The organism is Candidatus Thioglobus sp. NP1, from assembly GCF_003326015.1.
GTDB lineage: Bacteria > Pseudomonadota > Gammaproteobacteria > PS1 > Pseudothioglobaceae > Pseudothioglobus > Pseudothioglobus singularis_A.
This window is the reverse complement of sequence record NZ_CP023860.1, coordinates 403,700-461,370: the sequence shown is the minus strand read 5'-3', so window position 1 is coordinate 461,370 and position 57,671 is coordinate 403,700. Positions and strand designations below refer to the sequence as shown.

The window sequence follows — 57,671 nt, the reverse complement described above, 5'->3', positions numbered from 1 at the left end:
GCCCCAGGATGTGATGAGCCGACATCGAGGTGCCAAACACCCCCGTCGATGTGAACTCTTGGGGGGTATCAGCCTGTTATCCCCGGCGTACCTTTTATCCGTTGAGCGATGGTCCTTCCACTCAGAACCACCGGATCACTAAGACCTAGTTTCCTACCTGCTCGACGTGTCAGTCTCGCAGTCAAGCATCCTTTTACCTTTGCGCTCATTGCACGATGTCCGACCGTGCTGAGGATACCTTTGCGCTCCTCCGTTACTCTTTAGGAGGAGACCGCCCCAGTCAAACTACCCACCATGCATTGTTCCCGATCCGGATTACGGACCAAGGTTAGAACCCCAACCATACCAGGGTGGTATTTCAAGGGTGGCTCCACTCTAACTAGCGTTAAAGCTTCAAAGCCTCCCACCTATCCTACACAAGTAGGATCAGAGTTCAATGCAAAGCTGTAGTAAAGGTGCACGGGGTCTTTCCGTCTGGCCGCGGGTATACTGCATCTTAACAGCAATTTCAATTTCACTGAGTCTCGGGTGGAGACAGTGTGGCCGTCGTTACTCCATTCGTGCAGGTCGGAACTTACCCGACAAGGAATTTCGCTACCTTAGGACCGTTATAGTTACGGCCGCCGTTTACTTGGGCTTCGATCAAAAGCTTCGCGCAAGCGCTAACCTCATCAATTAACCTTCAAGCACCGGGCAGGAGTCACACCCTATACGTCCACTTACGTGTTTGCAGAGTGCTGTGTTTTTAATAAACAGTCGCAGCCACCTAGTATTTTCAGCTCTTCTTTGCTCAATCAGCAAGTGATATCACATAACAAGAGCACACCTTCTCCCGAAGTTACGGTGTCATTTTGCCTAGTTCCTTCACCCGAGTTCTCTCAAGCGCCTTAGAATTCTCATCTCGTCCACCTGTGTCGGTTTGGGGTACGGTTTCATATAACCTGAAGCTTAGAGGATTTTCCTGGAAGCATGGTCTCACTCACTTCACCCAAAAGAGGGCTCGTTATCACGCCTTGAAATAGAGGTTCCCGGATTTTCCTAAGAACCATTTCTACACGCTTGAACAAGGACAACCATCGCCTTGCTGAGCTAACCTACTCCGTCTTCCCATCGCAGTTATATGAAGTACGGGAATATTAACCCGTTTCCCATCGACTACGCATTTCTGCCTCGCCTTAGGGGCCGACTAACCCTACGCCGATTAACGTTGCGTAGGAAACCTTGGACTTCTGGCGAGGGGGTTTTTCACCCCCTTTATCGTTACTCATGTCAGCATTCGCACTTCTGATACCTCCAGCAAACCTCACAGTTCACCTTCAACGGCTTACAGAACGCTCTCCTACCATCGCAATAAATTGCGATCCGCAGCTTCGGTATATAGTTTAGCCCCGTTAAATCTTCCGCGCAAACCGACTCGACCAGTGAGCTATTACGCACTCTTTAAAGGAATGGCTGCTTCTAAGCCAACCTCCTGGCTGTCTGGGCCTTTTCACATCGTTTCCCACTTAACTATAATTTTGGGACCTTAGCTGACGGTCTGGGTTGTTTCCCTTTCCACTACGGACGTTAGCACCCGCAGTGTGTCTGCCGCGCTCATACTTTCTGGTATTCGGAGTTTGCAATGGTTTACTAAGTCTTGACAACCCGCTAGCCATAACAGTGCTCTACCCCCAGAAGTAATACGCGACGCTCTACCTAAATAGATTTCGGAGAGAACCAGCTATCTCCGGGTTTGTTTGGCCTTTCACCCCTATCCACAGTTCATCCCCTCATTTTTCAACATAAGTGGGTTCGCGCCTCCAGTTAGTTTTACCTAACCTTCACACTGACCATGGATAGATCACCCGGTTTCGGGTCTACTCCCAGCAACTAATCGCCCATTTAAGACTCGGTTTCCCTACGGCTCCCCTAATGGTTAACCTTGCTACTGAGAAGTAAGTCGCTGACCCATTATACAAAAGGTACGCAGTCACAGAACAAGTCTGCTCCCACTGCTTGTATGCATACGATTTCAGGTTCTATTTCACTCCCCTCCCGGGGTTCTTTTCGCCTTTCCCTCACGGTACTTGTTCACTATCGGTCAGTAGAGAGTATTTAGCCTTGGAGGGTGGTCCCCCCATATTCAAACAGCGTTTCACGTGCGCCGCCTTACTCGATTTCACAATTAAAAGATTTTCGTATACGGGACTATCACCCTGTGTCGTTGAACTTTCCAGAACATTCTACTAATCTCAAAATTGCTTAAGGGCTGTTCCCCGTTCGCTCGCCGCTACTAAGGGAATCTCGGTTGATTTCTTTTCCTCTAGGTACTTAGATGTTTCAGTTCCCTAGGTTTGCCTCCTTAACCTATGTATTCAGTTAAGGATAATGATCTTATGATCACTGGGTTTTCCCATTCGGAGATCTCCGGGTTAGAGCTTATTATCAGCTAACCGAAGCTTATCGCAGATTATCACGTCCTTCATCGCCTTCTACTGCCAAGGCATCCGTCGTATGCACTTATTCACTTGACCATATAACCCCAAAGTATCTGGGTTAAATGATTTCGTATTTCACCTTGTGAAGTCACTAACTGTATCTTACGATACAATCGGTGAATTCTATTTATCAATGATAGAAATAAATCTATCAATGAGAATCCATATTTTTTGAAATTGTTGTGTCAATGCAATACACCTTTTTACGTTGTATTGTATTTAACAAACTTTACTTCATATCCAAATTGTTAAAGAGCTCCAAACCAAGGGTTAAACCAAGGCTTGGTATAAAAACTTAAATAAAATATATAAATATATCTTATTTAAGTTTTCATTTGAGAAAATGGTGGAGCTAAGCAGGATCGAACTGCTGACCTCCTGGATGCAAACCAGGCGCTCTCCCAGCTGAGCTATAGCCCCAATAGAAAAACTAATAACCCAGAAAATGGTGGGTCTGGGTGGATTTGAACCACCGACCTCACCCTTATCAGGGGTGCGCTCTAACCAACTGAGCTACAGACCCTTGATATCAAATAAATTGAATTTGGGTTATTGGTCTTTTTTTCTCTTATCTTTAATATTATCAAACAACTTGTGTGAACACTCATACATTTCTTAAGGAGGTGATCCAGCCCCACCTTCCGGTAGGGCTACCTTGTTACGACTTTACCCCAGTCATGAATCACACCGTGGTGACCGTCCTCAATAAAGTTAGACTAGCCACTTCTGGTGCAACCCACTCCCATGGTATGACGGGCGGTGTGTACAAGACCCGGGAACGTATTCACCGTAGCATTCTGATCTACGATTACTAGCGATTCCGACTTCATGGAGTCGAGTTGCAGACTCCAATCCGGACTACGAAAAGGTTTCTGAGATTAGCTACACCTCACGGCTTCGCGGCTCTTTGTCCTTCCCATTGTAGCACGTGTGTAGCCCTGGTCGTAAGGGCCATGATGACTTGACGTCGTCCCCGCCTTCCTCCGGTTTATCACCGGCAGTCTCCTTATAGTTCCCACCATAATGTGCTGGCAAATAAGGATAGGGGTTGCGCTCGTTACGGGACTTAACCCAACATCTCACGACACGAGCTGACGACAGCCATGCAGCACCTGTCACTGCGTTCCCGAAGGCACCAATCTATTTCTAGAAAGTTCGCAGGATGTCAAGACCAGGTAAGGTTCTTCGCGTTGCATCGAATTAAACCACATGCTCCACCGCTTGTGCGGGTCCCCGTCAATTCCTTTGAGTTTTAACCTTGCGGCCGTACTCCCCAGGCGGATAACTTAACGCGTTAGCTTCGCCACTAAGGGGTAAATCCCCCCAACGGCTAGTTATCATCGTTTACGGCGTGGACTACCAGGGTATCTAATCCTGTTTGCTACCCACGCTTTCGTACCTCAGCGTCAGTATTGGTCCAGAAAGCTGCCTTCGCCATTGATGTTCCTTCTGATATCTACGCATTTCACCGCTACACCAGAAATTCCACTTTCCTCTACCATACTCTAGTTGACCAGTTTCAAATGCAGTTCCCAGGTTAAGCCCGGGGCTTTCACATCTGACTTAATAAACCGCCTACGCACGCTTTACGCCCAGTAATTCCGATTAACGCTTGCACCCTCCGTATTACCGCGGCTGCTGGCACGGAGTTAGCCGGTGCTTCTTCTAAAGTTAACGTCAAGGCTAACGGTTATTAACCGTTAACTTTTCTTCACAATTGAAAGTGCTTTACAACCCTCAGGCCTTCTTCACACACGCGGTATTGCTGGATCAGGGTTGCCCCCATTGTCCAATATTCCCCACTGCTGCCTCCCGTAGGAGTTCGGGCCGTGTCTCAGTCCCGATGTGGCTGATCATCCTCTCAGACCAGCTAAAGATCGTAGCCTTGGTAGGCTTTTACCCTACCAACAAGCTAATCTTACGCAGGCTCATCTAATAGCGTGAGGCTCGAAAGTCCCCCACTTTACTACGAATAGATTATGCGGTATTAATCCGAATTTCTTCGGGCTATCCCCCACTACTAGGTAGATTCCTACGCGTTACTCACCCGTCCGCCACTCGACGCCAACTAGCAAGCTAGTTTCGTTTCCGTTCGACTTGCATGTGTTAAGCATACCGCCAGCGTTCAATCTGAGCCAGGATCAAACTCTTCAGTTTAATCTTTGACTTTTTAGAACACTTGGCATTTTATAACCAATAGTTCAATTTTTTAAAAAGCTTATCTGCTTTTGTTTTTTATGTGCACTGCACAATTTCTTGTACGAGTGCCCACACAAGTTGCTTGATAAATTGTTAAAGAACTACCACCCAGTAAATGGATCTTAAGAGGCGGTGAAAGCGGGAAATTATACAGGCTGAAGTGGTCGCGTCAAGCTATATTAACAATATTTACTAAATAAACTTTAAAGCATCTTATCTCTAAGTTTATTTCACATAAAAATAGTAATTAGAATCAATGACATAGAGATCATTTATCCGGCTTAAAATTTCCTTAATTTTTCTTTCTGTAACAATCAACTATACTCTATTTTCCAATACAAAATGAGGAGAAGATTTCACCTAAGAGATCATCTGAAGAAAATTCTCCAGTAATTGCGCCAAGAGACATCCCTGCTTGGCGCAAATCTTCAGCCACAAGTTCACTTGCACCGCCCTTCAGCTGATCTTCGGCACTATTGATATACTCAAGAGTTCGCTCGATTGCCAAAATGTGCCTTTTTCGAGCAAGAAAAACACTATCACTATCAGGCTTAAAACCTGCAAACTCTGATAATAATTTTTTCAACATATCTACTCCAGCATTAGTTTTAGCTGACAAACTAATATCTGAATATGAGTCAAATTTTGTTATTTTGGATTTTTCTTTGACAAGATCAATCTTATTCTTAATACAAATAACTGGCTTGGCTTGGATTTCACTAGGCAATATTGATAAATCTGGTGATTTATCAATTGCATCGTAAACTAAAAGTACAACATCAGCATTATTGATTTCAATATGCGCTCTTCTGATGCCTTCTTGCTCAATAATATCGTCGCTATTGTGAAGACCAGCTGTATCTATTATGTGAAGAGGCATTCCATTAATATGAATAGTTTCCTTCAAAATGTCTCTAGTAGTCCCTGCAATATCTGTAACAATTGCACTAGGTTGTTTTGTGAGGGCATTTAGTAAACTCGATTTTCCTGCGTTTGGCTTTCCAGCAATAGCAACATGCAAGCCATCTCTGAGAATTGCTCCTTGTGTAGCATTCTCAAGAATATTAGTGAGTAGATCTTTTAAGGTTGCCAATTTAGTTGAAACTTCATGGGATTCTAAAAAGTCAATTTCCTCATCAGAGAAATCAATTGTTGCCTCAATAAAAACTCTTAAAGCTATTAAGTCTGCTAATAAAAGATTTATTTTTTCTGAAAATTCCCCTGTTAGAGACCTAACAGCACTTAAAGCTGACTGTTCTGAGCTGGATTGAATAAGATCTTGAACTGCCTCAGCCTGAACTAGATCCATCTTGCCATTTAAAAAGGCCCTTTTAGTAAACTCACCAGGTTCAGCAAGCCTAGCACCAAAAAAAACAATGACTTCAATAAGACTTTTAAGGACACTCATTCCACCATGGCCATGGAACTCAACAACATCCTCACCAGTATAAGAATTTGGTCCAGGAAAATAAATAGCTACGCCCTTATCAATAGTATTTCTATTAGCATCGTTAAAGACACCATAGAATGAGTATCTTGGTTTAAGCTCAGTAAGAAGTATTTTTTTTGCTATATCTAAAGCCAGTGGCCCCGAGATACGAACAATTCCAATTCCACTCTGACCTATTGCTGTTGCCAAAGAACATATGGTTGCAATACTAGTCGTCATAAGCCATATACTTTTCTAAAAATTGATCAAAATTAATTTGATCACTAGCTTCTATTTGCTTTTGCTTTTTTTGAGAAGATTGTGATAACTCATTAAGCTCATCAAAATAGTTCTTATCAACAACTAGATTTTTATAGTGTTCTTTATTTTTATGACTAAATTGATTAGTATATTCGAAGAATCCTTTTTCTTGATTTTGCATTTCATTAAGCATTATTGCTGAAGGAGTTAAGTCAGGATTATGGACACGCAGAGAAATTGCCTTTACGGCATTCTGGTGCTCAATACTCAGAAGAGATGAGCATTTATTTATTCCAATAAAAATTTTATCTGCCCATTCATCCCTACTAATTTTGTCTTGATTATTATATAAATTTAAACCTGGTTGCCTTCCTTGATGAGCAATGAGACTGGCATTTTTATCAATATCATATAATGCTGATGTAGAAAGAGGAGGTGACTCCTCTAAAAGACAATACAATAAAAAAGCCTCTAAAAACTGGATTTGCTGCTTGTCAATTCCTATATTAGTTAAGGGGTTAATATCCAATGATCGTATTTCTATATAGCCTATTCCTTGATTTTTAAGAGCCCTTAAAGGCCTGTTGTTTCCATAAAGAATAGGTTTTGGTCGAACTGATGAATAGTATTCATTTGCGATCTGGAGAATATTGGTATTAAGTTGAAGGTACTCTCCATCCTTTTTTAAACCGATCTTCTCAAAATCATCACAACTGGTTTTCATTGCAGCTCTGAGGCTATATATATAGTGCTGTAAACTGTTGTAATTCGCCTTAACTCCTTTTTCATCCTCTTGTGAATTCTGATAGCCAATATCTCCCATTCTTAAGGAAGTCGCATACGGTAAATATAAAGTTGAGTCATCAAACTCTTCCAAGTCATGATCATAATTGTCCTTCATAAATGATTTACATACCGAAGATGAAGCTCCAAATAGGTAAGTAATTAACCAACCATATCTTAGAAAATTTCTTGTCAGACCCATGTAATGAAGATTCATAAAATCTATAGGATTAATATTTGACTGCATTACTTGCTGATAAGATTTCCAAAACTCGGCTGAGAATGAATAGTTAAAGTGAATACCGGCAATTGCCTGCATTACACTTCCATAACGATTTGCTAGCCCACGACGATAAACTGTCTTCATCATTCCAAGATTTGAACTCCCATAATTTGCAATTGGAATATTGGTTTTTCCTCTTAGAATACAAGGCATACTTGCTGGCCAAAAACGCTCATTTTTAGGTAAATTATTATGCACATAATGATGAATTTTATTGAGTTCATCAATAACTTTATCTGCTCCCATTATGGGTTTTGTCACTAACTCAATCAAAGCCTCACTAAAGTCAGTTGTGATAGATGGATTTGTTAATGCTGAGCCATAATATTCGGGATGTTTAGATTGAGATATACTTCCATCTTCAGATACACGCAAACCTTCCTTTTCAATTCCAATAAGGTTTTGGTTCAGACTATCCTTAATAGGTATTAATGATTCAATTTTATTTTGAAGACTCACTTAAATCCCTACGAATAAAAGGACTTATTTTACCTCGGACTCAAGTTAACGGTGATAATAGAAAAAATCTATTAAACATTTATCTTAAAAAAGGCTTTGTCAAATAAAAATTTAATTATTAAGGTTGTTGTAGGAATTATCTCTAATAGCGACAATGAGTTGCTAATTACTAAGCGTAAAAAAGATCAATTTATGCCAGGCTACTGGGAACTTCCAGGAGGAAAAATTGAATCTGAAGAAGATAATATTAGTGCTCTTAAAAGAGAGTTTTTTGAAGAGGTAGGAGTCACTATTACTGAATGCAAACTAATACAAAAATTAAATCATCATTACGTTGATAAAACTGTGCAGCTCTGGGTCTATAATGTTGAGCATTTCTCTGGTAAACCTTTTAGTAAAGAGGGTCAAGAAGTAGCTTGGGTTAGTATTGAGAAATTTAAAAACTTAGAATTACTGCCTACAATGTGGAAAATAATTAATACGTTTAACCTACCAAATAGTTACTGGATTACCCCTGATAATCATCAATCTAATTTAATTGTTAATGAATGTGAAAATCACTTAGCAACTGGCACTGAAATTATCCAGCTTCGAAGCAAAACTCCTCTTGATAGTTCTTATATTAACGACATTTATAAGCTATGCAAAAATTACCAAGCTAAACTGATTCTTAACATTCCAAACAAAACCTATAACGAGAATTGTGATGGCTGGCATTTAACTAGTTCAGAGTTTTTAAGTCTAGATAAAAGACCATTTACAGAAACAAAACTCTTTGGCGCCTCTTCACACAATGAAAAGGAGGTAAGACATGCTGAAAAAATTTCTGCTGACTACATAAGTTTATCTCCAATACAGGAAACTCAAAGTCACCCAAATATACTGCCTTTAGGGTGGGAGATTGCTAGTAGCATAATTGAGCAATGTGACTTACCAGTATTTTTATTAGGCGGAATGAATAGAGGGCTAATAAAAAAAGCTTTAGGAATTGGCGCTCAAGGTATTGCAGGAATTAGAGATATTTAAGAACGGGCTCCAGACAACTCTATAACTTTATCTTGAATATCTTTTTTACTCATTTTAACCAAGCCATCAGAACCACCCTCACATAAAAGTTGGTCATCTACAAATATCTGTGGAACCGTTCTAAATCCTGATTTCATAAAAAAATCTCTTGCAGCATTATCCTCTTGAATATTCAATGTCTCATAATCGATATCAAGATTATCTAGATAATTTTTAGCTCGGGTGCAGTAAAAACATGAATGAGAGGTATAGACTTTTATCATAATTTATAAAAAGATTAGGTTAGTAAAAAAAGTGACAACAATATACCAGTAATGAGATATTTTTAAAAATCTATTTAATTATAAAAGCGCTAGTCTCGGAGATAAACCCAGACTGATTCACTTGAAAGCTTCTCATCGAAACGATAGCCTTCATCTGAAAAGTTTTTAAGAGATTCCGCATTTGTCAAACGGTTACGAATAATATAATTAACCATTAACCCCCTAGCTCGTTTTGCATAGATGCCTATAACTTTGTAAGTATCAGCCTTTTTGTCTTTGAAAACGACGTCTAAAATATCTGCTTTTAAAGTTTTCTTATCAATAGCTTTAGAGTATTCATTAGAAGCAAGATTTACTATAAGTTCAGACTCATCTTCATTTAGAACTTCACTAATCTCAGATCCCCAATATTCATAAAGATTTTTACCCTTATGATTATTAAGCTTTGTTCCCATTTCTAAGCGGTAGGGTTGAATTAAGTCAAGAGGCCTGAGAACTCCGTAGAGCCCTGAGAGCATGCGAACATTTTCTTGGGCAAAATCAAGATCTTTATTTGAGAGCGACGGTGCATCAATACCACTATATACATCACCCTTAAAAGCCAATAATGCTTGCTTTGCATTATCTAATGTAAATGGTGTTTTAAATTTTTGAAAACGTTCAAAATTTAGTTTTGATAACTTTTCACTTACTGACATTAGTTTAGAAATTTGCTCTTGAGATTTATTTTTTAAAATCCCAACTAACTCATTTGAGTCATTTAGTTGTCGCGTCTGGGTATGAGATTCAATATCACAAGATGAAAAATCTTGGGTTTTCGAAGGGGAAATGATAGCTAACATATAGTGAACAAAAATGAAACAATTCTACCTTAGAATCCCTATTATGACAATACTTATGGGTAAACTTGGTATTCAATAAAAAACTGATATAATGTAGACTATATATATAAGTTTCATTCTTTATTTAATTTCAGTTTTTTATGAAAAATAAGCAATTACACTTGCCGAAGCCTCATGGACTCTATCACCCTAACAATGAAAAGGAAAATTGTGGTGTGGGATTTATTGCTAATATTAAAAAAAAATCCTCTCATAAGATAACCCAGGATGCACTTGAAATGCTTTCGCGAATGGATCATCGTGGAGCCTGTGGCTGTGAAGCAAATACTGGCGATGGTGCTGGGATATTAACCGATATCCCCCATGAGTTTTTTTATGATGAGATCAAATCACTATTTGGTATCAAAATTGAAAAAGGAAATTATGGTGTAGGTAATGTATTTTTACCTCAAGATGATGTTGAAAGGACTCACTGTATTTCAATTATTGAAAAAACCATTAAAGAAGAAGGTCAAACTTTAATTGGCTGGCGTGATGTACCCTTTGATGCTCTCAAGGCTGATGTTGGAGATACTGCTAGAGATTCGCAACCAGTAATTAAACAGGTCATAATTGGAAACTCAAAAGGTCTAGATTCAGATTCTTTTGAAACCAGTCTTTATATTATTCGAAAACATGTTTCTAAAGTTATCCGAACGGATGAATCTCTTACTCAAGCGCTCTTATTTTATATTTGTAGTTTATCTACTAGAGTAATTATTTATAAAGGTATGCTAATGGGATCTCAATTGCTGGAATTTTATACAGACCTTAATAATAAGAAATTTATTACTTATTTAGCAATGGTGCACTCTCGCTTCTCAACAAATACTTTCCCATCCTGGGACCGTGCACAACCTTGCCGTTTTATGGCTCATAATGGTGAAATTAATACTCGTCAAGGAAATTTTAACTGGATGAGGGCTCGCGAAGGCGTTCTGGAAAGTGATGTTTTTGGTGATAACTTAAATAAAACTTTACCAGTTATAGAAACTGAAGTTTCTGACTCTGGAAGCTTTGATAATGTTCTGGAATTTCTTCTTATGAATGGAAGGTCTCTTCAAGAAGCTGTATTAATGATGGTTCCTGAGGCTTGGCAAAATGACAAAGAAATGAGCAAAAGTAAAAAGGCTTTCTATGAGTATTTTTCAAACGTAATGGAGCCTTGGGATGGTCCAGCCTCGATTGCATTTACTGATGGTCGATACATTGGAGCCGTTCTTGATAGGAATGGTCTTAGGCCTTCTCGTTATTATATTACTCATGATGATCGAGTTATTATGGCGTCAGAAGTTGGAGTTGTTGATGTCGAAACTAATAACGTCAAAACGAAAGGTCGACTAAGGCCAGGGAAAATGTTTCTCATTGACTTCGACAAAGGAGAGTTGGTTGATGATGATGAGATTAAAGAGGACTTCGCCTCAAAGAATCCATATGAAATATGGTTAAAGGAACAACAAATACTTCTTTCTGATTTAAAAAAATATGATGATACCCATGGGTTTTTTCCAGAAACTCTTGTCAACCGTTTACAAGCTTTTGGCTACAGTACTGAAACTTTAAAGTTTATGCTTTTGCCACTTGTAACTGAATTGAGAGATCCTGTTGGTTCAATGGGAAATGACTCTGCATTAGCCTGTCTCTCAGATCAGTCAAGAATAATCTATGACTACTTCAAACAGCTTTTTGCTCAGGTTACTAATCCAGCAATCGATTCAATTCGTGAAGAGGTTGTTATGTCACTGAGCTGTTCAATTGGTCCAGAGGGAAATTTATTAACTAATAAAGCTGAAAATGCTAATCGATTAATAATTGATCATCCTATTTTGACAAATGAAGAGATGTCCTCACTAATTCAATGCAATCATCGAGGATGGACTAGTAAAACAATTGATATCACTTATGATATCAATGAAGGGCATAGTCTAGACTTAATGCTTGACTCTATATGCCAGCAAAGCACTCAAGCAATTAATGATGGTCATAGCTTAGTAATTCTCTCGGATCGCAAAATTAGTGCAAATCGCAATGCCATAAGTGCCCTACTAGCGTCCTCAGCAGTTCATCGACACTTAGTAGCTATTCATAAGCGAACTCAAGTAGGAATAATTGTAGAGACTGGAGAAGCAAGAGAGGTTCATCATTTCTGTCTTTTATCTGGCTTTGGGGCAGATGCAGTAAACCCATATCTTGCTTTTGAAGCTTTATGGCAAGCAAGAAGAGATAAGCTACTTGATCTTGAGGATGATCAAGCTATTGTTACATCATATCGAAAAGCTATTGCTAAAGGTATGCTTAAAGTCATGGCAAAAATGGGTATTTCTACTCTGGCATCTTATAAAGGTGCACAAATTTTTGAGGCCGTTGGACTCTCTGCAGAGGTAATGAATAAGTGTTTCTTTGAAACAGCCAGTCGAATTAGTGGTGTTGGTTTTGATGTAATTCAAAAAGAATCTGAAGCTCAACACAAAAAAGCTTTTCTATCAAATTCGCTTAATAATCTTGGGCATTATGCTTGGCGTAGTGGTGGTGAAAAACATATGTGGGAGCCTGAAACAATAACAAGCTTACAACAGGCTGCTAGAAGTAATGATCAAAATGCATACTGGGAATTTGCTCAAAAATCTAATGACGAAGGAACTAGAAATTGTACTCTTAGAGGATTAATGGCATTTAAATCAGTCACTCCAATTAATATTGATAAAGTTGAGCCAGCAAAAGAAATTGTCAAAAGATTTGTTACTGGTGCAATGAGTCTTGGTTCAATATCTCCAGAATCTCATGAATCACTCGCTATTGCTATGAATCGAATCGGTGGTAAATCGAATACTGGAGAGGGTGGAGAAGATCCAAATCGCTGGACTCCTGACAAAAATGGTGACTCTCGCCGTAGCTCTATAAAGCAAGTTGCCTCTGGCAGATTTGGTGTTACTATTGATTACCTTAATAATGCTGATGAACTTCAAATTAAAGTTTCACAGGGTGCTAAACCTGGTGAGGGTGGAGAATTACCTGGCGGAAAAGTAGATGATTTTATTGCTAAGATACGTTGTTCAACAGCAGGTGTTGGTTTAATTAGTCCACCACCTCATCATGATATTTATTCTATAGAAGATTTATCACAACTTATCTTTGATCTTAAAAGATCTAATCCTGAGGCTCGAATAAGTGTCAAGCTAGTTTCTGAAGTTGGTGTCGGTACTGTGGCTGCTGGAGTTACTAAAGCAAAATCAGATCATATAGTTATTGCTGGGCATGATGGAGGAACTGGAGCATCACCATTAACTTCTATTAAACATGCAGGCCTACCTTGGGAGCTTGGTGTTGCAGAAACCCATCAAACATTAGTGATGAATGATCTTCGATCAAGAGTAGTTATTCAGACAGATGGTCAACTTAAAACTGGAAGAGATGTTGCTATTGCTGCATTACTAGGGGCTGAAGAGTTTGGATTTTCTACCGCCCCATTGATAACACTAGGTTGCATCATGATGCGTAAATGTCATCTAAATACTTGCCCAGTTGGAATTGCGACACAAGACAAAGTTCTTCGTAAAAAATTCACTGGTAAACCTGAACATGTTGTTAATTACTTGTTTATGGTGGCAGAGGATTTACGAATTATTATGGCTGAACTTGGATTTAAAAAACTTACTGATATGGTTGGCCGTGTTGATATGCTTGAAATGAATAAAGCAATAAACCATTGGAAACAAGACTCAATTGATCTTAGCAAGATATTAACTCCTGCTGATAATCAATATAGAGATGCTGGAACTTATCAATCAATAAAACAAGATCATCAACTCAATGAGCAGCTTGATCATGATCTAATTGCCAAGTCAAAAAATGCTATTGAAGGAAATGGCAAAGTTAAATTTGAATCTCATATTTCTAATACTGATCGTGCAGTTGGAGCAATGCTATCATCACATATTGTCAAAACTAGAAAAGGTAATAACTTAAAGGATGGCTCAATAAATATTGATTTCAAAGGCTCTGCAGGTCAATCCTTTGGTGCATTTCTTGCAAATGGTATTTCTTTATCCATTGAAGGCGATGCTAATGACTATGTTGGAAAAGGCTTATCTGGTGGTCGAATTGTTATTTATCCTCCAAAAAATTCTACCTACCTTGCACACAATGAAATTATTGCCGGTAATGTCTGTGGATATGGGGCTACTGGAGGTGAAATGTATCTTTCTGGTCAAGTTTCAGAACGCTTCTGTGTTAGAAATTCTGGATTGATTGCCGTAGTTGAAGGAATTGGTGACCATGGTTGTGAATATATGACAGGTGGTAGGGCAGTAATCTTAGGCGAAGTAGGTCGTAACTTTGGTGCTGGAATGAGTGGTGGAATCGCTTATGTATATAATCCTAAATTAACTCTTAAAGGTAGGTCAAATTCAACCACAATAGATTTTGATTCACTAGATAAAGAATCAAGTGATGAGTTATCTTCATTAATTGAAAAACACTTTAAATTAACTAACTCTTTGATTGCTGAACAAATATTAAATAATTGGGATCAAGAAATACTTCACTTTGTTAAGATAATGCCTAAAGCACTAAAGGAGGTTTTGGCTGCTAAAAATAAATTACTTTTACAAGCCAGTTAGATTGGTATTGCATCTATCAGATCAGCGCTAGCTCCTATAAATTCATCCACACCATTACCTACAACTGGTATCACTGAGAAAACTGCTCCTGTAACTCTCATAGGAGCAGTTACTACCTTAGTAAAAACGCAACCAGATACATAAAATATTATTAAACTCAATAAAATCAACTTTTTCATTGAGAGCGCTCTAAAACAATAAAGTGATGTTCATAAGTATTAAGAGAGTCTGCCTGATGTGTTTCGCAGCTTACTTCATGCCACTCAGATTTATCATAATTAGGAAAATACACATCGCCATCGAATGATCCCTCAATTTTTGTAATATAGAGTCTTGATACATCTGGTAATAATTGTTCACACAAGCTTGCTCCTCCAATAACCATTACTTCAGGCTCATCCTTTGTAATTGAAAGAGCTTGCTCAATATTAGAGACTATCTCACATCCAGGAATTACAATGTTAGTATTTCTTGTAATTACAATATTTCGACGATTAGGTAATGGCCTTCCAATAGAGTCATATGTTTTTCGACCCATCAGGATGGACTTTCCAATTGTAATTTTCTTAAAATAAGCTAAATCAGCTGGAAGATGCCATGGCAATTTATTATCTTTACCAATCAAGCGATTGTCATCCATTGCAACGACTATTGATAAGCGCATAAAGTTTTGTTTTAATAAAGTAAAATATTAGATTATTTTACAATTTTTAAACTTATAGTGTTACTAATTCTAGCCTCATCATCGCCTTTTAGAAGAGACATTTTAATGAAGCTTGGTATGCCATTTGTTACCACATCTCCAGATATAGATGAAAGCCGAAATACATCAGAGTCCCCTTATAATCTGGTCACTCGCTTATCCGAGGAAAAAGCTCTAAAAGCTTCAGAAACTCATTCTGGTCTAATCATTGCATCTGATCAGGTTGCTACTTTAGATTCTGGAAATAATGAAACTGATAAGATATTTAACAAACCACTTACTCAAGAAAATGCCTTTTTGCAACTGAAACAATGCTCGGGTAGAACTGTTAGGTTTCTGACAGGTATTGTATTAATGAATACTGAAACCTTAAAAATACAATCACATGTTGAACTTTTTAGGGTTACACTTAAGCCTCTAAATGATGATCAAATTTTGTCCTATTTAGAGAGTGAAAATGTTCTTAACTGTGCGGGAAGTTTTAAGTCAGAAGGCCTAGGAGTTGCATTATTTAATAAAATGGAAGGCAATGATCCTAATAGTCTTATTGGTCTCCCAATAATCCAACTAATCCAAATGCTTGCTAAGGAAAATGTTCATATCTTATGAAGAAAAATAAAGAATATTTATATAAATTTGTATCACCAATACAAATAAGTGACTTGGAATTAAATATTGATTCTTTAATTGAGTTCTGTTATGAAATGAAACAAAAAAACCAAGCAGGAGTTAAATTAACTAATATGGGAGGGTGGCATAGTGACAATATTCTTAATGAGACTCACACAGAATTTGTTAAGCTTAAAAATAAAATAGAAGAAAATGCAAATGCATTTCACAATCAAATGCAATTAAAAAAAACACTAAAACAAAAATTATCAAATATTTGGATTAATATAAATCCTAAGGGGGGTTCAAATGATTTCCATGATCATCCAGGTGCTTGCTTTTCGGGAGCATTCTATTTGAAGGGAGAAGCTCCAATTGTTTTTCAACATCCTTATAAGGACATTACAACATATTTCTGGAAAGAATCTATTATAGAAAAATGGAATTCAGCAAATTCAGGTCAATGGAAATATAAACCAGAACCAAATGTGCTTCTTTTATTTCCAGGGTGGTTGGAACATAAGGTTCTTATGAATAGTGAGGAAACTGATAGAATTTCTATTTCTTTTAATACGACTATTTAAAAATTCTGTTGCAGTGCTCTGTGACCAAAACATCAGTTGAATTATTAAATTAACAATTTGAATAATCTCCTTATTGACATTTAAAGAAGTCATATACTTCGCACCAAAGTTCTTACTAAGTATAATGATTCAACTCTACCTAATATAAAAAATGGAGAAATTTGCACGCGCTTCTCATAATGAGATTTGTTGATTTGATGCGTTTTTAAACAAAAGTGAGAAGTTCTTATGAGCATTATTTATCCTAACAACTTTAGGCCTTTTGCTGCTGGTCTAACCGACAACTGGGGAGCACTATTTGGCTCATCTGAAGCATTAGCACTTATAGAATTTGCTGAATCAAACAATCAAGTTGTTATTTACATTGCTAAAGATATTACTCATTATGATGAGATTAGAAAAGCGCTAAGCTTTTTTAATTCATCACTAGAGATCTTAGAATTTTCAAGTTGGGAAGTCCTTGCATTTGATCACTTTTCACCACATCCAGATATAGTTTCATCAAGACTCAAAACTCTTGCGCGCTTATCTTTACTCAAATCTGGAATAGTAATAACTACCCTTGAGACAATGTCTCAAAGATTATGTCCCACTGACTACATTGATAAATATAGTCTTAGCTTAATCAAAGGGCAAACTCTTGAAATAGAGACTTTTATTTCAAAGCTTAGTAAGATAGGTTATCGAAGAGTAGCTACTGTTATGGAGCAAGGTGAATTTAGTATTAAAGGGGCATTAATAGATCTATATCCTATGGGGACCAAATTACCCTACCGTATTGACTTATTTGATAATGAAATTGACTCAATCAGAACCTTTGATGCCAACTCACAAAGATCAATTGAAGTAATAAATTCTATTTATCTACTTCCTGCTCGTGAATTTGCATCAGATCATGAAAGTATTTCAACTTTTAAGAGTAATTATTTATCTGAATTTGGAAATACTAATGGCTTCATTTATGACGAAGTAAATGAAGGTCGTTTTCCTGGTGGAATCGAATTTTATTTACCATTATTTTTTGAGCAAACAAGCTCACTTTTTGACTTTTTTAATAATAAGCCAATTATTGCTTATCGTAAGGGCCTTGATGAGGAAATGAAAATCCAGAGTAATGAATTATTAGAACGCTTTAAACATTGTCAAAATTCTCTAGAAAGACTTCCTTTAGAAATTAATAAAGTATTCTTAAATCAGGAACAATTTTTTAAAGAACTTAAAGATAAAAAACAAGTTCAAATACAAACTTCAAAATTAGAACAAAAAGCTGCATTAAATTTTTCTTCTTCTATACTTCCTCCCTTAAAAATAGAAGCTCAAACTAAAAAACCTTTAAATAAACTAATTGATTTTATTGAAAATTTTGATGGTAAAGTCTTAATTGTTTGTGAGTCTGAAGGTCGCCAAAGTGTTCTTAATGATCTTTTATCGAGTTACAATTTGAAAGCATTAGATTGTTTAAGCTGGATGGATTTCATAAAGCAAAATAATAAGCTATGCATAACTAATGCTAGTTTAAATGAAGGGATATTATGTAATCAAATTGCAATTATTACCGAAAATAACCTCTTTGGCCAAGATGCTGTTAATCAAAAAAGAAGAAGACGAGCAAAACATAAAGATTTTGATGAGGCAATTAAAAGCCTTGTTGAAATTCAATTAGGTGATCCAATTGTTCATGAGCATTATGGTGTTGGTCGTTATTTAGGTCTTAAAAGTAAAACCTTTGATGATAATCAACAAGATTTTTTATCATTAGAATATGCTAATGGCTCAATACTTATGGTTCCAGTAGCTTCACTTAATCTAATTTCTAGATATTCAGGGGCAAGCTCTGATAATGCGCCTCTTCATAAGCTGGGAAGTCAACAGTGGACAAAAGCAAAAAGAAAAGCATCTGAAGCTCTCTATGATGTTGCAGCAGAACTTCTAGAGATTTATGCTAAGCGACAGTCTCAAAAGGGGTTTGCTTATCCAGCACCTAGTGACTCTTATAGCTCTTTTGTTTCAAGTTTTGCGTTTGAAGAGACTCCAGACCAACTTAAAACGATGGATGACGTTCTTCTAGATATGCAATCTGATAAACCAATGGATCGTTTAGTATGTGGAGATGTGGGCTTTGGAAAGACTGAAATAGCAATGCGAGCTGCATTCTTAGCTGTTGAAGCTGGTAAGCAAGTTGCAATCCTTGTGCCAACAACTTTATTAGCAAGTCAACACCGCCAAACTTTTAATGATCGCTTCTCAAAGTTCCCAATAATGATTAAATCTCTTTCAAGATTTCAAAATACCAAGGAACAAATTCAAATTAAATCAGAGCTTAAGGAAGGAAAAATTGATATTATTATTGGCACTCATAAGTTGATACAAGGAACTATTGAGTATAAAAATTTAGGATTAATAATTATTGATGAAGAACATCGTTTTGGTGTTAAACAAAAAGAATCACTAAAAAAGATTCGAGGGCAGAGTGACATACTTACCATGACTGCAACACCAATACCTAGATCATTAAATATGGCACTAGGAGCACTTAAAGAACTATCAATTATCGCCTCACCGCCGGCAAAAAGAACAGCCATTCAAACATTTGTAGATGAGTGGAATGATGAATCAATAAAAGAGGCTTGCTCTAGGGAACTTCATAGAGGTGGACAAATATTTGTTGTTCATAATGATATAGATACTATTGATAATATGGCTGAATCTTTGAGCAGTCTAATGCCAAATATTAATGTAAGAGTTGCTCATGGACAAATGCCCACTAAAGAACTTGAACAAATTATGGCTGATTTTTATCATCAACGCTTCCAGCTTCTTGTTTGCACAACTATTATTGAAACTGGTATAGATATACCTAGTGCTAATACAATTATTATTAATAATGCACAAAATTTTGGGCTTGCTCAGCTTCATCAACTTCGGGGAAGAGTTGGTCGCTCGCATCATAAAGCGTATGCGTATCTTGTAATTAAATCTCATCAATCAATAACTTTAGATGCAAAAAAACGACTTGATGCTCTAGCTTCTCTAGAAGAGCTTGGAGCAGGATTTATGCTTGCCAACCATGACTTAGAGATCCGCGGTGCTGGTGATTTATTAGGTGAAAATCAAAGTGGAAAAATATCTGAAATTGGATTTAATTTATATCATGATTTATTAAAAAGAACAATTCAAGCAATTAAGAATAATGAAAAATTTGATATTAAAGATGCATTAGTTGAAGAGGTTGAAATAAATACAGGAATTGCCTGCATTATTCCTGAAACTTATTTAACTGATGTTCATGAGCGACTGATACTTTATAAAAGGATTGCTAGTGCGAGTGATGATGATGAGTTAAAAGAATTAAAGATTGAAATGATTGATCGTTTCGGTTTACTTCCTGACTCTACCAAAAATCTATTTGAGTCTACCTCATTAAAGCTTTACTCAAAAGAAATTGGAATTGACAAAATTAACATCTATGATGATAAATCAGAAATCACTTTAAAAGAAAAAAATACAGTTGATGCCTCTAAGATTATTAATTTAATTCAAACGAATTCTCAAATATTTCAATTAAAAAATCAAAATACTCTTATATATAAGGACACAATGGATGCAGATTATTCCCGTATAGAAAAAATAAGCAAATTACTAGGAAGTATTGTTTAAGGGATTTTCTTTAGAAGGTCAAATTAAAGATATTTTATAAAGCCGCTATTTGGGAGGGACATGAGAAGGGGCAAAATATCGAATACCAGGAACTATTACAAGGGCTGCAAACAATAGAACACTCAAGCAGCCAAGAACATCTCCAATTAGATAATTTTTAATGAATTGCATAGCGTTAATTGATTGGGAGCCTTCACCCAGTGATGAAAGGTATGAATACACAAAAAATTTCATCAATGTATTATATAAAGCGGTAAGAATTGCTAAAAAAAGTAAGTGCTGAAAAACAACCTTTCCACCATCAAAAAAATTTGATAATTTGAAAAACTTCATGCTGGCAATAGCCAAAAGTGGTGCAAATGTTCCCACTAAATGAAGAATATTAATACCATCAAATGTTGAGTCATGAAACCAAATAGATGAAGCGGTAATAGCTAAAAAAACTGCTACAAAAATCCTAAAGCCAAATAAAAGATAACATAGGGAAACTGCACCAATAGGAAGCCATACAAGATTTCCAACAAATGGATAGGACTGGCCATTTATAAAGGTGATAAATACTACAACAAGAAAAGCCATAATATTATCTGAAAAAAAACTAAATAGCTTTTGTTGATTTAAACTTTCCATTAACAAAAATACCCCCTTTGTTATATAGTTTTTATATCACTGGTATAAGCTACCTAACGACATCGGCAACCTCTAAAGGGAGGATACAAACCTTTCTTGTAATTTATTAATCGCAGCTCTAAGGTTTTGAATGCGATTGCTCATGCTTTTTACAGTGGTCAGAGGCCTAATCCACTATTACAATTTATAAATTAATTTTCAAATCTTAAGATCATTTCTCTTTTATCAACAGAAGACTGAACTGCTGTAACTATATTATTGGTAGTTAAAAAAAGCACTGCCCTTTTAATAGTTGATAATGAATACTTTGAAAAATATGGATCATTCTTGATTGAAGTAATAGTTACATTAGTATTTGAAGTTATATACGAGAATACCGCTCTTTCAACTTCAGAATACTCAGTCAATCCAAAATCTTTTTCACATTCATCTAATGCTTTTCTGAGTTGGAATAATCTACTTACTGCTTTGTTCATCTAGTACTCCAAAATTTAAAAATGTTAATAATACCTACAATTAGCTTTAGATTTAAACAACTATAGGACCAGTAAAGTCACAATTATAGGCCAGAAAAGACTAGATTAAATTATAAATCTTAGAAAGTCTCAGTCGTGTATATTAAATTGCTGCTTAAGACTTATATACTCAATAACCTTAATTCTTGGGCCAAATTGGCTTACAACTCGAGCTGAAGAAGCATTTGCAAACTTTGCAGCCCATGAAAAATCTTTTCCTTGCTCTAGTGCATATAAAAAAGCACCAGCAAACATATCCCCAGCTCCATTGGTATCTATTGCATTCGACATAACACCTGGTGTATGAATGAACTTATTACCATCATATACTAATGATCCTCCAGGCCCCCTTGTAATAGCAAATGTCTTTGCATATTTTTTAAGAGATTCAGCAGCTGCCTCAACAGTATGAGTTCCTGTAAAGCTTCTTGCCTCATCACCATTACAGAATAAAAGATCAACACCACTTTCACCAATAATTTTTTTTATATTGTCTGCAAAAACCTCAACAATAAATGGATCAGATAGACTAATAGAAGTTTTAGTACCACTTTGCTTTGCAAAGTCCATGGCACTAAATGCAACAGATGTTCTTTGCTCATCTGTAACTACATAACCTTCAATATATAACCAATTAGAATTTGCTAATGACTCCTCATCAATCTCACGATATGATAGTTCGAGACTAGCACCTAGATAAGTATTCATCGTGCGTTCAGCATCTGGGCTAACCATCACTAGACACTTTCCAGTGATGCTATTTGATGGCTCTTCTTGATGAAAATCTACTCCAGCTCTTTTTAAATCTTTAACAAAGAATTTACCTTCATCATCATTAGCAACCGTCCCAGAAAAGAAAGCTTTAGAACCAAATCTACTTGCAGCTACAACCGAATTACAAGCTGAGCCTCCGCAGCTTCTTTTAACTGGAATACGCTGTGAGGTTAACGCATTAATTAAATAACGCTGACGCTCTTCATCAACAAGAGTCATTAACTCCTTATCAATTTTATTTTGATTTAAAAATGAATCAGATACTATTACCTCAGTATCTACAATAGCTGCACCTATCCCATAAATATTATATTTTTTCATAACACCTTTATCTAAAAAATTACTCTAATTTAAACTCTCAAAGTCGCTGGAACTGGAAAATTAACAAACTCTTCAGCACCACTAACTTCAACCACTTCATCTGCGCCATTTTCTATAAGAAAACTTACTACTTCTTGCACCAAAACTTCTGGTGCAGATGCCCCAGCTGTTACGCCAATTGAATTAATTCCATCCAACCAACTTGGATCAATATCACTTGTGCCATCAATTAGATATGCTGGCTTATTTGCATTTTCTGCTATTTCTTTTAAGCGATTAGAGTTAGAAGAATTCTTTGAACCAATAACAAGAAGCATTTCTGAACTCTTTATCATGGCTTTAACAGAATCTTGACGATTTTGTGTTGCATAACAAATATCACTCTTTTTAGGAGCCTGAATTTGAGGAAACTTACTCTTTAAACTACTAACTATTTGCTTGGTATCATCAACTGATAATGTTGTTTGCGTTGTGTAGGAAATATCCATATCTGCTGAAAAATTTAAACCATTGATGTCATCAATTGATTCTACCAGAGTGATTTTTTTAGGGTCACTTGACTGGCCTAATGTTCCTTCAACTTCTGGATGCCCAGCATGGCCGATAAGGATAACTTGATGATTTTGTTTTTGGCGACGAATAACTTCTTTATGAACTTTTGTTACTAAGGGGCAAGTTGCATCATAAATGGTAGCAGAAATTGATACAGCATCTTTTCTTACCATTTGTGACACTCCATGAGCACTAAAAATTACAACACTTCCCTCAGGAACTTGGTCAATTTCATCTATGAAAATTGCTCCCTTTTTTTTAAGGTTTGCAACAACGAATTTATTATGCACAACTTCATGCCGAACATAGATAGGTGCGCCATGTTTATCAAGAGCCCTTTCAACTATCTCAATTGCACGATCAACGCCTGCACAGAAACCTCTTGGATTGGCCAAAAATACTTTCAAAATTGATTCATTTTTTTCATATATTTATATATGATTTAATTTTTATGATTAAGCGCAGAAAGTATCTGGAATACTTTTTGTCGCAATTCTGATCGATGAACAATCATATCAATTGCTCCCTTCTCGAGTAAAAACTCACTTCTTTGAAATCCTTCTGGTAACTCTTCTCGAACAGTTTGCTCAACAACTCTAGCACCTGCAAAACCAATTCTTGCATTAGGTTCTGCAATTTGTACATCACCTAACATTGCCAGACTTGCTGAAACACCGCCCATAGTAGGATCTGTTAAAACAGAAATAAATGGAATTTTCTTATCGGCTAATAGTTTAACTGCAAGTGATGTTTTAGACATTTGCATCAGCGAAAAAAGGCCTTCTTGCATTCTTGCTCCCCCACTTGCTGAAAAGCACACAAAGGGCTGTTTATTTTCAATAGCAGCATCTGTAGCACGAACAAATTTTTCTCCAACTGCTGAACCCATAGAGCCGCCCATGAAATTAAAATCAAAAGCTGCAGCAACTATTGGCATTCCATTTAATAAACCTGATTTAGCAAGCAATGCATCATTCTCTTTCGTTCTTTTTTGAGCATCACTATAACGATCTTTATATTTTTTTTGATCCTTAAATTTAAGTGGATCTACAGACTTAATATTAGCGGCAATTTCTAACTGATTATCGCTATCAAGAAAAATCTCAAGGCGCTTTCTTGCTGAAATTCTTAAATGATGACTACATTTGGGACACACATAACTTAAACGCTCAAGCTCCTCTTGATAAAGGACCCGACTGCATTCAGGACACTTACTCCAAAGACCTTCAGGGATATTTTTTTTAGCATTTTTACCAATCGATGGTAATATTTTCTCCAACCAACTCATACTATTCCCTAATCAAGTAATCGCATTTGAGATCTCTTTTGCTAAATTTCCAACCTTCGTCACTAACTTATCTTTATCACTAGATAATTCTTCTACAATTGAAACAAGGGCACTTCCAACAATTACTGCATCTGCATTTTGACCAATTTGCTTTGCAATTTCTGCATTTTTTATACCAAAACCAACACCAACTGGAAGATGGATATAATTTCTCATTCTTTCAAGATGGTAATTAACTGAATCAACATTTAGATTTGCTGCACCTGTAACGCCCTTTAGGGAAACATAGTAAATATAGCCACTTGCTAATTTTGAAATCTGTTCCAAGCGCTCATCTGTTGTTGTTGGTGCTACTAAAAAGATTAAATCAATCTCAAAATTATCAAGTTCTTTTTTAAGATCCATAGCTTCTTCTGGAGGCATATCAACAACTAAAATTCCATCAACACCAGCTTCATCTGCCCTAATTGCAAAGTCCTTATAGCCATAAACTTCAATTGGGTTTGTATAACCCATTAGAACAATGCCAGTAGATTGATTATGTTCTCTAAATCTATCAACAAGAGCAAAAACATCATTTAAATTAATGCCATCAGCTACTGCTCTTTCATGAGATTTTGCAATTACAGGTCCATCAGCCATAGGATCAGAGAAAGGCATCCCAAGTTCAATGATATCTGCTCCACTTTCTGCTAATGTGAAAACTAGCGCTTCACAATTATCTAGACCACCATCACCAGCAGTAATAAAGGGAATAAAAGCTGTTCTATCATCAGCATTGAGTTTTTTAAAAATATTAAAAATTCTTGACATATATATAAATTAAATTGTTTTAACTAAATTTTAACATAGTGAAGCCTAAAGTCTTTTTAAGTGATTTAGTTTTATTTTGTATAAGAGTGAACTGCATCGACTAATACTTTCATACTATCTGGATTAACATCAGGAGTAATACCATGGCCAAGATTAAATACATGTCCGGTTTTTCCTTTAAATTGATCTAGTACTTTATGAGCCTCAGAGATAATAACCTCAGGTGAAGCATATAGAACTGAAGGATCAAGATTACCCTGAAGAGATACCTTTGAACCAATTCTTCTTTGAGCATCACCAATTTCAATTGTCCAGTCTAAACCAACACCATCACAGCCAGTAGCTGCAATTTGTTCAAGCCATGCCGCACCACCTTTAGTAAAAAGAGTTACTGGAATTCTTTTTCCCTCATAGGTCCTATGAATTCCATCAACAATTTTTGACATATATCTAAGCGAGAAGTTTTCATAACTATTCTTATTTAAAAGGCCACCCCAAGTATCAAAAATCATTAATGAATCTGCTCCTGCCTCAATTTGTGAATTCAAGTAATCGATAATCGTGTCAGCTAGAACATCTAGAAGTTTATGCATATGCTTTGGATTTTCATACAGAAGACCCTTGACCTTTGAAAATGCTTTACTTGTTCCACCTTCAACCATATAAGTTGCAAGAGTCCAAGGACTTCCTGTAAAGCCAATAAGTGGGACTTTTCCGTTAAGATTTGACTTTATTACTGAGACTGCATCACTTACATATGCGAGCTCACTTCCAACATCTGGCTTATATAAATGATCAATATCACTGAGCGTGTTAAGCGGTTTAGAAAATTTAGGTCCTTCTCCTTCAACAAAATGAAGACCAAGACCCATAGCATCTGGAATAGTTAATATATCTGAAAATAGAATTGCCGCATCTAAGTCAAATCGCTCAAGGGGCTGAAGGGTAACCTCACAAGCTAGATCACTAGACTTGCATAACGTTAAAAAATCCCCCGCTCTTTTTCTTGTAGCACGATACTCTGGCAAGTAACGACCAGCTTGTCGCATTACCCAAATTGGAGTTCTTGACACTTCTTTTTTTAGAAGCGCATTAATGTAGTCAAATGCCATTATATTTTCTCTATAAAAGATTGATTATAGTCATTCTTAAAGGTCTTTTTTATGTTTACTTCTGACACAAAAAAAGCCACAGTTGTGGCTTTAAGAGCAAATAAGTTATTATTTATCGCTTGTACGCACCATAACGAGACTTAAACTTCTCAACACGACCCGCTGTGTCCATAATTTTTTGTTTACCTGTGTAAAAAGGATGGCAACTTGAACATACATCAAGATGAAGCTCTTCTTTACCAGAAGTTGAACGAGTTTCAAAGGTGTTACCGCAACTACAAACTACTTTAATGTTTTCATAAGCTGGATGAATATCTTTTTGCATAACTATAATCTTAAAGATTTAAAGGAATCGAATTATATACTATCTCTCTTCAGGGGTAAATGTTTTGACACTCAATGCATGAAGCTCACCACTTTTGATTTCTTCTTTAACAACTGCAAGAACTGCTCTTTGCCTTTGCAAAAGTGATAGTCCTTCGAATAATGGTGACACAATTACTGCTGAGCAGTTACATCCATCACCCTCCATAGTAACTTCAGACTGCTCAATTCCTGACTCAAGTTTTTTTTGCACCTCTTCTAATGTCACAATAAGCCTCCGATAAATTACCAGTTAATTCAATCATTTTACTTAATTTAAAACAATTAAGATGAACCAAAGAAGCCCTTGAGTGCAAAGAAAAATAAAATCGACATTAATGCTCCAGCTGGCAAAGTGATAATCCATGAAAGAAAGATTTTATTAATGACCCTTAGGTTTAGTGAGGCAAGTCCTCTTGCAATACCAACTCCTAAAACTGCTCCAACAAGAACCTGAGTTGTTGAAACTGGAAGACCCGTATAAGAGGCAAATACAACAGTTGTTGCGGCAGCAAGTTCAGCAGAAAAGCCCCTGCTTGGTGTTAGCTCTGTAATGTTTTTACCTATAGTTCTCATTACTCTAAAGCCAAAGGTTGCAAGTCCAAAAACGATTCCTCCACCACCAACTAAAAGAATCCAAGAGGGTAGTACGCTTTTGGAAACAATTTCACCTCCCGATGCAACAATACTATAGACAGCAGCCAAGGGGCCAATAGCATTTGCAACGTCATTAGAACCATGTGCAAAGGCCATTGAACAAGCGGTGATAACCATCAACCCACCAAATAATTTTTCCATATTAGCATATGAGAAATCACTATCGTCTGCAGGATCTGTTTTAATACGTCTAAGAATAATTGCTGCAATAATAGACGCCAATATTCCAACACCAACTGCAATCAACATACTTGTTGGAAGATCCTTACCAAGATGCTTTAATGAATCAACATGTTTTAGGCCTTTTAATAATGTCACTAATGAGAGAACAAAGCCAACAAAAAACACATAAAAAGGAAGATATTTTTTAGCGTTTTCGAGAGGATTCTCAGTATCTATAACAAGGCGCTGAAGACTTTTAAATATAATGATTGCCATTGTGCCTGCAATTAAAGGTGAAATCACCCAACTTGCAATTATTGCGTATACCTTACCCCATGAAACAGCCTCTACCCCTATACCAACTGCACCAAAACCAACAATTGCTCCAACAATTGAATGAGTTGTGGATACTGGCCAACCCAGTGATGAAGCTATAAGAAGCCATGTTGCAGCTGCTAATAATGATGCAAGCATACCGTAGACAAGTAACTCTGGGTTAGATGTGAAAGCACCAGCATCCAAAATTCCCTTTCGAACTGTTGCAGTAACCTCACCACCAGCCAAAACAGCGCCAGCAAATTCAAAAATAACAGCAATAATTACAGCTTGTTTAAAAGTAATAGCTCCAGATCCAACTGAGGTTCCCATTGCGTTTGCTACATCATTAGCCCCGATACCCCATGCCATAAATAAGCCAAAGCCAATAGCCAACATAATAAGAATATCGGTGTTTTGTAAGATGATTTCCACGTTAAGCCCTCTACTTAGTTAACATTACTTCAAAACGTGACCCTACTTTTTGAGCGGCATCCGCAGTTTCACCAAGCCACTCAATAGCTCGGTAATAAAACATCACATCAATTGGGGGTAATGAAGATTCAAGCAAAAATAGTTTATTGCGAATTACCTCTTGAGCAACATCAGTTTGATGCTCTAGTTCATTTACTTTTTTAATCATTTTGTCAACAATTTTGCGCTCTCTGCTACTAAATGCAGTTTCTAGTAACTCATCAAGCTCATTTATTGCAACTAAAGCAGCTTCTGAGGTCTTAATGCAAAGCTTTGATAACTCAATAAAATCATCAGCAAACTCTTTTGGAAAAACCATACGACGAGACATCATTAAACCTGCTAAATCTTTAGTAATGTTAGCAATTGAATCTTGAATTAATAGAACATCTAATAGGTCTCTACGAGAAAAAGGCATCATAAATGTACTTGGTAAATTCATTCTCAACTTTTTCTTCAAAGCATCTGCTTTATTCTCTTTCTTACTGATTGAAGTTTGGGCTAATTGAGCCTTTTCCCAGTCCATTACATTTGCAGCTTTTGCAAAAACACCAAATTCCTTAATACACGAATGAACTTGCTTCATGTGTTGCTGTAAGGGGCTTATTGGTGATTTGCCAAATAGGCTTGTGATATTATCTTTTCCAGTCATATTTCTAATCTAGTCCTTAGTAGTTGTAGTTAAAAAATAGCAAAAAAAACAAAAAAACTCTAATAATTTATGTTAAAAAATGCGCATTATAATTACTATTTTTTGAAAGTAGATAAATTTTTTAAAAAAAATTTCTTAAGTTTAAATTTATTCAATAACTTAAATTATAACACTTGAAAATCCTTACTGTTTAGAAGGCTTTTAATATTATCATATCCTAAAAGTCATTGAATATTTTTCAATTGAAACTATCAATCAGATTGGAAAACTTTCAAGAATATTAAAGCTGCAAAAACAGAGCCTAAAATAGTTGCAATAATATATATCCATAGATTTTCAAGATTACCACTTATAATTGCTGGACCGATACTCCTAGCAGGGTTCATACTTGCACCTGTTATTGGTCCTGCAAACATTGACTCTAATCCAACTGTCAAACCAATTGCTAAACCAGCAAAATCTTTAGTTGCTTTTCCATGAACTGCAGATGAACAGATAACAATCATTAATATAAAAGTCATTATTAACTCAAAACCAAAAGCTTGAACTAATGAACCACTTGGAAGAGTTGCACCAAGATAACTCACTTCAGATACGTTTATAAAATTTTCATTTAATAATAAATAAAGACTTGAACTCGCTATAACCGCTCCTAATATTTGCGCAAAAATATATGGAAAAACATTTTTCCGTTCAAATTCGCCCATTGACCAAAAAGCAATTGTTACTGCTGGATTAAAATGAGCTCCAGAGACATGTGCAAAGCTATATATCAAAGCAACAATAACAAATCCAAAGGTAAGAGCAATACCAACATGACCAATAGCACCTGCAATATCATTAATCATTATTGCCCCTGTTCCCGCAAAAACAAGAATGAAAGTGCCAATTAATTCTGCAAACAATTTTTTACGCATTTGATCTTATGAGTATTTAAAGGGTAACATTATACTAAGAAAATCGATAAATATAATTCCAAGAAATTACCTATTCAAAATGATTAATACCATTATATTAGCTGCTGGGCAAGGCACGCGCATGAACTCTAAGGTTTCTAAAGTTCTTCATTTAGTTGGTAATAAGGTAATGCTTCAGCACGTCATTGATGCATCTGATTCAATAACTGATTCTATTCATATTGTTATTGGTCATAACTCTGATTCTATTCAAAAAGTAATAAATAATAATACTATTAATTGGGTATATCAAAAAGATCAACTTGGAACAGGACATGCTGTTCAACAGGCATTACCTAATATTAAAGATGGCTCCATTTGCGTAATTCTTTATGGCGATGTGCCACTTATAAAAACTAGTACTCTAAAAATATTAATAGAACAGGCCAAAAACTCTGACTTCTCAATTCTGACAGTTATTCAAAAAGATCCTTCAGGTTATGGTCGAATAATACGTGGACCAAGTCAATTAATTCAATCTATTATTGAACACAAAGATGCCTCAGAAAGTGAACTTAAAATTGATGAAATCAATACTGGCATAATGGCAATAAGAGGAAGTTTGTTAAAAAAATACCTAAACCAAATTAAGCCAAATAACTCACAAGGTGAACTATACCTTACTGATATTGTTGAAAAAGCAGTAGAAGATAATGTTAATATTACTTCATTAATTTGTGATGATTCTTCTGAAGTAATGGGTATTAACGATAAAAATAATTTAGCAGAAGCCGAAAGAGCTTTTCAATTACGTCAAGTGAAAGGCTTTATGTCTAATGGACTGACAATTAAAGATCCCAGTCGTTTTGATTGTCGAGGAAACTTCACCTTTGGAAATGACTGTATTATTGATACCAATGTCATCCTTGAAGGTGATAATGAAATTGGCAATAATGTCACAATTTCTTCGAATTGTACCTTAAAAAACGCTAAAATCTCCGATAATACTATTATCTTGTCAAATTCTATTGTTGAAGATTCAATAATTGGAACACATAGCACTATTGGACCTTTTGCTCGCATTCGTCCTGGAACTAATGTTGGCAATCATGCAAAAATTGGTAATTTTGTTGAGGTAAAAAAATCCTCTATTGGCAATAACTCAAAGGTTTCACATTTGAGTTATATTGGTGACAGTTCAGTAGGCAATGACGTCAATATTGGTGCTGGTGTAATAACTTGTAATTATGATGGTGTCAATAAGCATCAGACAGTTATTGAAGATGGTGTTTTTATTGGATCAAATAGTCAATTAGTTGCACCAATTAAAATAGGTAAATATGCAACTATTGGAGCTGGATCAACAATCACCATGGATGTTCCAAGTGAAAAACTTACTTTAAGTAGGAACAAGCAAACAACCATTTCTCGATGGAAGCGACCAAAGAAGAAATAACCTCTCTACTTCATAGGACTTAGTCAAATGTTTAATCTTCCAAAAAATGTATGGATTTTGACTGCTTGTCAATCTCTATTCATGTCTCTAAGTGTCTTTATGGTTTTTGTCGCAGGCATAATTGGTAGTGGCCTCTCTCCAATAAAAAGCTTATCAACTTTACCTGTAGCTACAATTGTTGTAGGTACAGCTGTTAGTGTTATTCCAGTCATTAAATTAATGTCAATATTTGGCCGAAAAAAAGTCTTTTTAAGCGTATGCATTTATACTATTTTAATAATAGGTCTTAGCATCTTATCAATAATATACGAGTTATTTTTTCTATTTAGTTTCTCAAGCTTGTGTCTTGGTGCAAGTGTTGCAACAATGATGCAATTTAGATTTGCAGCTATTGAGAGCGTTGACCCTGAAAAAAGGCCTTTAGCAACTGCTGTAGTTATTCTTGGTGGACTTATTTCTGCATTCATTGGGACTGAGATTGCTACTTTAGGAAAAAATTACTTTGAGACTGATTTTGTTGGATCATTTACTATTCTGGCATTTTTATTTGTTATTGCATTTATATTAATGAGCTTCTTTAAACCAGCTGCAAAATTCAAAGAGCAAACTAGCCAATCCAAAAGATCATTATTTGATATCATCAAACAAGGCTCTTTTTTAGTTGCAGTCTCTGCTGCAACAACTGGTTATGTTGTTATGAGTTTTATTATGACTGCTACTCCAGTTAGTATGCATGTCATGGATGGTTTCTCACTTCATCAGACGAAGGTTGTTTTGCAGAGTCACGTAATTGCAATGTTTCTCCCTTCTTTATTTACCGCCTTTCTACTCAAATATATAGGACTCACTAGAATGATGCTACTTGGTGTTGTATTATTTTTTACTTCAATTTTTATTGCATTTAGTAGCCATGCACTGAGCTACTACTGGTGGTCTTTAGTTCTTCTTGGTTTAGGCTGGAACTTTTTATTTATTGGTGGAACAAACCTTCTTCCAAAATCCTACAACGAAAATGAAAAATTTCAAGTTCAATCCATTAATGATTTTTTAATTTTTGGCCTTCAAGCCCTTGCAGCACTTTCTGCGGGCTGGTTTGTATTTAATTTTGGCTGGGAAGTTGTTCTTATTTCAACTATACCTTTATTATTTTTTCAATTATTTATTCTTATATGGTGGTTGAAGAAAGGTAACTAATCGTTGTTTTTCTTTTTATAATAAAAATGTTTCAAACAATTTATGATTATTAAAAAATGTTTAAAGTAGAGGCAATTACCCCTTCAATTGGAGCAGAGATATCAGGAGTATCTCTAAGTAAAGATAGAAATAGTGAAACTATTGATAAGATATATAACGCACTTATAAAATATCAAGTTATCTTTTTTAGAGATCAAGATATATCCCCAGAGACACATTTAAAGCTAGCAGAGAGCCTTGGTGAAGTAGATCCTGGTCATCCTGTTTATCCGCATGTTCAAGATTATCAAAGTATTGTCTTACTAAAAAATGATGCAAATACTAGGCCTGACACCGATGATTGGCATAAAGATTTGACCTTCAAAAATAACCCACCATTTGCCAGCATTCTTCATGGTGTTGATGTTCCAAAGGTGGGTGGCGATACACTTTGGGCGAGTATGAGTGCTGCGTATGATAGTCTTTCAGATGGATGGAAAGAACACCTAGATGGCTTGGAAGCAATTCATGATATGGGTACTTTCAGAAATGACTATTATAAAGATGGAGGAATTGAATCTGTTAATAATGCCTTAAAAAAAGTTGGCTCAGCAGTTCATAAAGTGATTGAGACACATCCTATTTCAGGCCTAAAATACTTAAATGTAAACCAATCATTTACTCGAAATATTGTCAATGATAGTCAAGGGAAAAGTGATCCTATACTTCAATTCTTATTCCAACATATTACTAAACCTGAATTTCAAGTAAGGTTTCACTGGCAAAATAATTCTATAGCTATTTGGGACAATAGAATAACCCAACATTATGCAGTTTGTGACTATCTGCCTCAATCTAGGCACATGCAACGAGTTACAGTTATTAATGATAAAAGAGATAGATCCTAAAAACTAATCAAGAACACTAAACCCTTGTTTTAGATCTGCAATCAATTGTTGTGAATCCTCGAGACCAATACTCAAGCGGATAAGATGCTTACCATCATGAACCCACTTTCCATCTCGTTTATAGGTTCGTGCAGTTAATAGACTCTTATAACCACCCCAGCTAAAGCCAAGAGCAAACATTTCAAGTGAATTGACAAACAAACCAATTTGTTCCGTCGAATATGCTTTCTTAAATGTAAAAGAAAATAGCCCAGATGCACCACTAAAATCTCTCTTCCATAAAGAGTGTTGAGGATGAGACTCTAATCCTGGATGAATCACAGAATCAACAATATCTTGCACTTCTAACCATCTTGCAACTTCATAGGCAGATTTTTGATGAGCCTCTAATCTAACTTTTAGAGATCTTAATCCTCTCAGAGCAACATAACAATCTTGAGGGTTTGTGTAGTTTTCAACTGTATTAAAATAATCAGCAAATTGATCTGCATACTTTTCATTTACAGTAGCACAACCCATTAAGATATCAGAGTAGCCTGAAATATATTTAGTTACAGATTGAATTGCAATATCAATCCCATGATCTAAGGGCTTTAAAAAGAGTGGAGTGGCCCAAGTACTATCCATTATTATCATAATGCCAGCTTTTTTAGCCACCTTAACAATTGCAGCAATATCCTGTATCTCAAAGGTATTTGATCCAGGTGATTCTAAAAATATCAGTTTGGTATTTTCATTTATATACTTACTAATTTCAGATCCAATACTTGACTCGATATGAGTTGTCTTGACATTGTATTTTTCAAGAATTTTATGGCAAAATCTCCCTGTTGGTCCATAAGCATTGTCACAAAGAAGTATCTCATCCCCACTTTGAGTAAATGCCATTAATGTATTTGTAATTGCACTTATTCCAGAGGGGAATGCATAAGATTTATAACCATTTTCAAGCTTACAGATTGCTTCTTCAAAGGCCTTTTGAGTTGATAAACCATGAGTCCCATAGTCAACACCAGGATAATCACCCTCAAGAGCTAACTTCATGTCCTCAAAATTCTCAAATAAAACAGTAGAGCCACTCTGAATAGTTGGGTTAATAGTTCTTATTTCCCTTCCACCATAACTACGAGTATAGTCATTCCATCCAACAATCTCATTTTGCTTAGTCATATAAATAAAGGTTTACTAAATTGGCAATTATCATAGGTGGAATTGTAAGCTTTGTCCAGTTATTTTCTACTTAAATAGTGTCTAAAGAATTATTAACTGACTAATAGCTGGGCAATATATGGCTAGTCTTGATGGTAGCTTAAAAATATCTTCAAGAATCTCTTGATATTCAATTATTTGCTTTAAATGTGATTTTTTTTGACGCTCAATAAATGAACTAATAGATTCTCCTTTTCCAAGGGGTGCTGTTTTGAAATCAATAATCCACAAAACATCATCTTCAATAAATAATCGATCAATAATTACAGTTTTATTGAAACTACTATATTCAGCTTCAACTTCAGTAGATACTCTCTTTTTAAATAGCCAATCAAAATCTTCATCACTGCTTGTATTTTGGAGTAAATCATAAACTTCTTTGCAATAAGATTTAATTAATTTTTTAGGAAGCCCATACTCTTCAAACTTAATTTCAATACTTCGAATTGAAGGATCAAATTCATTATGTTCTAGATAATAATGAACTATTGAGCCTAGTGCACTTCGATAAATTAGCTCAATATTGTTAGTATTATTTTTTGACTGATTTTCATTAATATTTCTTTTAGAAATTAATGTAAGTTTTTTATATCGAGATAATTTTGGTGCCTTAGATTCTTTTATAATTACCTCAGATTCACTTTCAAGATCTTCAATTTTTTTTTCATAGTAATGACTTAAAAATGCAAGCATTGAGTTACTATTCACCTTTCCTGTTTTTTTAATGCTTCCTAGTAAGTAAAGTTTTTCTTTAGCGCGAGTCATAGCTACATATAACAATCGCATTAATTCGAAATGGGATTGTTGTTTTTTTAAATACTGTAAGTAGAGGTAGGTTTGGCTTTCATTTTTTTCAGATGCTGATTTAATTGGCGCAAGCAAAATATTATTGTTTGCAATCTCTTGAAATTGTATTAAAGCTAGTGAATCACTTTTCCCACTCTTACCAAGGCCTGGCAGAATAACAGTATCAAATTCAAGTCCCTTTGCTTCGTGAATAGTCATCAGTTTTACTTGAGCTAGCTGAGATGGTGCATATTTATCTTGAAGCATTAATTGGATTGCTTTAATATTTAAAGTTTGATTTACCTCACAGATATTAAGAACATTTAGAAACTGAGCTTTTATAATTCTTTGTTGCTCACTTAATTCATTATCCGCAGATAATTTACTCAAAGCATAACTAAAACGCTCAACAAAAGAAAACTTACCTTCACTTAAAATTACCTCTTCAATTGCATGATATAGATGTTGAGATCTTTTAATTCCATCTTCACTTAATTGATTACTTTGCAATTGATGAAAAATAGTTATTTCCTTTGACTCACTAATAATTAATAGGTCCTTTAACAATAAGCCACACCAAGGTGAACGAAGAAGTGCAAGCCATGCAAGCTTATCAGATAGGCTGAGTAATGCTCTAGCCAAACTTATTAAGTCTTTAGTGAAAAGATTTTCTATAAGAGGCTCAGTTTTAATAGCTTCAAAATTAATTCTATGGAACTGAAGAGATCTAATTATTTCCTTTAGGTGTGACCTAGACCTCACCAAAACGGCAATTTCCTGTTCAGAATCATCTCTAAGTGAGTCATTAATGATATCAATAACTTTCTCGGACTCTCTAACATCTTGGCCTATATTGAAGGGATAAAAATTGACAGCATTAATAGATTCTTTTTGAGAAGCAGAACTAGATTTGGAAAATTGAATGGCATCAAATAAAGTCTGATTTTCTTTAGGAAAAACTTGAGTAAAAATATTATTGTTTATATCCACAATACTCTTATTCGACCTAAAATTTGAGGTGAGAGTTAATGAATTAATCTTAAGATTTCCAATGCTATTTTTAATTACTTGAAGAAAAATCCCAACCTGAGACTCGCGAAACTTATATATTGATTGCATTGGATCACCAACAAGAAATATGGTCTTAGCATCATCCAAGCTCCAATTTTCAACTAATTTTTCAATTAAATTAAACTGGGAATATGAGGTATCTTGAAACTCATCAATCAAAAGATGTTTAATTTGATAATCGAGCATTAACGCAATATCACTAACCTCTTCCCGTGAATTTAGGGCAGCAATAGCTTGCATCAAGACCTCTGAATAATCTTGAACGTTTTGTTCTTTAAAAATAATATTTAACTCAGCTACACTAAGTTTTAGTACCTTTGCAATATCATTTATATGAACACTCGTTGACTTTTCTATAAAAGCACTTGGTAGATTAGTTAAATCATTAAGTATTTTTTTAAATGAGCTAGCTGAACCCAACTCCTCTAAAATTATTTTTAAATATGCTTTCTCTTCTTTTAGTTCTGGCGGAAAGCCAATTTTTTTATCAACATTTTTTCGCCAATTGCCATCTTTTGTCAACAGCAGTTCAGCAATACTTTGCCACTGACTCAAATCCTCTAGATTACAATTAGGAAGTTTAAGAATTTTATTAATGTCATCTCTTTTATTTGTCCTAAGTAGATTAAAAAACTTAGGGCTTAATATTTCATTTGCAGTTTTGCGTAAAACTTTAAGATGATCAATAATTATTTCCTGAGCAGTTTGTTCTAAAGATTTAGTATTAAGAACACCTTGACGATAGAGTTTGGTCAGCCACTGTTCACGCTTTTTTAGCATGTGAACTATGAGCTTACAAAATCTTTCAACATTATTATCAAGGTATAAAAAAACTGTGGAAATACATTTTGTATAATCCTTATCATCTATATTTTTTATTGTATTCTCTGCTACTTTTTTATATATTTCTTCAGATTCATAACTGTCGGTCATGGTTCTTGGGGGGATAAGTTGATCTAATGAGGGATATCTTGAAACAATTAGACTAGAGAGAGAATCAAAAGTTACTATTTTTATTCTAGAGGGATGATTGAGCAAATCCCACTTATTTTTTCTTGATTGCTCCATAACTTGCTTTGCAAGTTGAAAAGTTGTTAGCTTATGTTGCTCTGTAGGAACAGTCATCTTAACTTGATTCAGAGCATTAATAATTCGATGTTTAAGCTCATCAACAGCCTTATTAGTAAATGTCAATACCAAAACATTTTCTGGCTGGTCAGCACAACCAAGGAGTTTTAAATAACGCTGTGTAATAAGCTCTGTTTTTCCTGAACCTGCAGGAGCTTGAACAATAAAAGACTCACTTATATTTAGTGCCTGGCCTCTTTCTTGTTGATCATTCACATCGATTCTGGCGCACTCACCCCAAGAATACTTAAGCCATTCGAAAGAACTTGTTTAGTTGCAAGGACCAATGATAATCTTGCCTGAGAGAGATCTTGATCCTCCATGATAAAAGGGCAGGCGTTATAGTAACTATGAAAATATGTCGCTAAATCACGTAAATAGTATGCAAGCTGATGGGGTTCATATTGAAGTGCAGATGACTCAATTACGCTCCTGTAACGACTAAGCTCTCTTAAAAGAGTTTTCTCATTTGCCTCAACAAGAAGTCCTAAGTTGACTTTATCATGATTAAAGACAAGACTTTTTTCTTGAACTTGTCTAAAAACAGAACAAATTCGGGCATGCGCATATTGAATATAGAAAACAGGGTTCTCATTTGTCTTAGATTTGGCAAGATCAAGGTCAAAATCCATATGTTGCTCCGATTTTCTCAAAATATAAAAAAAACGCGCAGCATCATTTCCAACCTCATTTCTTAACTCTTCCAAAGTAACGAATGAGCCACTTCGTGTTGACATTTGAACTTTTTTACCACTCCTGTAAAGGTTGGCAAATTGAACCAAAAGGATTTCTAATTTTTCAGGATCATGATTAAACGCTGCAATTGATGCTTTAACCCTTGCAATATAACCATGATGATCAGCACCCCATATATTTATGACTTTGTCATAACCACGCTCAAATTTTTCAAGATGATATGCAATATCTGAAGCAAAATAAGTATGATTACCATTCTCTCGAACTACCACCCTATCTTTTTCGTCTCCATACTGAGTTGTCTTGAACCATAGTGCACCATCCTTGTTATAGACATGATTAGAATCTTGTAATTTCTTAATACTATCTTCTGAAAGGCCATTATCAATCAAAGATTGCTCTGAAAACCACTTTTCAAAAACAACTCCAAATTCAGATAAATCATCTTTTATACCATTAAGGATACTTTCTATACCAACATCAAATATTGATTTGAATCCAGCACCTAAAATCTCTTTTGAACTGGCAATTAACTGATCAATATGAGATTCCTTATCCCCACCTTCAAGACCATCTTTACATATTCCATCAAATAGAAGATTAGATTTTTTTTGAAACTTATCGCCATATTTTTCTATAATTTTGCATGCAATATCTTCAATATATTTTCCCTGGTATCCATTATCTGGGAATCTCAGTTTTTCTCCCTTCAAAGCCAGATAGCGCAAGAAAATACTAACCGTCAGAATATCCATCTGTCGTCCAGCATCATTGACATAATATTCGTTATCAACTTTAAATCCAACCTTTCTTAATAAATTAGATATAGTAGCCCCATAAGCTGCTCCTCTGCCATGTCCAACATGCAATGGCCCTGTTGGATTTGCAGAAACATACTCTAATAGAACACTTTGTCCCTCTCCAATTGTTGAAGAACCAAAATCTTCCTTAATTTTGATAATTTCGTTGATGATAGAACTATTTGATTCATCTGATAGAAAAAAATTTATGAAGCCTGGTCCAGCTATTTCAGTTTTTTTAATGAAATCAACATCTCCTAGATGTTCAATAATGCTTTGAGCTAGTTCTTTTGGATTTGTCTTAGCTTGTTTTGCCAATACCAAAGCAATATTGGTTGCATAATCGCCGTGACTTTTATCCTTAGTATGATCCAATCTAATCTTTTCAGGTAAATCTGAAATTAAGCCCTGCTCTATTATCTTGGCAATAGATTTAAAGAGGAGATTTTGAAGCTGTTCTTTCATTTTTAATTGATTAATAATGTAATTAGGTTCCAGGAGCTATTTTAGTTTAACTCGATAATAAACTCTTACTCAAATTTAGCTTTAAAAAAATAATCTGATAATATGTAATCCATAAAAGTCTTGCGCTAATGAGCCTCTTGCCAGTTTGATCCTATTCCTACATCAACATCTAATGGAATGCTTAACTTTAATGTTTCAGCCATCATAGATCTTATAATCTCAGCATACTCAATTGATTTTTCTTCTTGAACTTCAAAGACGAGCTCATCATGAACTTGCATTATCATCTTAATGCCATTATCTTCAGCATCAATCCATGCCTGAATATCCAACATTGCTTTTTTTATAATATCAGCAGATGAACCCTGCATTGGAGCATTGATAGCTGTTCTAAGAGCGTGCTGTTGAAGCATTTTATTTTTTGCATTAATCTGTGGAAGATATAATCTTCTGCCTAAAATAGTTTCTACATAACCTTGTGACTTTGCCTTTTCTTTAGTTTCATCCATAAACTTTAATACACCAGGATAATTTTCAAAATAACCATCGATATATTGTTTGGCTTCCGTTCGAGAGACATCAATTTGTTTTGCTAAACCGAATGCACTCATGCCATAAATTAAACCGAAATTAATTGCTTTAGCTTTTCTTCGTTGGTCCTTGGTAACTTTGTCAAGCTCTGTATTAAAAACTTGTGCAGCAGTTGAGCGGTGGACATCAACATTATTACGAAATGACTCTATTAAACTTTTATCTTCAGAAATATGGGCCATTATTCTTAATTCAATTTGTGAATAGTCAGCTGCTAAAATTACATTACCCTTATTTGCAATAAAGGCTGATCTTATCTGAGCCCCTTGTTCTGTTCTAATTGGAATATTTTGAAAATTTGGCTTTGATGAGGATAGCCTGCCAGTTGCTGTAACTGCTTGATGATATGAAGTATGCAAGCGCCCAGTATTTCTGTTAATTTGTTTAGGTAATGCCTCTAAATAAGTAGAGTTTAATTTTGTTAATGTGCGATAAGACATAATTAAATCAACCAAAGGGTGGTCTAATAACTTGAGCGCCTCTTCATTAGTTGATGGCTGACCTTTTGCTGTTTTCTTTTTTGGCTCCAGTCCAAACCCCTCTTCACTAAAAAGGATTTGTTGGATTTGCTTAGGAGACTCAAGATTGAATTCGTCGCCAGCAATCTCAAACGCTTGAGCTTGAATAATATTCATTTCAGCTTTAATTTCAACTTGCTGGTTAAATAGTGACAACTCATCTACAAGAGCTCCATTTCGTTCTAATTTCAGCATTATCTCAATTAAAGGAAGCTCTATATTTTGATAGAGTGCCATTAGTTTAGGATAACGCTCAAGCTTATGATCTAATAATTTATTAAGTTCATTAGTTACAATAACATCCTCACACGCGTAAGGCATCGCTTCATCAATATTCACCTGATTAAAGGTTAATTGTTTTTTTCCACTTCCAGCAACATCCGCATAATGAATTGTTTTATGCCCGAGATAATATTCTGATAAATCATCCATGTTATGTCTGGTTGCCACGGAATTTAAACAATAAGATTTCAGCATTGTGTCATCACTAATACCGTTTAGATTGATTTCAATATTTGCTAGAATATGTGCATCATATTTTAAGTTTTGACCAATCTTACCAATACTTTTATTTTCAAGAATTGGTTTCAATGCATCCAATACTCTTTGACGAGAGAGTTGCACTGGAGCATCTAAGTAATCATGCCCTATGGGAACATAATAGCTTTCTTTTTCCATTAGAAAAACAAGGCCTACAATCTCTGCTCGCATATAATCAAGACTATTTGTCTCCAAGTCAAAAACAAAAACCTCACTGTTAGAGAGCTTGGTTAGCAGTAATGAAAAATCATCTTCATTAAGAATAAGACTTTGAGAGTAGCTATCAATATCAAGATTAGTAGTTTTTTCTTGAGCTGGACTTTCAACTATCTCCTTTTCTTGCACAACTTCAGGCTCTTGAATTTCTCCTAGTTGTTTAAGCCACATTGAAAAACCATATTCTTTGTAAAGCTCTACTAAAACTTCCTTTTTCTCTCCAGGTTCTTTTTCAAAGATATCAAACGGTAACTCAACATCAAACTTGAGTTTCACTAATTGGTATGAGAGGTCTAATAAATCAAATGATTCTCTTAACTTTTCACCTACCTTACCTCCAATTTGACTAGCATTCGCTTTAACACCCTCTACATCATCATAAAGTTTAAGCCACTTTGAAGCAGTTTTAGGACCAACACTGGGAACTCCAGGAATATTATCTGAAGCATCACCACTTAATGCAAGTAAATCCAAGACTTGCTTAGGCATGACACCCATTTTTTCTTCAACATCCTCTTCAGCGTATAACTTACCCTTCATATCCAGTTGTTTTATTTTTCCACCAACTAATTGAAAGAGGTCCTTATCTCCACTAGCTATAATAGTTTCAATATCTTTTTCACTTGCGAGTTTTGCAAGCGTTGCAATAACATCATCTGCCTCTACACCAGCCTCACAAATAAAATGAAAACCCATAGCTCTTACTATGTCGTATAAAGGTTCAATTTGGACAACTAAATCATCTTCAGCTGGGCCTCTATTAGCCTTATATTCAGGAAAAATATCGTGACGAAAGTTAGAGCCTTTTGCATCAAAAATCATAATAATCTTAGCATCTTTATATTGCCTCTGAAGATGCTTAATAGCATTTATTACCCCAAACATGGCCCCAGTAGGAAAACCACCATCATTTGTTAAATTTTGAGATAAAGTAGAGAAGTAAGAACGAAACAAGAACGCTGATCCGTCTACTAAAATGAGTTGCTGTGTCATGACGTAATTTTACCTGTAAACAAGCTTTTATTTTTAGTTACTCTAGTACTCATTGCAATATACCTGTAATATTTTCAAGCCATATCAATAATTGTTAGATAAAATATAGCAATGCCAAACGCCCTCATCAATGTTAACAATATTAGCTTAAGTCATGAAGGAAAAAATATTCTTGATAATGTCAGCTTCAAGCTTCATCCTGGAGAATTTATAACCTTAATTGGGCCAAATGGTGCAGGTAAAAGCTCTCTTATCAAAGTATTACTTGGAATTATTAAACAAGACAGTGGTGAGGTTATTCGAAATGATCATATTAAGTTAGGTTATACCCCACAATCTTTCTCAGCAAATCCATACATTCCTATCTCAGTAATAGATTTTTTAACCCTAAACCAACGACTGGATAATAATTTTACGGAAGAGACATACAAACTAACAGGAATAGAAGATTTAATAAATCTTCCACTTAAAAATCTATCAGGTGGTGAATTACAAAAAGTACTTCTAACAAGAGCTCTTTTGAATAAACCAAATGTTTTAATTTTAGATGAACCAGCGCAAAATCTTGATGTAGATGCGCAAATACAACTTTACAAATTAATTCAAGATATTCACCAGAAGCAGAATTGTGCAGTCTTAATGGTCTCTCATGATCTCCACCGGGTTATGAAACAATCAACTCAAGTTCTATGCCTATACCATCATATATGCTGTGAGGGACTTCCAGAATCTATACTAAAGGATGACCAATTTAACGATTTATTTGCAGATCAAATTCACGACCTAATGGCTACATATGAACATCATCACAACCACCAACACGAACATTAGAGGGGGCCTTTCAGAAATTCTGACTGGTATAATCAATTTTTTTTTTATTTACTTAGAACTATGAAAGATATTATTGAAGCAGCTTTCGAAGATCGTGCTAATTTGAATCCAGATTCTGCAACTAAAGAAGTTAAGGATGCTGTGAATGAGGCAATTTACTTACTTGACTCTGGGAAAGCTAGAGTGGCTGAAAGACAAGGTGTAGGAGATTGGCGGGTTAATGAGTGGTTAAAAAAAGCAGTATTACTGTCCTTTAGACTTGAAGACAATACACCCTTATCTGGAGGATTCACTCAGTATTATGACAAAGTTCCCTCTAAGTTTGCTAATACTTCTAGTGAAGAGTTTGAAGCTGCTGGAGTTAGAGTAGTTCCACCAGCAACAGCAAGACGTGGATCATATATTGCTAAAAATACTGTTTTAATGCCGTCTTATGTAAATATTGGTGCTTATGTCGATTCTGGAACAATGGTGGATACCTGGGCTACTGTTGGCTCCTGTGCTCAAATTGGTAAAGATGTTCATCTATCCGGTGGTGTTGGAATCGGTGGTGTTCTTGAGCCATTACAGGCAAACCCTACTATTATTGAAGACAATTGTTTTATAGGTGCAAGGTCAGAGGTAGTGGAAGGTGTAATCGTTGAAGAGGGTGCTGTCATATCTATGGGTGTCTATATTGGACAATCAACAAAGATTTTCAATCGATTAACGGGTGAGGTGAGTTATGGCAGAATTCCTGCAGGTTCCGTAGTAGTATCAGGCAACCTCCCATCCTCAGATGGAAGCTACTCACTCTATTGCGCAGTTATAGTCAAACAGGTTGATGCTAAAACTAGGTCTAAGGTTGGAATTAATGAGCTGCTAAGAGGCATTTAAATTTATTCAGGTATTAAAAAACCCGCCTAATGGCGGGTTTTTTATTGAGTTAATATGAAACGTTTACCTTTTGAAGATTTGGTACAACAATCCTGCTGTAATTAAACCAACTAAGCCAGCACCACCAAGGGCACCAATCATATCCGTTAATCTAGCGACCACATCACCAGGAAGAAATGAAGCGCTTGAGCCAAATATTACTTGAACAACTACTGCAAGTGCTACAAGACCGACACCTGCTTCAGTTAACTTTTTAATCCAACCAGTTACATTGCTTAACATATTTTCTCTCCATTAATTTTAAAAATAACCAGCATATTTGCTGATTAATGCACTTTTTATAGTATCAAAATCACTGTGTCAAGTTTTCAAAGCTTAAAAATGCATCAAAATACCTTTGAACCCTTATATCATATGGTTTAAGGCTATTAATAATATTTCATTTAAATAGTAAAAAACCCGCAATAAAGCGGGTTTTTATTGAGTAAATATGTATTACTTAGTAAAGATTTTATATAACAAAGCAACAGCAATTAAGCCAACTAAGTTTGCAGAACCAAGTCCCATAATTATATCTGTAAGTCTAGCGATTACATCACCAGGTAGGAATGCAGCTTGACTACCAAAAATTATTTGAACAACAACTGCGAGCGCAATAATACTTACACCAACTTCTGTTAATTTTTTTACCCAACCAATTACATTATCCAACATATTTTCTCTCCATTAATTTTAAGATAACCAGTTTCTCTGCTGATTGATAAACTTTTTATAGTATCAAAATCAGTGTGTCAAGTTTTCTCTGTTGTGAATTGCTAAAAATTACTTAATAGCCCTTCGTCTAGTTAATAAAAAACCCGCCTAATGGCGGGTTTTTTATTGAGTTAATATGAAACGTTTACTTAGAAAAGATTTGGTACAACAATCCTGCTGTAATTAAACCAACTAAGCCAGCACCACCAAGTGTGCCAATCATATCTGTAAGCCTAGCTACTACATCACCAGGTAGGAATGAAGCGCTTGAGCCAAATATTACTTGAACAACTACTGCAAGTGCTACAAGACCGACACCTGCTTCAGTTAACTTTTTAATCCAACCAGTTACATTGCTTAACATATTTTCTCTCCATTAATTTTAAAAATAACCAGCATATTTGCTGATTGGTGGACTTTTTATAGTATCAAAATCACTGTGTCAAGTTTTCTTGATGAAAAAAAGACAATAATTAAGCAAAAATGACTAGAATCTAGCTAAATGTTGCAAAAATTCAACATTAAGTAAGCTAACTAATTACAGAAAACAAGATACCTGCGAAGGCACTGATACCAATGAAATTATTGTTAATAAAAGCCTTAAAATACGCACTTTTTTGTCGTTTTTTCATTAAGAACTGATGATAAATCATAAAAAACGTAATAATTATCAAAGAAAAGTAATAAATTAAGTCTAAATTGAATGTTTTACCAATTGCAATAAAGATAATAATTAACAATATTTGCAATAAAGTGATAGCAATTTGATCATATTTTGCAAAAAGAATAGCAGTTGACTTTACTCCTATCTTTAAATCCTCATCACGATCTGCCATGGCATACAGAGTATCATAAATTAATGTCCATACTATTGTTGCAAGAAAGACTAATCCTGCAGAGTAAGGAATTAAGCCTGTTTGTGCACTAAATGCCATAGGAACACTAATGCCAAATGCCGCCCCTAAAACTAGCTGGGGTAAATGAGTCCATCGTTTTGTAAAGGGATATATAGTTGCTAAAGCAACAGCTACAATTGACAACTGAACAGTTAATGTATTTGTTAATAAAACTAAGCAAAATGCAATAACTATTAGTAATGAAAAAAGTAATAGAGCTTTTTTTGTTGAAATCTCCCCTGTTGTTAATGGACGGTCCTGAGTTCGAGCAATATGCTTATCAATATTGCGATCTGCATAATCATTGATAATACATCCTGCAGTTCTCATGATAATTACTCCCAGAGTAAAGATCACTAATAAGTCTATATCTGGCCAACCATTTGCACTTAAGAATAATGCCCAGTAGGTAGGCCATAAGAGTAAGAGTATGCCTATAGGTTTATTCAAACGCATAAGGCTTATATATGCATTCATAATTTGGCTAAGAACTTCTCAAGATCATCTGGTAATGGTGCAGATATTTTTTGGATCTCATTTGTCATTGGATTGGTAAATGTAATTGCTTTAGCATGTAAAAAAAGTCGATTTAACCCTTTTTTCTTCATCAATTTATCAAAGTTAGGGTCTCCATATTTATTATCCTGTGCTAACGGATGTTCTGCATATTTAGCATGCACTCTTATTTGATGGGTCCTCCCAGTCTCTATAACTACATCAACCAATGAAGCACTGTAGTCATCAATTTGAAAATTTTTTAGGGGATGAAAATGACTTAATGATTCTTTACCTTTTGAATCTATAACGCTATTTCTTGAATTTTGATAAATTGGAGCGTCAACCGTATGTCTTTTTTTACTCCAACTGTTTTTAACAAGGGCAATATATCGCTTCTCTAATTGATGATTAAAGAGTTGCTCATGTAAAGCTTTCAAGACAGAGCGTTTTTTGGCCAGAATTAGACAGCCAGAAGTAGCTCTATCTAGTCGATGAACAAGCTCAATTGGCTCTTTATATTCACTCTTAAGAGCTTCAATAATACCAATAGTAACACCACTTCCACCATGCACAGCCATTCCATGAGGCTTATTAATAATAAGCAAGCCTTTATCCTCAAACAGTATTGAATTATTCAGCGTCTCCAGCAAATTATCTGAAGGTTTTACAGCCACAGTTATTGAGGTTCTTATTGGTGGAATGCGGATAATATCCTCAGAAATAAGCCTATAGTCAGCTTTCTTTCTTCCTTTATTAACCCGTACCTCACCCTTTCTGATGATTCTATAAATATGAGACTTAGGAACACCCTTAAGCTGTTTGACTAAATAATTATCTAACCTTTGTCCAATCGAAAATTCATCAACTGTTATAAGTCTTGGAGCATCATGAATTGGCATGAGCTTATGGAAAAAATAACTGGTTAAAATTCTGCGTTGTTACCCTAGCTATATTATCGATACTAGTATTGCGAATTTCAGCAAGCTTTTCTGCTACATAATATGTATAAGCTGGACTATTTGGTTTTCCCCTATACGGAACAGGAGTCAGATAGGGCGAGTCAGTCTCAACTAATATACGTTCAGCAGGTATTTTTTTTGCAACATCTCGCAGAGTTTGCGCACTATTGAATGTTAAGATTCCTGAAAAAGAAATGTAGAATCCTAAATCTAGTGCTGCTTCAGCAGTCTCCCAGTCCTCTGAGAAACAATGCATAACACCTGATTGAGCTTTCTCCTCAGAAAGAATATTAATCGTATCAGATTTAGCTTCTCTCATATGAATTATCATAGGTTTTCCAGACTCATTAGAGGCTCTAATATGTCTTCGAAAACGGTCTCTTTGCCAATCTGCATCATCTTTCTTTACATGAAAATAATCTAATCCAGTTTCACCAATTGCAATAACACGTTCACTCTTGGCATAACCCAATAAATCTTCAACACTCGGATCCTTACAATTTGTCTCTGTAGGATGAACACCCACAGATGAAAAAATATTAGGATACTTTAATGCCAAATCATGTACCTGATTAAAATGCTCTAAATCAATACAAACGCATAAAAATTTACTAACTGATAGCTCACTAGCATGCTCTAGCATTGACTCTATGCTTCCACCAAAAGCATCTAAATCAACTCTATCAATATGGCAATGGGAATCAACAATTTGCATAACAAAAATTATATATTAATTTCTAAAAGTGATCTATTATCTGAAACAAAAGGAACCTTTAAAGAATGAACCTTAATATTAATATTATTAATATCATCTTCATTAATATTATCTCCTTTCATCAACAAGTATCTTCCATCACTTGACACCAAATGTTGAGTTTTATTAATTGTTTCATTTGTATCTGCAAAAGCCCTTGAAGTTATTTGTGGAAAAGTCTCTTTTGGCACGAAATCTTCAACCCTACTATTAATAACTGTTAAGTTTGTAAGTGACAACTCAGTTTTTGCAGTTTGCATAAACCGGCACTTTTTACCAACGCTATCAATCACAAAAACTTTGGTTTTGGGCTTCATTATTGCTATTATAATTCCTGGTAATCCAGCTCCAGATCCAACATCCAGCAATAACTCATCTTTAATAAAACTTATTATTGATAGGCTATCTAAAAAATGCTTTTTAATTGACTCTAAAGGATCCCTTATAGCACTTAGGTTATAGACCTTATTCCATTTACTAATAAGTGAATGGTAACTTAATAATTGCTGGATTTGAAACTCTGTTAAAGCTATATCCATTAATTCAGCACCGTCACAAAGTAACTTTTCTTTATCGTTCACGTCAAGGTTTTATAGGTCTTCAAAAAAACCAATAAGATAGAAATTGAAGCTGGTGTCACTCCTTGAATTCTGCTGGCCTGCCCTATTGTTTCAGGCTTATGCTCATTTAATTTTTGTCTAACTTCATTGGATAATGCTTTAATCTCACTATAGTCAATATCAGAAGATAATTTAGTATTTTCATTTTTTCGATATTTTTCGATTTCATCTAATTGACGTTTAATATAACCTTCATATTTGATTTGATTTTCAACTTGTTCAATAATTGACTTATCTTCTAAAAATGGTTTTGCTTTGTCAATATTACTAAGAGTTTTATAGTTTATGTTTGGTCTTTTGAGAAGAGCCTCTAAACTATATTCATGAGCAAGTTTTATACCTAAAACATCTTCAGCTTGTTTGTCACCAGCCTGAATCCAAAAAGACTTTAAACGTTTTTTTTCTGATGCTACTTGTTCATATTTTCCATTAAACGAATGCCAGCGAGATTCATCAATTAGTCCTAACTCTCTGGCTTTTGGAGTTAATCTTTCATCGGCATTATCCTCTCTCAAGAGTAATCTATACTCTGCACGAGAAGTAAACATGCGATAGGGCTCAGTTGCCCCTTTCGTTGTCAAATCATCAACCATAACTCCAATGTATGACTCGTCTCTTTTAGGAATCCATGGGTCTTTTTCTTGGACCTGTAATGCCGCATTGATTCCAGCAAGAATTCCTTGTGCGGCAGCCTCTTCATAACCAGTAGTACCATTAATTTGTCCAGCAAAAAATAGCCCAGTTATTTTTTTAACTTCAAGAGTTTGTTTTAAACCTCGTGGATCAAAAAAGTCATACTCAATGGCATAACCAGGGCGAATAATTTTCGCATCTTCAAACCCTTTAATCGAGTTTACAAAATCCTCTTGCACTTCATATGGTAAGGATGTTGAAATACCATTTGGATAAACTTCATGAGTCGTAAGCCCCTCTGGTTCAACAAATATTTGATGTGAATCTCTTTCTGCAAAACGTACAACTTTATCCTCAATTGAAGGACAGTAACGTGGCCCAGCGCCTTCAATTTTGCCACTATAGAGAGGAGAGTCTTTTAGACCATTAACAATATACTCATGAGTCTTTGCATTAGTATGAGTAATATAACATGGTATCTGATTAGGGTGGTCTAATGAACTTCCCATAAAAGAAAAACTTGGTAAAGGGGTATCGCCCTCTTGTTTTTGTAAAACATCAAAGTTAATTGTTCTTCCATCAAGTCTTGGAGGTGTTCCTGTTTTAAGTCTCCCAACCCCTAAGTCATAAGATCGAAGTCTTTCAGATAGTACATTAGCTGGAGCATCACCAGCCCTTCCGCCCTGATAATTTTGTTTACCTATATGAATGATTCCACCTAAAAATGTACCCGAAGTTAGAATTATTTTATCTGCAAAAAACTCTAGTCCCATTTGCGTAATGACACCCTTAACCCTTTGATTTTCAATAATCAAATCATCAACTGGCTGCTGAAATAGCGTTAGATTCTCTTGATTCTCTATTTTATATCTAACAGCTGCTTTATATAATATTCTGTCCGCTTGAGCCCTAGTAGCTCTAACAGCTGGCCCCTTAGATGCATTCAAAGTCCTAAACTGAATACCTGAAGAATCAATGGCTTTTGCCATAAATCCACCCAATGCATCAATCTCCTTTACAAGGTGCCCTTTACCAATTCCACCAATTGCAGGGTTACAACTCATTTGACCAAGGGTCTCAACGTTATGAGTTATTAGTAATGTATCAACGCCCATTCTTGCTGAGGCAAGAGCAGCTTCAGTTCCAGCATGGCCTCCACCAACAACAATTACAGGATAATATTTACTTTGCTTCATTTAAAATCAGTTTATTCTATAAAAAAACCCGAAATATTTCGGGCTTTTAATTATACGCTCTATGTTTTAAATTAATTAATAAGTCTAAATTGGCTAAAAACACCATAAATATTAATACTTATAACCAGCTTCAAATAATGTATCTTGCGATGAGGGTTGAGAACCAGAAACATAATCACCCATTGAAGCCTCAGAGTTAGCCTGACATCTTGCCATTAAGGCTTTTTGTCCTGCCTCCAAATTTTTACCTTGCCATGCTTGCAAACAAGACTGTTGGAGAGCTCTTCCGTAAGAAAATGTTAAACTTGTCGTACTTTTATTTTCAATGCTATTCATGGTATTTAGATAAACAGAGGCATCTTCTTCTGTTAGTCCACCTGATAAAAACATGATCCCCGGAACTGCCGCTGGAACGCATCGATTCATTGTACGAACTGTCATTTTCGCAACCTCTTCTGAACTAACCTTATTAGTATTTTCAGCACCCTGAACAGTCATAGAAGGCTTAAGCAATGTACCCTCTAAGAACACATTATTTTCTGCACATGCTCTATATACTTCTACCAAAACTTTTTCTTGAACTTCAGCTGTTCGCTCAATTGAGTGATTACCATCCATTAGAATTTCAGGCTCAATAATTGGAACTAGTCCAGAATCTTGACAAGTTCGAGCATACCTTGCTAATCCCCATGCATTTTCTCTAATTGCCAGATCAGTAGGACAACCATCTGCCGTGATTTGTAAAACAGCTCGCCACTTAGCAAACCGCGCCCCTTGCTCATAATACTCAGCTGTTCTCTCAGCAAGACCCTCTAATCCTTTGCACCAGGTTTCAAGCTCATGGCCACCTGAGAGTGGACTTAGCCCCTTATCAACTTTAATTCCAGGAATGACTCCCAAATTATGAATTTTTGAAACCATGCTTTCTCCATCAAGATGTTTTTGATAAAGTGTTTCCTCAAAAAGTATTACCCCACTAATATAATCACCAAGGCCCTCTGTAGTAAAAAGCATTCCACGATAAGCCTGTCGGTTTTTCTCAGTATTTTCAATATTAATTCCTGCAAGACGTTTACCTATCGTAGGCGTCGACTCATCAACTGCAAGTAATCCCTTACCTTGAGCAGCTAGTTGGCTTGCTGTTTCTCTAAGTTCTTCTTTATATTTCATCATATTGTTTACCTTTTTATATTTATGCTTTTAATAATTTCCGTCACCAACACAAAGAATCTTCATCAGATTTGTGCCACCTGACTTATCTTTATGCATCCCTTTAGTAAGCACTACTATATCACCATCTTCAACTTCAGCCTTGCTTTGAAGAATTTCAATGACATGACTATTAACATCATTCCAGTCATCAGCACTTGTTTTTTCTATATAACAAGGATAAACACCCCTATATATAGTTACTTTTTGTAAGGTTTTATTATTATCTGACATTGCAAAGATTGCAATATTAGAACTAATCCTTGACATCCATAAAGCAGTTTTACCAGTTTGTGTTAATGTGGCCACAAGCTTTGCCTTTATATGGTTAGCTGCATACATTGAACTCATTGCAATTGTTTCATCAATACCTTCAAAATCCTCATGTAACCTATGATGAGAGACTTTTGCTGTAGGACTTTTTTCAGCTTCAAGACAAACATCATTCATCGTCTTCACTGCCTCAATTGGGTAGGAACCAATAGCAGTTTCTGCCGAGAGCATTACAGCATCTGTTCCATCAAGAACTGCATTAGCAACATCAAAAACCTCAGCTCTAGTAGGAATTGGGCTACTTATCATTGACTCCAGCATCTGAGTTGCTGTTATTACAAATCTGTCATTAGCCCTTGCTAATTGGATTAGTCGCTTTTGCTGGGCGGGTAATTGAGGGTCCCCAATTTCGACACCTAAATCTCCACGAGCCACCATTATTCCTGCAGACTCTTGAATTATTTCAGTAATAATATCTTCTTCAAGCGCTTCAGCGCGCTCAATTTTAGCAATTACACTTGCATTGGACCCTGCCTTTAATAAAAGTCTCTTAGTTTCACGAACATCATCGGCATTAATAGGGAAAGATATAGCAACATAATCAGCATCAGCCTTTGCAGCTATTAAAATATCACTTCTATCTTTGTCCGTTAAAGCACTAGCACTAAGCCCTCCACCACGTAAATTAATTCCCTTATTGTTATATAAAGTTCCAGCTTGTATAACTGTAGTAAAAATTTTTGAATTCTTAATTCTATCTACTTTGAGAATTATTTTGCCATCATCTAATAAAAGCATATTCCCAGCATTTAAATCATTTGGTAATTCTTTGTAAGCTATTCCAACAGCTTGATGATCACCTTCCATTTCAGGTAAATCAGCATCAAGTATAAATTGATCTCCCAAACTAAGTTTAACCTTATCATTTTTAAAACTGGAAATTCGGATTTTAGGACCTTGAAGATCCATCATAATACCTATAAAAGTATCATTTTCTTTTTCGTATTGTCTTATCGCTTTGATTCGTTTTAAATGATCTTTTTCATCATTATGTGAAAAGTTTATACGAACTACATTAACCCCACCATCTAGAATTCCTTTCAAGACTTCAGGTCTATCTGTTGATGGCCCTAGGGTTGCTAAAATTTTAGTTCTTCTATTAATATTTACTCCTCATTTCTTGAATCTAATATTTCAACAACAGGAAGTTGCTTTCCTTCTAAAAACTCTAAAAATGCTCCACCACCCGTTGAAATATAGGATATTTTATTTTCAATTTTGAATTTATCTATTGCTGCAATAGTATCACCACCCCCTGCAATAGAAAATGCTTCTGATTCAGCAATAGAATTTGCAATTCTCTCAGTACCTTTAGAAAATTGGTTAAATTCAAATACTCCAACAGGTCCATTCCAAAGAATTGTTCCAGCATTTTGCAAAATTTCACACAATACATCTATTGATTTTGGCCCAAGGTCAAAAATCATATCATCGCTAGCAACATTTGTTGAGCTTTTAGTTTCAGCATTTGCAAATTCTGAAAACTCTTTCCCACAAACTACATCTTTTGGAATGGGTATATCACATTTATCCATTAAGGCTTTAGCCGTTGGTATAAGGTCATGCTCACACAAAGACTGCCCAACCCCATGTCCCTGAGCAGCAATAAATGTATTTGCAATACCGCCACCAACCACTAACTGATCAACAATTTTAGAAAGTGCGTCTAATACAGTTAATTTGGTTGATACTTTTGATCCACCAACAATTGCAACTAAAGGTCTTTTTGGATTATCTAAGGCTTGACCCAATGCTTCAAGCTCAGAAATAAGCAATGGTCCGGCACAAGCTATTGGTGCATACTTAGCCACTCCATAGGTTGAGGCATGGGCACGATGAGCTGTTCCAAATGCGTCTTGAACACAAATATCACACAACGCTGCCATCTTCATTGACAAGGTTTCATCATTTTCTTTTTCACCAACGTTAAATCTAACATTTTCAAATAAAATTACCTCTCCAGCTTCTATTTCAACTCCATCTAGCCAATTAGACTCAAGTCTAACTGACTGGCCAAGGAGTTCCGAGAGATGATTAGCAACCGGCTCCAGTGAAAAATTTTTATCAAACTCTCCAGCATTAGGTCGGCCAAGATGAGAGGTGATCATTACTTTAGCACCAGCATTAATTGCAAAAAGAATAGATGGTAAAGAGGCAATAATTCGCTTATCACTGCCAACCTCGCCATTCTTAATGGGTACATTTAAATCTTGGCGAATTAAAACTCGCTTTCCACTTAAATCAAGGTCAGTCATTTTAAGCATGTAATTTCAACCTCATAACTGATTCAAAAATATAATATTTAGGCAATATGCTCAGCTAAACGCAATAAGTTGCAGGTATAACTATATTCATTATCGTACCATGATACTAATTTGACAAAGGTTGAGTCCATTGACATTCCAGCCTCCGCATCAAAAGTAGAGGCATATGTGCTCCCGACAAAATCTGTAGAAACAACTTTTTCGTCTGTATAACCTAAAACTCCCTTCATTGAAACTTCAGATGCTACTTTCATTGCAGCACAAATTTCCTCATAGCTAGAGTCTTTATTAAGTTCAACAGTTAGATCAACAACTGAAACATCTGAAGTGGGAACCCTAAAAGCCATGCCAGTTAATTTACCATCAAGTTCAGGCAAGACTTTACCAACAGCTTTCGCAGCACCCGTTGAAGAAGGAATAATATTCTCTAAAATACCACGTCCACCTCTCCAATCTTTTATAGAAGGGCTATCGACAGTTTTTTGAGTTGCAGTTGCTGCATGAACAGTAGTCATTAATCCTCGCTTAATTCCCCACTCATCATTTAATACTTTAGCAATAGGAGCCAGACAGTTTGTTGTGCAGGAAGCAGCTGAAATTATGGCTTGCCCATCATATGAATCATGATTAACGCCATAAACAAACATAGGAGTAGTATCTTTAGATGGCGCTGATTGAATTACCTTTTTTGCACCTGCATCGATATGTGCTTGACAGCCCTCCTCAGTTAAGAAGAATCCAGTGCAATCAATTACTAGATCAGCACCAACATCCCCCCACTTTAAATCAGAAGGGTTTCTTTCTGCTGTTAGTCGAATCTTTTTTCCATCAATAACAAAATTATTTCCTTCTACAGCTACTTCCTTACCAAAACGACCATGAACTGAATCATATCGAAGCATATACGCTAGGTAATCATTATCAAGAAGATCATTAATTCCTACTACCTCAAGGTTATCAAAGTCTTTATCGATTGCCCGAAAAACCATTCTTCCAATTCGACCGAAACCATTAATACCAACTTTAATTGTCATTACTTACTCCTAAAAAAAATTAATCTAAAACTTTATTTATAGTATCTACTACATTCTCAACAGTAAACCCAAAATGCTTAAAAAGCTCGCCTGCAGGAGCAGACTCACCATAAGATGACATTGCAACAATGCCTCCATCAATACCCACATACTTGTACCAGGATTCTGCAACACCAGCCTCTATTGCAACGCGCTTAATGCCAGGTATTAAAACAGAGTCTTTGTAATCTTGTTCTTGTTCATCAAAGGCATTAGTAGATGGCATTGAAACCACACGAATTTTTTTGTCAGTCATTTCTTTTGCAGAATCAACAGCTAGAGAAACCTCTGAACCCGAGGCAATGAGAATAATATCTGGAGAACCCCCACAATCTTTTAAAACATAACCACCTTTTTCTATGTCAAGAATTTGCTCATTAGATCTTTCCATAGGAGTCAAATTTTGTCTAGAGAAAATTAAGGCTGTCGGGGCATCTGATCTTTGCATTGCAACTTTCCAAGAAACTGCAGACTCAATTGCATCACAGGCTCTCCAAGTTTGAAAGTTAGGAATTACTCGCATTGTTGCTATTTGTTCAACAGCTTGATGGGTAGGTCCATCTTCACCAAGGCCTATTGAATCATGCGAATATACAAAAATTGTACCAATCTTCATCATTGCTGACATTCGAAGCGCATTGCGCATATACTCCATAAACATCAGAAAGGTAGCGCCATAAACTTTTAATCCACCATGAAGAACCATGCCATTCATCATAGCTGCCATACCAAACTCTCGAACTCCCCAGGAAATATAATTACCATCAGCGTTATTAGCATTAACCACAACACTGCCTGACCAATTAGTCAAATTTGAACCTGTTAAATCAGCTGAGCCTCCAAATAATTCTGGAACAATTGGACCCATAGCTTCAATTGCGTTTTGTGATGCCTTTCTTGAGGCAATATTAGGCATGTCTTGTTGAGTTTTAAGAATATACTCATCCATTTTTTTAGCAAAATTATCTGGTAATTTTCCAGACATACGTCGCTTAAATTCAGCGGCTTCCTTAGGATAAGATGCATTATAGGCTGTGAATCTTTCATTCCAATTATCCTCGCATTCAGCCCCCTCTTGATGATGATCCCAGCCATCATAAATTTCCTGAGGAATCTCAAATGGAGCAAAACTCCAGCCTAATTGTTCTCTTGTTTTAGCAATCTCATCATCTCCCAATGGTGCGCCATGACAATCATGAGAACCTGCTAAATTTGGGGAACCAAAACCAATTACAGTTCGAGTGCAAATTAAAGTAGGTCTATCATTCATGGCTTTAGCTTCTACAACAGCTGCATTAATTGCCTCAGGATCATGGCCATCAACATCTGTTATTACATGCCAGTTATATGACTTAAAGCGACCAGGAACTCCCTTCTCCATCCAATCACCAATATGGCCATCAATTGAAATATCATTGTCATCCCAAAAGGCTATTAATTTTCCCAGCCCTAAAGTTCCTGCCATAGCACATGACTCGTGAGACAATCCCTCCATAAGGCAACCATCCCCCATAAATACGTATGTGAAGTGGTCTACAATAGAATGTCCAGGCTTGTTAAATGTCGCAGCAAGTGTTCTCTCTGCAATAGCCATGCCTACGGCATTTGCAATACCCTGACCCAATGGACCAGTAGTTGTTTCTACACCCTCTGCATAGCCATACTCAGGATGGCCTGGAGTTTTTGAATGAAGTTGACGAAAATTCTTAAGCTCATCAATACTTAAATCAAAACCTGTAAGATGTAACAGGGAGTATATTAGCATTGATCCATGTCCATTTGAAAGAACAAAACGATCCCTATCAGGCCAATTAGCGTTAGATGGATTGAACTTTAAATGCTTATTCCATAAAACTTCTGCAATATCAGCCATACCCATTGGCGCTCCAGGATGCCCAGAGTTTGCTTTTTGAACAGCATCCATACTTAAAGCACGGATGGCGTTTGCTAATTCCAGTTGAGATGCCATTAGTTAACCTATGAATTTATTTTTGGACTGGTTATTATACATTTATTAGTGCCTCTTTTTTCTGAAAAAGGCTTCTATATAAGCAAAAATGAGCAAAAATATTTATATACACTTTGTTGTAATTATTAATTTGATAAAAAAAAATATAAACATTAATAATCAATAAATCATTACATTTTTTATGTATTAAAATTATACTTTTGATAATAAATCTTATTATTACATTTTGTGGCTATATGAAGGTTAATTGTTATCCAAAAGGACTTTAATGAATGAAAATGTAGTTTGGCTTAAAGATGTTGGCATATCTGATGTAGAAAGGGTTGGTGGCAAAAATGCCTCTCTTGGAGAAATGATTAGTGGTCTAAGCTCCCAGGGTGTAAGAGTACCAGGAGGATTTGCAACAACAGCTGAAGCATTTGAATCCTTTTTAAATCATTCAAAACTCAAGCACAAAATAAATACGCTTCTTTTATCACTTGATATTACTGACATTAAAA

The 57,671-nt window shown here is 35.6% G+C and carries 46 protein-coding genes, 2 tRNA genes and 2 rRNA genes (2 of these 50 running past the window's edge); 11 read left to right on the top strand and 39 right to left on the bottom strand.

Annotated elements, in window-relative coordinates:
* The 6 genes from CRN91_RS02340 to gshA all read right to left on the bottom strand — a co-directional run.
* A 23S ribosomal RNA gene (locus tag CRN91_RS02340) occupies positions 1 to 2,513 on the bottom strand; it reaches 377 nt to the left of the window's first position.
* A 308-nt stretch (positions 2,514 to 2,821) separates the two neighbouring features.
* A tRNA-Ala gene (locus CRN91_RS02335) sits at positions 2,822 to 2,897 on the bottom strand.
* Between the two features lie 26 nt (positions 2,898 to 2,923).
* Positions 2,924 to 3,000, bottom strand: a tRNA-Ile gene (locus CRN91_RS02330).
* A gap of 93 nt (positions 3,001 to 3,093) precedes the next feature.
* A 16S ribosomal RNA gene (locus CRN91_RS02325) occupies positions 3,094 to 4,634 on the bottom strand.
* The 16S and 23S rRNA genes sit together here with 2 tRNA genes alongside, the layout of an rRNA operon.
* 367 nt (positions 4,635 to 5,001) lie before the next feature.
* Entirely contained in the window at positions 5,002 to 6,345 is a 1,344-nt protein-coding gene (mnmE, locus tag CRN91_RS02320) for a tRNA uridine-5-carboxymethylaminomethyl(34) synthesis GTPase MnmE (protein ID WP_114114849.1), read from the bottom strand.
* Complete coding sequence (gene gshA / locus CRN91_RS02315; protein WP_114114848.1) at positions 6,335 to 7,891, bottom strand: glutamate--cysteine ligase; 1,557 nt, start codon at positions 7,889 to 7,891, stop codon at positions 6,335 to 6,337. Before gshA ends, mnmE begins: the two co-directional genes overlap by 11 nt.
* Positions 7,892 to 7,987: 96 nt before the next feature.
* Here gshA and CRN91_RS02310 point away from each other — a divergent pair, with 96 nt between their 5' ends.
* Positions 7,988 to 8,917, top strand: coding sequence for a Nudix family hydrolase (locus CRN91_RS02310; RefSeq protein WP_114114847.1), 930 nt, complete (start codon positions 7,988 to 7,990; stop codon positions 8,915 to 8,917).
* On the opposite strand, the gene CRN91_RS02305 is transcribed toward CRN91_RS02310, so the two are convergent.
* Together CRN91_RS02305 and yaaA are read right to left on the bottom strand one after the other, a co-directional pair.
* Positions 8,914 to 9,180 carry a glutaredoxin family protein gene (locus CRN91_RS02305; protein ID WP_114114846.1) on the bottom strand — a complete coding sequence of 89 codons (267 nt, stop codon included), beginning with the start codon at positions 9,178 to 9,180 and terminating at the stop codon, positions 8,914 to 8,916. The two genes, CRN91_RS02310 and CRN91_RS02305, sit on opposite strands and share 4 nt — an antisense overlap.
* Positions 9,181 to 9,269: 89 nt before the next feature.
* Positions 9,270 to 10,022, bottom strand: a complete 753-nt coding sequence (gene yaaA, locus CRN91_RS02300; RefSeq protein ID WP_114114845.1) for a peroxide stress protein YaaA — start codon at positions 10,020 to 10,022, stop codon at positions 9,270 to 9,272.
* Positions 10,023 to 10,162: 140 nt separating this feature from the next.
* Between yaaA and gltB the strand changes: the two genes are divergently transcribed.
* On the top strand, positions 10,163 to 14,680 hold the full coding sequence (gene gltB / locus CRN91_RS02295; protein WP_114114844.1) for a glutamate synthase large subunit: 4,518 nt from the start codon (positions 10,163 to 10,165) through the stop codon (positions 14,678 to 14,680).
* On the opposite strand, the gene CRN91_RS02290 is transcribed toward gltB, so the two are convergent.
* Positions 14,677 to 14,859 (bottom strand): DUF6726 family protein, encoded by a 183-nt coding sequence (locus CRN91_RS02290; protein WP_114114843.1) that lies wholly within the window; start codon positions 14,857 to 14,859, stop codon positions 14,677 to 14,679. The two genes, gltB and CRN91_RS02290, sit on opposite strands and share 4 nt — an antisense overlap.
* Positions 14,856 to 15,344 (bottom strand): type 3 dihydrofolate reductase, encoded by a 489-nt coding sequence (gene folA / locus CRN91_RS02285; protein WP_114114842.1) that lies wholly within the window; start codon positions 15,342 to 15,344, stop codon positions 14,856 to 14,858. Before folA ends, CRN91_RS02290 begins: the two co-directional genes overlap by 4 nt.
* Before the next feature lie 57 nt (positions 15,345 to 15,401).
* Here folA and CRN91_RS02280 point away from each other — a divergent pair, with 57 nt between their 5' ends.
* The 3 genes from CRN91_RS02280 to mfd all read left to right on the top strand — a co-directional run bounded on the left by CRN91_RS02280 (position 15,402) and on the right by mfd (position 20,233).
* On the top strand, positions 15,402 to 15,992 hold the full coding sequence (locus CRN91_RS02280) for a Maf family protein (RefSeq protein WP_114114841.1): 591 nt from the start codon (positions 15,402 to 15,404) through the stop codon (positions 15,990 to 15,992).
* Positions 15,989 to 16,576, top strand: coding sequence for a TIGR02466 family protein (locus tag CRN91_RS02275; RefSeq protein WP_114114840.1), 588 nt, complete (start codon positions 15,989 to 15,991; stop codon positions 16,574 to 16,576). The genes CRN91_RS02280 and CRN91_RS02275 overlap by 4 nt, the downstream gene beginning before the upstream one ends.
* Before the next feature lie 228 nt (positions 16,577 to 16,804).
* Positions 16,805 to 20,233, top strand: coding sequence for a transcription-repair coupling factor (gene mfd / locus CRN91_RS02270; RefSeq protein WP_114114839.1), 3,429 nt, complete (start codon positions 16,805 to 16,807; stop codon positions 20,231 to 20,233).
* A 45-nt stretch (positions 20,234 to 20,278) separates the two neighbouring features.
* Here mfd and CRN91_RS02265 read toward each other — a convergent pair whose 3' ends face one another.
* From CRN91_RS02265 to CRN91_RS02210, 12 genes are all read right to left on the bottom strand, one after another.
* On the bottom strand, positions 20,279 to 20,863 hold the full coding sequence (locus CRN91_RS02265) for a hypothetical protein (protein WP_114114838.1): 585 nt from the start codon (positions 20,861 to 20,863) through the stop codon (positions 20,279 to 20,281).
* 191 nt (positions 20,864 to 21,054) lie between these two features.
* Positions 21,055 to 21,339 (bottom strand): hypothetical protein, encoded by a 285-nt coding sequence (locus CRN91_RS02260; RefSeq protein ID WP_114114837.1) that lies wholly within the window; start codon positions 21,337 to 21,339, stop codon positions 21,055 to 21,057.
* Between the two features lie 129 nt (positions 21,340 to 21,468).
* Positions 21,469 to 22,473: an adenosine kinase gene (locus CRN91_RS02255; protein WP_114114836.1), complete on the bottom strand. Its 1,005-nt coding sequence runs from the start codon at positions 22,471 to 22,473 to the stop codon at positions 21,469 to 21,471.
* A 29-nt stretch (positions 22,474 to 22,502) separates the two neighbouring features.
* The gene (gene ispH / locus CRN91_RS02250; protein WP_114114835.1) at positions 22,503 to 23,432 is read right to left on the bottom strand and encodes a 4-hydroxy-3-methylbut-2-enyl diphosphate reductase; all 930 of its coding nucleotides are present in this window, start codon (positions 23,430 to 23,432) and stop codon (positions 22,503 to 22,505) included.
* A gap of 35 nt (positions 23,433 to 23,467) precedes the next feature.
* Complete coding sequence (gene accD, locus CRN91_RS02245; RefSeq protein WP_114114834.1) at positions 23,468 to 24,313, bottom strand: acetyl-CoA carboxylase, carboxyltransferase subunit beta; 846 nt, start codon at positions 24,311 to 24,313, stop codon at positions 23,468 to 23,470.
* A gap of 12 nt (positions 24,314 to 24,325) precedes the next feature.
* Positions 24,326 to 25,126, bottom strand: a complete 801-nt coding sequence (gene trpA / locus CRN91_RS02240; protein WP_114114833.1) for a tryptophan synthase subunit alpha — start codon at positions 25,124 to 25,126, stop codon at positions 24,326 to 24,328.
* Between the two features lie 71 nt (positions 25,127 to 25,197).
* Positions 25,198 to 26,238, bottom strand: coding sequence for a uroporphyrinogen decarboxylase (gene hemE / locus CRN91_RS02235; RefSeq protein ID WP_114114832.1), 1,041 nt, complete (start codon positions 26,236 to 26,238; stop codon positions 25,198 to 25,200).
* 112 nt (positions 26,239 to 26,350) lie between these two features.
* Entirely contained in the window at positions 26,351 to 26,563 is a 213-nt protein-coding gene (gene rpmE, locus CRN91_RS02230) for a 50S ribosomal protein L31 (protein ID WP_114114831.1), read from the bottom strand.
* 39 nt (positions 26,564 to 26,602) lie between these two features.
* Positions 26,603 to 26,830: a BolA family protein gene (locus CRN91_RS02225; RefSeq protein ID WP_114114830.1), complete on the bottom strand. Its 228-nt coding sequence runs from the start codon at positions 26,828 to 26,830 to the stop codon at positions 26,603 to 26,605.
* A 56-nt stretch (positions 26,831 to 26,886) separates the two neighbouring features.
* A complete protein-coding gene (locus CRN91_RS02220; RefSeq protein ID WP_114114829.1) occupies positions 26,887 to 28,170 on the bottom strand; it encodes an inorganic phosphate transporter in 1,284 nt (427 codons plus the stop codon).
* A 10-nt stretch (positions 28,171 to 28,180) separates the two neighbouring features.
* Positions 28,181 to 28,861: a TIGR00153 family protein gene (locus CRN91_RS02215; protein WP_114114828.1), complete on the bottom strand. Its 681-nt coding sequence runs from the start codon at positions 28,859 to 28,861 to the stop codon at positions 28,181 to 28,183.
* 251 nt (positions 28,862 to 29,112) lie between these two features.
* The gene (locus tag CRN91_RS02210) at positions 29,113 to 29,778 is read right to left on the bottom strand and encodes an MIP/aquaporin family protein (protein ID WP_114114827.1); all 666 of its coding nucleotides are present in this window, start codon (positions 29,776 to 29,778) and stop codon (positions 29,113 to 29,115) included.
* Between the two features lie 79 nt (positions 29,779 to 29,857).
* Here CRN91_RS02210 and glmU point away from each other — a divergent pair, with 79 nt between their 5' ends.
* From glmU to CRN91_RS02195, 3 genes are read left to right on the top strand one after another with little or no spacing between them, the layout of a single operon-like run.
* Positions 29,858 to 31,213, top strand: coding sequence for a bifunctional UDP-N-acetylglucosamine diphosphorylase/glucosamine-1-phosphate N-acetyltransferase GlmU (glmU, locus tag CRN91_RS02205; RefSeq protein ID WP_114114826.1), 1,356 nt, complete (start codon positions 29,858 to 29,860; stop codon positions 31,211 to 31,213).
* A gap of 27 nt (positions 31,214 to 31,240) precedes the next feature.
* Positions 31,241 to 32,407 carry an MFS transporter gene (locus CRN91_RS02200; protein ID WP_114114825.1) on the top strand — a complete coding sequence of 389 codons (1,167 nt, stop codon included), beginning with the start codon at positions 31,241 to 31,243 and terminating at the stop codon, positions 32,405 to 32,407.
* 56 nt (positions 32,408 to 32,463) lie between these two features.
* On the top strand, positions 32,464 to 33,294 hold the full coding sequence (locus tag CRN91_RS02195) for a TauD/TfdA dioxygenase family protein (protein WP_114114824.1): 831 nt from the start codon (positions 32,464 to 32,466) through the stop codon (positions 33,292 to 33,294).
* Positions 33,295 to 33,297: 3 nt separating this feature from the next.
* On the opposite strand, the gene metC is transcribed toward CRN91_RS02195, so the two are convergent.
* The 4 genes from metC to polA all read right to left on the bottom strand — a co-directional run bounded on the left by metC (position 33,298) and on the right by polA (position 42,307).
* Entirely contained in the window at positions 33,298 to 34,464 is a 1,167-nt protein-coding gene (metC, locus tag CRN91_RS02190; protein ID WP_114114823.1) for a cystathionine beta-lyase, read from the bottom strand.
* An 81-nt stretch (positions 34,465 to 34,545) separates the two neighbouring features.
* Positions 34,546 to 37,704 carry a UvrD-helicase domain-containing protein gene (locus CRN91_RS02185; protein WP_114114822.1) on the bottom strand — a complete coding sequence of 1,053 codons (3,159 nt, stop codon included), beginning with the start codon at positions 37,702 to 37,704 and terminating at the stop codon, positions 34,546 to 34,548.
* Complete coding sequence (gene argS / locus CRN91_RS02180; protein WP_114114821.1) at positions 37,701 to 39,449, bottom strand: arginine--tRNA ligase; 1,749 nt, start codon at positions 39,447 to 39,449, stop codon at positions 37,701 to 37,703. Before argS ends, CRN91_RS02185 begins: the two co-directional genes overlap by 4 nt.
* Positions 39,450 to 39,574: 125 nt before the next feature.
* A complete protein-coding gene (gene polA, locus CRN91_RS02175; protein ID WP_114114820.1) occupies positions 39,575 to 42,307 on the bottom strand; it encodes a DNA polymerase I in 2,733 nt (910 codons plus the stop codon).
* A 111-nt stretch (positions 42,308 to 42,418) separates the two neighbouring features.
* Between polA and CRN91_RS02170 the strand changes: the two genes are divergently transcribed.
* Together CRN91_RS02170 and dapD are read left to right on the top strand one after the other, a co-directional pair.
* Positions 42,419 to 43,138 carry a metal ABC transporter ATP-binding protein gene (locus CRN91_RS02170; RefSeq protein WP_114114819.1) on the top strand — a complete coding sequence of 240 codons (720 nt, stop codon included), beginning with the start codon at positions 42,419 to 42,421 and terminating at the stop codon, positions 43,136 to 43,138.
* A 60-nt stretch (positions 43,139 to 43,198) separates the two neighbouring features.
* Positions 43,199 to 44,014 carry a 2,3,4,5-tetrahydropyridine-2,6-dicarboxylate N-succinyltransferase gene (gene dapD, locus CRN91_RS02165; RefSeq protein ID WP_114114818.1) on the top strand — a complete coding sequence of 272 codons (816 nt, stop codon included), beginning with the start codon at positions 43,199 to 43,201 and terminating at the stop codon, positions 44,012 to 44,014.
* A gap of 63 nt (positions 44,015 to 44,077) precedes the next feature.
* On the opposite strand, the gene CRN91_RS02160 is transcribed toward dapD, so the two are convergent.
* From CRN91_RS02160 to tkt, 13 genes are all read right to left on the bottom strand, one after another.
* Positions 44,078 to 44,296 carry a hypothetical protein gene (locus CRN91_RS02160; protein ID WP_114114817.1) on the bottom strand — a complete coding sequence of 73 codons (219 nt, stop codon included), beginning with the start codon at positions 44,294 to 44,296 and terminating at the stop codon, positions 44,078 to 44,080.
* Positions 44,297 to 44,509: 213 nt separating this feature from the next.
* Positions 44,510 to 44,728, bottom strand: a complete 219-nt coding sequence (locus tag CRN91_RS02155; protein WP_114114816.1) for a hypothetical protein — start codon at positions 44,726 to 44,728, stop codon at positions 44,510 to 44,512.
* Positions 44,729 to 44,912: 184 nt separating this feature from the next.
* On the bottom strand, positions 44,913 to 45,131 hold the full coding sequence (locus CRN91_RS02150) for a hypothetical protein (RefSeq protein ID WP_114114815.1): 219 nt from the start codon (positions 45,129 to 45,131) through the stop codon (positions 44,913 to 44,915).
* A gap of 166 nt (positions 45,132 to 45,297) precedes the next feature.
* The gene (gene ubiA, locus CRN91_RS02145) at positions 45,298 to 46,140 is read right to left on the bottom strand and encodes a 4-hydroxybenzoate octaprenyltransferase (protein ID WP_114114814.1); all 843 of its coding nucleotides are present in this window, start codon (positions 46,138 to 46,140) and stop codon (positions 45,298 to 45,300) included.
* Entirely contained in the window at positions 46,137 to 47,060 is a 924-nt protein-coding gene (locus CRN91_RS02140) for an RluA family pseudouridine synthase (RefSeq protein ID WP_114114813.1), read from the bottom strand. The genes ubiA and CRN91_RS02140 overlap by 4 nt, the downstream gene beginning before the upstream one ends.
* A gap of 4 nt (positions 47,061 to 47,064) precedes the next feature.
* Positions 47,065 to 47,835 carry a TatD family hydrolase gene (locus CRN91_RS02135; RefSeq protein WP_114114812.1) on the bottom strand — a complete coding sequence of 257 codons (771 nt, stop codon included), beginning with the start codon at positions 47,833 to 47,835 and terminating at the stop codon, positions 47,065 to 47,067.
* A gap of 8 nt (positions 47,836 to 47,843) precedes the next feature.
* Positions 47,844 to 48,413, bottom strand: coding sequence for a 16S rRNA (guanine(527)-N(7))-methyltransferase RsmG (gene rsmG, locus CRN91_RS02130; RefSeq protein WP_371412780.1), 570 nt, complete (start codon positions 48,411 to 48,413; stop codon positions 47,844 to 47,846).
* A gap of 38 nt (positions 48,414 to 48,451) precedes the next feature.
* On the bottom strand, positions 48,452 to 50,323 hold the full coding sequence (gene mnmG / locus CRN91_RS02125) for a tRNA uridine-5-carboxymethylaminomethyl(34) synthesis enzyme MnmG (RefSeq protein ID WP_114114810.1): 1,872 nt from the start codon (positions 50,321 to 50,323) through the stop codon (positions 48,452 to 48,454).
* Between the two features lie 111 nt (positions 50,324 to 50,434).
* On the bottom strand, positions 50,435 to 51,496 hold the full coding sequence (locus CRN91_RS02120; RefSeq protein WP_114114809.1) for a class I fructose-bisphosphate aldolase: 1,062 nt from the start codon (positions 51,494 to 51,496) through the stop codon (positions 50,435 to 50,437).
* Positions 51,497 to 51,523: 27 nt separating this feature from the next.
* Positions 51,524 to 52,969 (bottom strand): pyruvate kinase, encoded by a 1,446-nt coding sequence (pyk, locus tag CRN91_RS02115; protein ID WP_114114808.1) that lies wholly within the window; start codon positions 52,967 to 52,969, stop codon positions 51,524 to 51,526.
* A gap of 2 nt (positions 52,970 to 52,971) precedes the next feature.
* Positions 52,972 to 54,129, bottom strand: coding sequence for a phosphoglycerate kinase (locus CRN91_RS02110; protein WP_114114807.1), 1,158 nt, complete (start codon positions 54,127 to 54,129; stop codon positions 52,972 to 52,974).
* A gap of 38 nt (positions 54,130 to 54,167) precedes the next feature.
* Entirely contained in the window at positions 54,168 to 55,163 is a 996-nt protein-coding gene (gap, locus tag CRN91_RS02105) for a type I glyceraldehyde-3-phosphate dehydrogenase (RefSeq protein WP_114114806.1), read from the bottom strand.
* A gap of 19 nt (positions 55,164 to 55,182) precedes the next feature.
* A complete protein-coding gene (tkt, locus tag CRN91_RS02100; protein WP_114114805.1) occupies positions 55,183 to 57,171 on the bottom strand; it encodes a transketolase in 1,989 nt (662 codons plus the stop codon).
* A gap of 268 nt (positions 57,172 to 57,439) precedes the next feature.
* Between tkt and ppsA the strand changes: the two genes are divergently transcribed.
* Positions 57,440 to 57,671, top strand: the 5' portion of a protein-coding gene (ppsA, locus tag CRN91_RS02095; RefSeq protein WP_114114804.1) for a phosphoenolpyruvate synthase. The gene runs 2,132 nt beyond the window's last position; the window shows 232 of its 2,364 coding nt (coding positions 1-232); the start codon lies at positions 57,440 to 57,442; the stop codon falls past the right edge of the window.

Coding starts and splice junctions, on each gene's coding strand:
- mnmE (WP_114114849.1), bottom strand. CDS start 6,345: ATGACGACTAGTATTGCAACCATATGTTCTTTGGCAACAGCAATAGGT.
- CRN91_RS02305 (WP_114114846.1), bottom strand. CDS start 9,180: ATGATAAAAGTCTATACCTCTCATTCATGTTTTTACTGCACCCGAGCT.
- yaaA (WP_114114845.1), bottom strand. CDS start 10,022: ATGTTAGCTATCATTTCCCCTTCGAAAACCCAAGATTTTTCATCTTGT.
- gltB (WP_114114844.1), top strand. CDS start 10,163: ATGAAAAATAAGCAATTACACTTGCCGAAGCCTCATGGACTCTATCAC.
- CRN91_RS02290 (WP_114114843.1), bottom strand. CDS start 14,859: ATGAAAAAGTTGATTTTATTGAGTTTAATAATATTTTATGTATCTGGT.
- folA (WP_114114842.1), bottom strand. CDS start 15,344: ATGCGCTTATCAATAGTCGTTGCAATGGATGACAATCGCTTGATTGGT.
- CRN91_RS02275 (WP_114114840.1), top strand. CDS start 15,989: ATGAAGAAAAATAAAGAATATTTATATAAATTTGTATCACCAATACAA.
- mfd (WP_114114839.1), top strand. CDS start 16,805: ATGAGCATTATTTATCCTAACAACTTTAGGCCTTTTGCTGCTGGTCTA.
- CRN91_RS02265 (WP_114114838.1), bottom strand. CDS start 20,863: ATGGAAAGTTTAAATCAACAAAAGCTATTTAGTTTTTTTTCAGATAAT.
- CRN91_RS02260 (WP_114114837.1), bottom strand. CDS start 21,339: ATGAACAAAGCAGTAAGTAGATTATTCCAACTCAGAAAAGCATTAGAT.
- CRN91_RS02255 (WP_114114836.1), bottom strand. CDS start 22,473: ATGAAAAAATATAATATTTATGGGATAGGTGCAGCTATTGTAGATACT.
- accD (WP_114114834.1), bottom strand. CDS start 24,313: ATGAGTTGGTTGGAGAAAATATTACCATCGATTGGTAAAAATGCTAAA.
- trpA (WP_114114833.1), bottom strand. CDS start 25,126: ATGTCAAGAATTTTTAATATTTTTAAAAAACTCAATGCTGATGATAGA.
- hemE (WP_114114832.1), bottom strand. CDS start 26,238: ATGGCATTTGACTACATTAATGCGCTTCTAAAAAAAGAAGTGTCAAGA.
- rpmE (WP_114114831.1), bottom strand. CDS start 26,563: ATGCAAAAAGATATTCATCCAGCTTATGAAAACATTAAAGTAGTTTGT.
- CRN91_RS02215 (WP_114114828.1), bottom strand. CDS start 28,861: ATGACTGGAAAAGATAATATCACAAGCCTATTTGGCAAATCACCAATA.
- CRN91_RS02210 (WP_114114827.1), bottom strand. CDS start 29,778: ATGCGTAAAAAATTGTTTGCAGAATTAATTGGCACTTTCATTCTTGTT.
- glmU (WP_114114826.1), top strand. CDS start 29,858: ATGATTAATACCATTATATTAGCTGCTGGGCAAGGCACGCGCATGAAC.
- CRN91_RS02200 (WP_114114825.1), top strand. CDS start 31,241: ATGTTTAATCTTCCAAAAAATGTATGGATTTTGACTGCTTGTCAATCT.
- CRN91_RS02195 (WP_114114824.1), top strand. CDS start 32,464: ATGTTTAAAGTAGAGGCAATTACCCCTTCAATTGGAGCAGAGATATCA.
- metC (WP_114114823.1), bottom strand. CDS start 34,464: ATGACTAAGCAAAATGAGATTGTTGGATGGAATGACTATACTCGTAGT.
- argS (WP_114114821.1), bottom strand. CDS start 39,449: ATGAAAGAACAGCTTCAAAATCTCCTCTTTAAATCTATTGCCAAGATA.
- polA (WP_114114820.1), bottom strand. CDS start 42,307: ATGACACAGCAACTCATTTTAGTAGACGGATCAGCGTTCTTGTTTCGT.
- CRN91_RS02170 (WP_114114819.1), top strand. CDS start 42,419: ATGCCAAACGCCCTCATCAATGTTAACAATATTAGCTTAAGTCATGAA.
- dapD (WP_114114818.1), top strand. CDS start 43,199: ATGAAAGATATTATTGAAGCAGCTTTCGAAGATCGTGCTAATTTGAAT.
- CRN91_RS02160 (WP_114114817.1), bottom strand. CDS start 44,296: ATGTTAAGCAATGTAACTGGTTGGATTAAAAAGTTAACTGAAGCAGGT.
- CRN91_RS02155 (WP_114114816.1), bottom strand. CDS start 44,728: ATGTTGGATAATGTAATTGGTTGGGTAAAAAAATTAACAGAAGTTGGT.
- CRN91_RS02150 (WP_114114815.1), bottom strand. CDS start 45,131: ATGTTAAGCAATGTAACTGGTTGGATTAAAAAGTTAACTGAAGCAGGT.
- ubiA (WP_114114814.1), bottom strand. CDS start 46,140: ATGAATGCATATATAAGCCTTATGCGTTTGAATAAACCTATAGGCATA.
- CRN91_RS02140 (WP_114114813.1), bottom strand. CDS start 47,060: ATGCCAATTCATGATGCTCCAAGACTTATAACAGTTGATGAATTTTCG.
- CRN91_RS02135 (WP_114114812.1), bottom strand. CDS start 47,835: ATGCAAATTGTTGATTCCCATTGCCATATTGATAGAGTTGATTTAGAT.
- rsmG (WP_371412780.1), bottom strand. CDS start 48,413: ATGGATATAGCTTTAACAGAGTTTCAAATCCAGCAATTATTAAGTTAC.
- mnmG (WP_114114810.1), bottom strand. CDS start 50,323: ATGAAGCAAAGTAAATATTATCCTGTAATTGTTGTTGGTGGAGGCCAT.
- CRN91_RS02120 (WP_114114809.1), bottom strand. CDS start 51,496: ATGATGAAATATAAAGAAGAACTTAGAGAAACAGCAAGCCAACTAGCT.
- CRN91_RS02110 (WP_114114807.1), bottom strand. CDS start 54,129: ATGCTTAAAATGACTGACCTTGATTTAAGTGGAAAGCGAGTTTTAATT.
- gap (WP_114114806.1), bottom strand. CDS start 55,163: ATGACAATTAAAGTTGGTATTAATGGTTTCGGTCGAATTGGAAGAATG.
- tkt (WP_114114805.1), bottom strand. CDS start 57,171: ATGGCATCTCAACTGGAATTAGCAAACGCCATCCGTGCTTTAAGTATG.